Here is a 46,348-nt window from a genome sequence, read left to right as displayed (position 1 = left end):
GATCTTGTTTCGGAAATATACATGAAGGGCAAAGTCGCCACGCCCGAACTGGAAAAAGCCGCGTTTATGCAGGGCTACCAAGTGGCGCTCGTCATCGGCGCGTTGTTTGCCGCGCTGGGGGTGTTCTGCTCTTTGACTAAGGGAAAAAACATTGCGGAAAGTAAAAATATTTGACGGCAAAAATCACAAAACCAATATTTTGGGCGCCCTGCTCCTGGCGCTTTCCCTGCTCGCCCAGTCGCTCCGGCTGGTTTTGCCGCTGCCGCTGTTCGTGTCCATGTTTATTGTCGGCACGCTGCTCAACGCCATATTGCTTATGGCAACGTCCGCCGCCGGCCTTAAACCGGCGCTGATCATCGCGTGGGCAGCCCCGGCTGTCGCCCTGCTGCAAGGGCAGCTGCCCGGCCTCCCTTTCGTCCCGCTTGTCGCGGTCGGCAATACCGCCTACATATTGCTGCTTGACACTTTCAAAAACCGCAATAAATGTTTCGTTCTCGTCGCGGCGTCGTCCGGAAAGACCGCCACCCTTTTTTTCGGCGCCTGGGCGCTTTTGCTGGCGCTGAACTACCCGCCGCTGATAGGCACAAGCTTCAGCTTTGTAATGAGCTGGCCGCAATTTGTTACCGCCTTGGCGGGCGGGCTGCTCGGACAGTTCTTGCTTGCGCGCCTGGGCGGCAAATTATCCGCCGGCCCTTATTGACAGAAAACGGAGCCATGTGGTAAAATACCTTCGTTGTCTATGGTGGCAAAGTTTTTAAAACGCGGTGGCTGTGGTGAAGCGGTCAACACGGCGGATTGTGGATCCGTTACGCGAGGGTTCGAACCCCTCCAGCCACCCCAAACCTTGGGGCGTAGCCAAGCCGGTAAGGCACGGGACTTTGACTCCCGCATGCGTTGGTTCGAGTCCAGCCGCCCCAGCCAAAGTGATCCACTAGCTCAGTTGGCAGAGCACCTGACTTTTAATCAGGGTGTCCCGCGTTCGAGCCGCGGGTGGATCACCATTTTTTCGCGCAAATACGGATGTTTTGCCGCGTTTTGCGGGAGTGGCGGAACGGCAGACGCACCAGACTTAGGATCTGGCGCCGCAAGGCGTGGGGGTTCAAGTCCCTTCTCCCGCACCAAAATAACAATCACATTTTGATGGGGTTAGTAGGACTCGAACCTATGACCTCTTCGATGTCAAAAAGCCGCTCTAATGGCTATAATCAGCCTGTGAAGCGGCTTTTGCTCGTTTTGGGCATGAAAAGCGCTGTACGTATTTATGCGGGTTTTGGCCTCTTTTTTTGCCCCGTAAGGCACAAAATAAGGCACAAAAAATCTTTACTTAACTAAAGTATCAAACACGCTCTGCATTACCGCCGCCGGCCGAGTTTCCACCCGTTCCGTTACGTGAATATAAGTGTCCGCCGTAAAGGATTTTTTTGTGTGGCCGAGTTGGTGAGATGTCGCGGCAAGGTCAATGCCCGAGCGCATTAAATAACTTCCGTGCATGTGGCGCAGAAGGTGCGGGGTTATGCCCGGAAGGGAGTGTTTTTTTACAAAGCGTTTGAGGAAGTTGTTAAACGCGTCCGGCTGGCCGGGTTCGCCGTTCCCCTTGGCGAACAGCCAGCGACCAAAGGAAACCACTTTAATTTGCTGCGGGCGGCTTACGTATTCGTTCAAAAGCCGGGCAAGCACGGGCGGCAGGGATAAAACCCTTTGCCCGGCGGCTGTCTTTGTGTCTTTTATAACATTGCCGAGGCCGTGAACATAGACAACCGCCCGGCTTATCTTTAATGTTTGGGCGGCAAAGTCTATATCCTGCACTTTCAGCCCGAATATTTCTTCGCGGCGTAGCCCGAGCAGGAAAGCCAGCAATACCCAAATTTGGTGTTTGAGCACTGCCTTGCCCATAATGAGCGAAACAAACAGCGATACCCGATCAGGGGAAGGCAGTTCCTTCGGCGCGGTTTTTCTTTTGGGCGGATCAACTTTCGCCAAAGGGTTAAAGGGTATAAAATCCCACTTGGCGGCATAGGTCAAAAGTTCGTTCAAAAGCGCGTAATGCTTGTGTATGGTTGCCGAAGAAAGCGGCTTGCCGTGTGCGCCGATGTCCGGCCGCCGCAGTTGGTCAAGAAGTTCAAGGCAATGAAAAGGCGTAATTTTATGTATTTGCAGATGGCCGAGGGCGGCAAGTATTCTATCCGCCACGAAGTCATTGCAGGCGATTGTTTTATGCGCAAGGGCGGGCATGGCATATTTGTCTTTCCAGTAGGCATAAAACTGTTGCAGCGTCATTTTTGGCGTTGAAGCCGGCAGCGCTTTCCCGGTCATACATTCGGCGACGAAAAGATTATATTCCTTTTTCGCCTGGTTTACGTTGTCCGCCTTTATGGTTTTGGTGAACTTTCTCTGCCTGCCGTTTTCGTAGCCGCCCGGCACGGTCAGCAAATAAGAGTTGTTGCCGCGTTTTTGGATTTTTGCCGGCATTATGGACACCTGCCTGTTTTTATATTGACCGATAAGGGGAAATACGCAGGGCGGGCATTGGCTCTTCGCGGCTATTTTCTTTCGTAAATAGTACCCCTATGCCCAATTTCCAAGACGTAGACCCATAAGCTATTATCGACTATCCTGTATATAATCCTATAGCTACCGACAACACAACGATACCGAACTAAATCCCCCCGCATTGGCTGTGCGTCATATTTTTCGGTATATGGGTTGGCCGCAAGCTCGTCTAATGCCGCCTCTATCTGTTCTCTTACCAGTTTGCGCAATGAGCGCTTTTGCTGATAGGCGGCAGGCGAAAGCTCCACTTTATACATTTTGCAATGACCGCGGTTTCCAGATTATGCCCTTGCCGGCCATAATGTCATTTTCCGCCTCTATGACCCGTTTTTCCTCTTCCGGCGTGAGTACGAGCGAGCCATAATAATAAATCATTTCTTTGACGGGTATTTCTTCCGCCGCCGCCGCGTGTTCTTTCCAGGGCTTTTCTTTGTGCGTCATGGCGGAAAGCTGAAAGGCGGTATATTTCATGTAGTCGCGCGCTATGTCATTTAAAAAATTCAATGTTTCAGGCGAGAAGCTTTCGGCCACCCCGGACAAGCAACCTTCTTTTTCGTCATGCTCGCCGATAAAGGGTATATTCGCGTTGCCAAGCGTCTTGTATTGACAGTAAATTTCCGGGCAAACAGGGCCGAATTTCCAAGCCTCGAACTTAGCGTCAAAAAGCGGCCTGCCAAACATGCCGCAATGCCACGCCTGGGCATAGTACAAGAGTTTTTGCAATTTCATGTGGGTAAGCTGTTCCCCGGCGTCCTGCGCCAAGGCTATAAAAAAATCGCATACATCGCGGACGGTTATTTTTTTCATTGTGCTAACTCCTTTCATCGCCCTTTCTGCCCCGCTTTTTCGGCGGGGCTTTTTGCGCTTCGGTGGTGGGGGGTGCGCTCCGTTCACTTACCTTGCCAGTAATCCCCCTTACAGAACATTTTTATCCAAAACTCGCGCTAAACATAGCAAAACACCACCTTTTGATACCGTCAATGATGGCTACTTCATTGTTTTCCTTAATAATAATGTCATTAACAAAAGAGACAACATTATCTAAAAAATCTTTTTTACTAAAAACGCGAGCAATTAAATCAGCATTAAGCTTTTTGCGTTTAAGGCGGAATTCTTCGCTTGCCCATAAAGATATTTTAGCGCGCCTGTCATCAATGCGCCTGTAATCATCATATTCGCACTCTTCGTCATCTTCGTCAAAATTATCATTTTTACTAATTGTAACTTTAAAACCGGCTTTTGATAAATACGCACAAGCGCGCTGGAAATCGCGTTCGGCCTTTTCCTCCGGCGTGGGTTCTTTATAGCCGATCAGTTCGTCAATGCTGATTTTGAAGTAGTCGGCCAGCTTCATCAGGGCATATATGCCGGGTTCTCTTCCTTTTTCCCAATTTGCATATGTTGTGTAAGGAACGCCGAGCATTTGAGCCAATTCAGTTCGATTTAGACCGCTTTTTTCCCGAAGCCTTTTAAGGTTATCAATAAAAGCCATAGTACACACCCCGTATACTTATAATAAATTAATTATCCGCAAAAGGCAATAAAAATATTCCAAAAGGTATTGACAACTAAAGGAATATAATTTACCATTAAAGGCAAATACTGCTTTAAGTATTTTATTTATCTTAAGCGGTAACAAAAAGGAGTGTGCGCCATGATTATTAGCAGGCAAAAGTTTGAGCTGTTACTTGCGGATAAGGAAACCACCATCAAGGCGATTGCGGAAGCCGCTAAATTAAGCAATCCGACAGTAACAAAGATTCGGAGGGAATTACCCATGCTACCGCGTACGGTGGGCAAGGTGGCGCGAGTTTTTGGCGTCGAAGTGGAATACCTTGTCAAAGCGGACTAATGCCCCTGTAGAGCAAAGCGCGCCATAGGGTCAACGGACAAACGGAAACCCGCCATACGGGGCAACACGCAAAAGCGACGCAAAACAGGCGGCCATTTACGCATGGGAACTTCTTGCCAATACCCTCACTTAAGGTGAAGTCCGGGCGGTTTATTACGAAGTGCCGGAAAGCCTTGTATCGTTCAGGAGCGTTGCAGACACTAAAAGGCCGCTGACAGAAAAACGGTTGCAAGCCTTAAAAATTTTGCAGGATAAAAACAGGGCGAGGGCAGCAAATATTTAAATGCCCACTTTACCCTTTTTCCTTCGGCGTACTTCGCCAGCAGACCAAATCAAAACCGAAACGGGTATAAAGTATCGGGCTGGCAATTTAATTTTCGCAGAAAAGGCGGAAACCCCGGAAAATAATATTTCCCAAAAGAAATTATTTCCCAATGTGGAGCAAAAAACACTCCACCGTGGAATGAAAAACGTTCCACCGAGGAAGCGGAAATAAAAACAGCGGAAGAAAAATAATTGCAAACTGCTCCACGGAAAAAACGCACTTAAAAACGAAAAAGGCTTATGGGTTACAAGCCCATAAACCGGCGAACCTACTCAAAATTGAGCAAGTTAAACGTATTAGGGAAAGGGGGGTTAAAATGCTCGTTACAATCAAAGACCTTGCCGGGATGGAAGGGATTTCCGAAAACGCCTTGCGCGGCTGGATACGCGAACACAAGTTGCCGACGGTTCGCGTCGGGGCGCGGATTATGATACGCATGGGGACGTTCGAGGACTGGCTGAAAGAACATGAACAAGTCATTGAACCGCCGGAAAAATTCAAGCCGCCGGAAAGCAGTTACGAACCCAAAAGCAGAGCCGCGCAAAAGATGAAAAAGATTTACTGACAAGGGCATGACAAGTCAATTATGCCACCAAAAAAGCGTAGAACAAACGCAAAATTCAAACTGAAAGGATTGATTTTTGAATGAGAAAAGAAAGGCAAGCGGGAATTTTCGATTGCGAGGAAGGCGGCAGCCATGAGAGTTGAATTTGGCAAGGAAAACCCGGAAAGTTTGCTGTATGGCGTTGCCATTTGCCTTGACGCGCTGGGCGCAAGCATTGAAAGCCAGAAATCTAACTGCAAAAATTTGCACGAAGCCGCGCAAATGCTTAGCGAAATTACGTATGCCGTAGCGGAACAAATCAAGAAAGAAGGCGACAAAAATGCTAATGCATGAACTGTTTGGGCGGCGCATTGCCGAGATATGCGACGGCGACCGCCCGCACCCGAGCCGCGAAACCAAAACGCTTGAAGAATTGGCGCGCTGGGCGCTGGCCATAGCGGAATGCGAGGCGCTTTTTGAAAATGGCAAATGCCGCCGGGCAGTACCCCAAATGGCGGCATTCGGCGAATGAGACCTTGGCGGGAAACTATTCGCTGATTGCCATTTTACCAGCGCAAGGGCAATTTGTCAAAAGGGGCGGGCAGCTATTTCCCGCCCCGGTTCATGGGACGAACTGAAACGCCGTTAGAAACCCGCAAGAAACCAGCAGGAAACCAGCAGGAAACTTGCAGGAAACCGCGCCAACGATAAGTTTGGGGAAGTGGAGTTGCGGTCATGGGCGACAAATTTACAAGCGACATACTGAAAGACATGAGAATCCCGACGCATGGCATAGCGCTTTATTTCGCCATTTCCGACCATGTAAACGACGAAAAGGACAAGGCTTTCCCATCGATTTCGAGGCTGGCGCTATTAACCAGAATGAGCCGCCCAACAGTTTGCGCAAATTTAGACACATTGGAAAAAACAGGCTGGATAAAGCGCGAACATCGTTTCAACAAAGGCGACCAGATAAGCAACCTTTACCGTTTGCCGTGGCTTTTTTCCAAACGGCCTGAAAACGATTACAAATCAATAAATGATATTCCCGACAGCGTGAAAGGTAGTAAAGGAGCTTTACCACGTAGTCAAGGAGCTTTACTACCCTGGTTAAGGAGCTTAACTGGGGTAGTTAAGGAGCTTAACACAGAACTTACCCAAGTAACTTATCCAGTTAACTTACCCAAAGAACTTATCCAAATAGATAATGCGCGCTCATCATCAACGGCGGCTGCACGAACGAGCGTTAGCGATGTGAGTGCCATTATATATAATGGTTCTTCTGGCGAAGAACGCGCCCTTTTAAAACCCAACGAAAAGATAATTGAGTTCCTTCACTGGTTCAGGGACGATTGCTATTTACAGGCAAAGGGGAAGCGATACCCGGACACGCCCACCGATACCATCAGGCAATGCCACAATGAACTGCTGAGGCTTTGGGGCAACGCTGCCAACGAAGGTGATATCGAGGCTTTAAAGCAAATGGCAGGGCAATACATTAGCGGCGGCCATGATTGCACTTTGCCGGGGTTTTGCGAATGGCTACGGGGCGATAGGCCGGACAAAGGGGTTAATTCAGGCAACCCACCGCCGGATTGACAAGCAAAAGCGCATTGCAAATCCGTTTGAGACTTGTTGCAAAAAAGGGAGTTGAAAAACGATGATTGACGGAATACAAAATTTTATGTTCTGGTACATGAAAGAACTGTACCCAAGCTATTACCCCGGCAAGCGGCATCCGTTCATCAGCCTTGAACAGCGCGTCCGCATACGGGATGAACTTGAAGAATTTGCCAACGAATGGACAATAAACATCGACGATTTGAAGGACATGGCGGCAGATTTCTTTGAAAAAGTCGGCAAATCCGACCACAATATTAACCATTTTGCCACGAGGGGCATTTTACTTTATCGGTACGCGTCGGTGTTCGGCACTTACCCGCAAGTCTGACGCGACCTGAGGCAATGAAGGGGGGAAATGAAACGCATGGCAGAAGGCAAAAACGCATATTGGCTGACCGGCGGAGGGGCTTGCCCTGCTCCGGGGCTGGGCATATCGCGCAGCACTTTAAGCGAGTGGAAAAAACATTGTTCGGACATTTCGGACGCCCTAAAACAGGGCAAGGACGTCGCCGACCGGCAGGTGGAAAACGCGCTTTATCAATAGGCCGCAGGCGGCGACACAGCGGCCATTATATTCTGGCTGAAAAACCGAAAGCCCGACAAATGGCGCGACGAAGTACATCAGGAGCTTACCGGGGAAAACGGCGGGGCGATAAAGGCAGTAGGCCAAGCGGCAATCATCTACTTGCCGAAAAAAGGAAGCTTCGAGTAAAAATTGCGGCGAATACTTTTTAACAATTTTGTGTGAAAGTCCAGGAATACATTGAGCGCTGCGGCAAGGAATCGAACTTACTCAAAATTAAGCAGGTTCAATTTCTTGCCTATGGCGAACCGGGTTGCTTACCCGAAATTATCGGGGAACCTTTAAGCCTTTTCCTGTTGGGGGAACATAGTATAAATTTTCGACTTTGTTGCCAAAAAAACACCACGGAACGACACCCTTTAATTCGCCGCCACACTTCCCACAAGCCAAGCGAAAAAAATAGTTGGCGATAAAATTGCTTGAAAAAATCTTTAATGAAGTATAAAATTAAAAAAGCAAAGCAGCCAGTAATTAAACCTGATAGTGAATATTTTAATTTTGGTAAATAATTATATATTTTGGTAAATAAGAAATAATACGAACTGAAATCACGTTTACTTGACATAATCCATATTATCGGACGTAAATTTTACGCTATTTCAGTATTATTTCCCGAATATTTCCCAAGAAAGAAGGGGTAAAAATGGGCGGCAATTTATCAGAAAAAGAACTTGACGAACTGGCCGGGCTGGAAGAGCGGCCAAAAATCAAACCAACTGGCCGACCAAAGCGCAGGGGCGAAACAAGCAGGTTGGTCATGGACATTGACAAGGACGCGCGGCAAAGCCTGAAAATGATTGCCGGCCTTTTGCGCACTTCCGAAACGGCCGCGCTTGCAAAAGTTATAAACTACTATTGCGCCGCCAATAAAGAACTAATCGACGAATACCGCCGGACAGAAGAACGCTTGAAGGAATTAAAAAAGGCGCTTGGCTGTCAGGGCGACGAAAAATAGGCTAACCGGCGCACTTGAAAGCAAGTACCCTATCGCAAAGAAGCAAGGGCGAAGCAAGGAAGAAGTTAAGAAAAACGCCAAACGCGAGCGAATTTTTTGGCGCAGATTGGGGGAGTACGAGCCATAAGCACCCCCCCACCTGCGATTTTGGCTGGTGCCGGATAATACCGGACGCCCAAGGACTTTACGACGCACGGCCGATTTTTGGCTTTTCCCCCAACGAAAATTTTACATGCCGGATCGGACGGTGTATAATAATAGCAAAAGGGGCGCTACCGATAAGCGGTTGCCCTAAAAAGAAGGAAGAAGTTAAGAAAAAACCGCTTCTTGTTCAGGGAAAGGCGGTTTTTACTTTTTTATTGCTAATACGAATCCCAAGCGGTTTTTAAATTGCCCTGCCGCGCCGCAGCGTTGATTTTGGGAAGGGGAAAGAAAGGGCGCAAGCTCCGGCCAGAAAAACAAAATAAGTCCGCCCCTGGGCGCTCTGGGCGCTAAAAAAGCAGCAGCCATTTCCGGGGGGACGTTTCCAGTTTGCAAAGTAGCGATAATAAAATTATATTACTATCGCTACTTTTAACGTGTATCAGAAACCAATAAATATAAGCGCAAAATGAAACCCTTATTTCGTCGTATAAAATGCCGTCTTTTTCACCCCGTAAGGCACAAAATAAGGCACAAAAACAAAAAATGGGTTTTGGCCAATCGCCAAAACCCGCTTGAATGCTGGTGGGGTTAGTAGGACTCGAACCTATGACCTCTTCGATGTCAACGAAGCGCTCTAACCAACTGAGCTATAACCCCTTTTGTGTTATTATATACTTTGCCGCTGATGTTTGTCAAATGGTGCCCGCATCTGGCGTGCTGGCGCAAATTCCGTTTTTTTGCAAATCGCGGCGCGAAAAAAGTAAAGCCCGAGAATTTTTCGCGCCGACACAAAAACGGGCGCGTCCGATAATTTGTCTTATTGACCAAAGGAGAAACGGCGGATAAAATAAAATAGGGTTTTGTGTTATATTTGCGACGAGGGGAATGAACATGTTGAAAGTTGCGATAGTTATGGGCAGCGACTCTGACTGGCCGGTGCTGGAGGCCGCCGGGGAAACTCTGGCCGCGTTCGGCGTTGAGTTTGAGGCGCAAGTCGCCTCCGCGCACCGCACGCCGGAATTGGTCCGCGATTTCGCCGTGGGCGCGAAGGGGCGGGGCATAGGCGCAATCATCGCGGCGGCGGGCGCGGCGGCGCACTTGCCGGGCGTGGTGGCATCCTATACCAATCTCCCGGTCATTGGCGTGCCGATCAATTCAACGCCGCTCGGCGGCATGGACGCGCTTTTGAGCATAGCGCAGATGCCGGCGGGAATCCCGGTAGCCTGCATGTCGATCAACGGGGCAAAAAACGCGGCGCTGCTGGCGGTGGAGATATTGGCCGTGGGCGGCGGGCCGCTGGCGGAAAAACTGGACGCGTACAGAGAGCGCTTGAAAGAGGAAGCGGCAGGAAAGGCCGACAAACTAAAGGGGCGGCTGCAGGAAAAATAATCTTGCCAAGCGCAAAATCTGTTATAATGTTAATATATAGCTATCCTTTCAAGCCGGTTATTTTTTATGGAAAGAAGGGTGCCCAAAATGTCCGTAATGCTTTATGAAGGCAAGGCCAAAAAGATTTTCGCAACGGAAAAGGCGGACGAGGTGATCATTTACTACAAAGACGACGCGACGGCTTTCAACGGCTTGAAAAAAGGGACGATCGTCAACAAAGGGATAATTAACAATAAATTGACGGAATTTTTTTTCAAACTGCTGGAAAAGTCCGGCATAAAGACTCATTTAATCAAACGCTTGAGCGAGCGCGAGCTTTTGTGCAAAAAAGTAGACATCCTGCCGCTGGAGGTGGTCGTCCGCAATATCGCGGCCGGCAGCCTGTCCAAGCGGTTAGGGCTGCCGGAAGGGGAACGGCTGGCCGAACCGGTCGTGGAGCTTTATTACAAGAACGACAGTTTAGGCGACCCGCTTGTCAACTACTGCCATATAAAGGCGCTTTCCCTGGCGTCGCCGGAACAGGTCGCCGCTTTGGAAAAAGAAGCCCTGGCGGTAAACGGGCTGCTGGAGGGGCACCTTTTGCGCAAAGGCATTAAACTGGTCGATTTCAAGCTGGAATTTGGCCTTTATAACGGCGCCGTACTGCTGGCGGACGAGATAACGCCGGACACTTGCCGCCTGTGGGACGCCGCTACGGACAACAAACTGGACAAAGACCGTTTTCGGCGCGACTTGGGGCAGGTGGAGGACGCTTATCATGAAGTGCTTTACCGGCTGACCGGCGAAAAAGAATAGGCCGCGCGGACATAATGGGGGATTTTGTGGAAGAGCGGGAGTTTTACAGCGACAAGCCCGGGGAAGAATGTGGCATATTCGGCGTTATTTCCGCGAACGAGCCGGTTGCTTATCTTACCTATCTCGGACTTTTTGCGCTTCAGCACAGAGGGCAGGAAAGCGCCGGGATCGCGGTGGGAGACGGACGGGCAATGGACACCAAACGCGGCATGGGCCTCTTGACCGACGTATTCAGGAACGGCCTGCCGGAGCTAAAAGGCGACAAAGCTATCGGGCATGTGCGCTATTCTACGGCCGGCGCCAGCATCCCCGTGAACACGCAGCCGCTGATGGTCAGCTTCTCGGGCGGCAACCTGGCCCTGGCCCACAACGGCAACCTTACCAATGTGAACGCGCTCAAACGCGAATTGGCCGACAAAGGGGCTTTCTTTCATACCAGCATGGACACCGAAGCGCTGGTCGCGGTCATCATCAGCGCGGAAAAACAAGCGATTGGCGAAAAAATTGCCGAAAGCATGAAAAAAGTCGAAGGGGCTTTTAGTTTAGCGCTGCTGACTGACGACAAATTAGTGGCCGTACGCGACAAGTTCGGTTTCCGGCCGCTATGCATAGGCCGCCTCGCCGACGGCTGGGCGGTGGCATCAGAATCCTGCGCCCTTGACGCGGCGGGGGCAAAATTTGTCCGTGACGTCGAACCCGGCGAAGTGGTGGTTTTCACCCGGGGCGGACAGCGGCCGGAGAGTTTTTTTTACGATAAGGGAATAAATAAAGCGGCGCACTGCGTTTTCGAGTATATATACTTCGCCCGGACGGACAGCATTATCGACGGCCGGAGCGTTTATTTATCGCGCATCGCCATGGGGCGTGAGCTGGCGCGGGAAAATCCCGACCTTAAAGAGCGGGTGGACGCGGTATTTTCCGTGCCCGACTCCGGCACGACGGCGGCGATAGGGTTCGGGATGGAATCGGGCGTGCCTTTTCTGGAAGGTCTCAATAAAAACCGTTACGTTGGCCGGACTTTTATACAGCCGACCCAGCAAAAGCGCGACGTGGGAGTAAGGATGAAGCTCAATCCCGTGCGCCCGCTGGTAGAGGGCAAAGCGATCGCCATAGTGGACGATTCCATTGTGCGCGGCACCACCAGCGGCAAGATACTGAAACTGCTGCGCGACGCCGGCGCGCGGGAACTGCACATGCTCATAAGTTCCCCCCCGATCCTCTATCCTTGTTATTACGGCATAGATACGGCGGTGAGAAAGGAACTGATCTCCGCCACGCACACGGGGGAAGAGATCAGGCAATATATAGGCGCCGACTCCCTGCGGTTCGTTTCCCTTGCGGGGCTGCGCCGGGCGTTGGACGCCGGCGCTTCCGGCACCATGTGCTACGCTTGCTTTAACGGCGAGTACCCGCTCTGGCCGCAGGATCAGCCGGGCAGCCGCCAAGCGGCGGAAAGCGGCGAAATGTGCCAATGCCGCGGGGAGGGAAAATGAAAGACGATCAAACGCTTACCTACAGAGCGGCCGGCGTAGACATAGACGCCGGCAACCGCGCGGTTGAACTAATCAGGCATGCGGTAAAGTCCACTTACCGGCCGGAAGTGATCGGCGACATCGGCGGTTTCGGCGGCCTGTTTGCCCTATCTGCCGACAAATACAAAAATCCCGTGCTGGTGTCAAGCACGGACGGGGTAGGCACAAAACTCAAGATAGCTTTCATGCTGGACAAGCACGGGACCATCGGGCAGGACGCCGTCGCCATGTGCGTCAACGACATATTGGCGCAGGGGGCGGAGCCGCTGTTCTTTCTGGATTACTTGGCGACCGGGCGGCTGGTCCCGGAAAAAGTGGCCGAAATCGTAGGCGGGGTAGCGGCGGCCTGCAAAGAATCCGGCTGCGCGCTCATTGGCGGCGAAAGCGCAGAAATGGCGGGTTTTTACCGCGAAGGGGAATACGACATAGCCGGGTTTGCCGTGGGAATAGCCGAAAAAGCATCCCTTATCACCGGACGCGGGATCAAGGCGGGCGACGTCATCATCGGGCTGCCGTCCAGCGGTCTCCATTCCAATGGCTTTTCGCTCGTGCGCAAGATTTGCTTTGAAATAAACAAAATGGATATAAACGCATTTGTCCCCGCTTTCGGCAAGACGCTGGGCGAAGAACTCATCGCGCCGACCCGCCTGTACCCGCCGCTCTGCCTGCCTCTGATCGAAAAGTTCTTGGTAAAAGGCATGGTTCACGTTACCGGCGGCGGCTTCGTGGACAACATACCGAGAATACTGCCCGAAAACTGCGCGGCGGAAATAGACGCGGATTCTTGGGCAGTCCCGCCGGTATTCGCGCAACTTAAAGAATGGGGGAACGTCCCCTGGCCGGAAATGTATCGGACCTTCAACATGGGCATGGGCATGTTGGCCGTAGTTTCCGAGCGCACCGCCAAACCGGCGCTGGAATATCTCGCCGGCCGGGGCGAGAAGGCGAAGCGGATCGGGCGGATTGTGGAGGGCGGCCGCAAAACTATATTGAAAGGCGGCGCCTTCGATGGCTGACCGCAAAATCGGCGTCCTTGCCAGCGGCCGGGGCAGCAACCTGCAGGCGCTCATCGACAACATGCGCGCCGGCGCCCTGCCGGTACAAATCAGCGTCGTCGTCAGCGACAGCAGCGCGGCCTTTGCCCTTGGCCGGGCAAAGGCCGCCGGCATCGCAGCCTGCGCGATCGAGCGCCGGCGCTTTGCGGAAAAGGGCGACTTTGAAAAAGCCCTGAGCGAAAAATTAGAGAAAAGCGGGGCGGAACTGGTAGTAATGGCCGGATTCATGCGCCTTCTGGGTTCATGCTTCATCAATCGCTGGCCGCTTCGGATAATGAACATACACCCATCCCTGCTGCCGAGTTTCCCGGGCCTTAGCGCCCAGGCCCAGGCTATTCGGTACGGCGCGAAAATATCAGGCTGCACCGTGCATTTTGTGGACGAAGGCATGGACACCGGCCCCATCATCATCCAAAAAGCGGTGCCGGTGTTGGAAACCGACACGGAAGAAGACTTGTCGGCGCGCATACTGGAACAAGAACACATAGCTTATACGGAAGCGATCAGGCTGTGGGCGGAAAACCGGCTTGAAGTGTCCGGGCGGCTGGTAAAAATCAAATAACGCGAGGTGCGACATGTCCACAAAAATAAAACGAGCGCTCATCAGCGTATCGGACAAAGAAGGCATTGCCGGTTTCGCCCGTTTTCTCCATGAAATGGGCGTGGAAATAATTTCCACCGGCGGCACGATGAAAGCGCTCAAAGACGCCGGCCTGCCCGTTACTTATGTCGGCGACCTCACAGGGTTCCCCGAAATCATGGACGGGCGGGTAAAAACCCTTAACCCGCTTGTTCACGGCGGCATACTCGCCGTCCGCGACAACCCGCGGCACGCAAAAGAAATGCAGGAGCAGGGCATAAAGCCCATAGACCTTGTCGCGGTCAACCTCTACCCCTTTTGCGCCACGATCGCCAAGCCCGGCGTAACGGACGACATGGCGATAGAAAATATCGACATCGGCGGGCCGGCCATGATCCGCGCCGCCGCCAAAAACCATAAATACGTGGCGGTGGCGGTAAACCCTTCCGCCTACGGCAAAATCATGGACGCGCTGAAACTGAGCGGGGAAATATCCGATTCTTTGCGCCGGGAATTGGCGGAAGAAGCCTTCCGCCATACCAGCGAATACGACGCGGCGGTAGCGGGCTGGCTTTCGCGCCAAATCGCGCCCGAAGCAAAATACCCCCAAGAAGCGGTTATCCACTTGGAAAAAGTGCAGGAATTGCGCTACGGCGAAAACCCGCATCAAACGGCGGCCTTCTACCGAGAAAAAGGCGCGCGGGAGGGCGTCGCCGCCGCCAGGCAGCTTGGCGGCAAAGAACTGTCCTTCAACAACATAATCGACATAGAGGCGGCCTACCGCATAGTGGCGGATTTTGAGCGGCCAGCCGCGGCCATCGTCAAACATACCAATCCCTGCGGCGTCGGGCTGGGCGGCGATCTATGCGCCGCCTACCAAAAGGCGCTGTCTTGCGATCCGGTTTCCGCCTTCGGCGGCATTATCGGCCTTAACCGCATGGCCGACCGGTCTACGGCCGAAGAAATCAGCGGCCTGTTCGCCGAGGCGGTGATCGCGCCCGGCTATGAACCGGACGCCCTGCAGATCCTGAAAGCCAAAAAAAACCTGCGGATCCTGGAACTGCCGCCCCTTGCCCGAAGCGGCAAGCGGGACATGAAGAAGGTATCCGGCGGCATGCTCATGCAAAGCCTTGACGAAGAATTCGCTTTAAAAGAGCGGATGAAAACAGTAACAAAACGGCCGCCGTCCGAAGCGGAATGGGAACAGCTCCTGTTCGCGCTCAAAGTGGCAAAACACGTCAAATCAAACGCCATAGTGCTGGCCAAAGAATTTCGCACGGTGGGAGTGGGCGCCGGACAAATGAACCGCGTCGGCGCGGCGGAAATCGCCGTCAAACAGGCGGGGGGGCTTGCCAAAGGCGCCGTCCTCGCCTCCGATGCTTTTTTCCCTTTTGGCGACACGGTAAAAGTCGCGGCGGCGGCGGGCGTTACGGCCATCATCCAGCCGGGCGGATCCATCCGCGACGAAGAATCCATCGCGGCGGCGGACGGGCACAACATCGCTATGGTATTCAGCGGGCTCAGGCACTTTAAGCATTAAGGGGCTTATATGGACATTTTAGTGTTGGGGAGCGGCGGGCGCGAACACGCGCTCGTCTGGAAATTAGCGCAAAGTCCGTCGGTTGGGCGGCTGTACGCCCTGCCAGGCAACCCTGGCATGGAAAACGTCGCCCGCCTTGTGGACATAGACCTTGCGGACACAGAAAAAATAGCCGATTTTGCCGGACGGATCCATGCCAGCCTTACGGTCGTAGGGCCGGAGGCTCCTTTGGCCGCCGGCATCGGCGACCTTTTTCGAAAAAAGGGGCTTAAAATTTTCGGTCCCTCGCAAAAAGCGGCCGAATTGGAAAGCTCCAAATCTTTCGCCAAAAACCTTATGCAAAAATACGGCATACCCACCGCCGCCTATCGCACATTCGACGATCTTGGCGCGGCCAGGGAATACGTGCGCGGGCAAGGCGCGCCGATCGTCGTCAAGGCGGACGGCCTGGCCGCCGGCAAAGGCGTGGCGGTGGCCATGACGGAAACTGAGGCGCTGGATGCCCTCGGGCGCATCATGGGCGGCGCGGAATTCGGCGCCGCAGGCGCGCGCGTCGTCATCGAAGAATACCTCGAAGGGGAAGAAATATCCATACTGGCCTTTACTGACGGGGAGACGCTCGTGCCCATGCCGCCGGCCCAGGACCACAAGCGGGCGCTGGACGGCGATTTGGGCCCCAATACCGGCGGCATGGGCGCTTACGCGCCGGCGCCGGCCGCAGATGCCGCCGTGCGGCAAGAGGCGCTGGAAAAAGTTCTCAAACCTGTGGCCTTAGCCATGAAAAAAGAAGGACGGCCTTATCAGGGCTGCCTGTACGCCGGCTTGATCATCGCCAGGGACGGACTGAAAGTCATAGAATTTAACGCGCGTTTCGGCGACCCGGAAACCCAGGCGCTGCTGCCGCTTTTAGACGGGGACCTGGCGGAAATACTGCTCTCTTGCGCCGAAGGGCGGCTGCACGAGGCGCGGATGGCCTGGAAAAAAGAAGCGGCCGTGTGCGTGGCGCTGGCCTCGGGCGGCTATCCCGGCCGCTATGCGCAGGGATTTCCCATCAAAGGGCTGGACGCGGCCGGCGCGCTTTCCGGCGTTACGGTCTTTCACGCCGGCACGAAAAAGCGCGGCGGGGAAATAGTTACGGCCGGTGGGCGGGTGCTGGGCGTTGCCGCCGTCGGGGCGGACATAAAAAACGCCCGCGACATGGCCTACCGAGCCGCCGCCTTGATAGATTTTGGCGATATGCGATACCGGCGCGACATCGCCTGCCGGGCGCTTAAGTAACATTTGGATGGGATGTGGGCGAGGCTTTGCTCATTTTTCGCCGCCGGCGGCGATCACCTTGCCGGCAAGCCCGGAAAACGGCATGGATTGCAGCCATATTTTGCCCGGGCCCGTAATGGTTGTAAGAAACAGGCCTTCGCCGCCGAAAAGCATGTTCTTGAAACCTTTTACCATTTGCACGTCAAGATCAACCGTACTCTCGCACAGAGCCAGATGCCCCGGATCCACAATCATCTTTCGGCCGGGTTCAAGCTGGTATTGCGTAACCGACCCGTCTATTTCGACAAAAGCTAAACCCGGGCCGGTAACTTTTTGCATTATGAAACCCTCGCCGCCGAAAAAGCCGATGCCGATCTTTTTCTTTAAATGGGTGGTAAGGGCAACCGACCGCTCCGCGACCAAAAAAGCGTCCTTCTGGCAAATCAGGCTTTCGCCCGCCCCAAGGCTAAGCGCCCTTATTTCGCCGGGAAAACCGGAGGCAAAGGCTATCTCGCCCGCGCTTTGCGCCGTGTAAGTGGTCAAAAACAGGGACTCGCCCGATATCTTCCGGGCAAGCCCGCCCAAAAGGCCGCCTTCCATGTTGGTGGACATTTTAAATGCATCGTCCATCCATGTCATGCCGCCGGCTTGCGTATAAACCGCTTCCCCTTTTTCCAAAGAGCAAAGCACGACCGGCAAATTGCCTCCCGTTATTTGGTATTTCATCCGCAACGTCCCCTTTCGCTTGTGCCGCTGATTGTTTTAATTGTGCTTTATCATGGCTATTTCGTCACAATAAGGGTATTTAGGGCAATATACACATTCTTTCCATACTTTTTGCGGCAGCGAGTCGTTAGGCACTTGCCGGTAACCGCATTTGGCGAAAAACCCGGGCTGATAGGTGAGGGCGAAAAAAGTTTCCGCCCCCAGCAGTCTGCCGCCTGTTTCCAGGCGGCAGACTATTTCGCGTCCGATGTTTTGCTTTTTGCGTTCATTGACGACGGCGAGCGAGCGCACTTCGGCAAGCTTGTCCCAAACCATGTGCAGGGCACCGACGCCTACTACCTTGCCCATGTCCACCGCCACTATATAATCCCTCAGGTTCTCGTAGATGCTGTTGCGCGAACGCGACAGCATAAGACCTGCGGCGGCGTAACCGTTGAGCAGCCCGTGCAGCGCCTCCACGTCGGCAAAGATTGCCCCCCTGTATTGTATCATTGTTTATTCACCAATTATCTGTATTTTGATTGCTTTGGCCGCCTGGTTTTCCCAGGGGCGCTTATATTCCGCCTCAAGATAGGTTTCGCCGGGGGCGGCGACGCCGAAAACCAGCATTTCCCAGCCGCCCGCCCCGATGCGCCGCTCCGCGGCTTTGGGGCTGTTCATGAGATAGGCGGAGTTTATATATTGCAAAACGGGAGAAGGGCTGTCTTTTTTTATCTGCCAGGAATAACCCGACGTGCGGTTTGCCTCTAAAAACAAAACTACCATGTTGCCTACGCCAACGCGCAGCAGCTTGCCGTCCGCGGCGGCCGTAACGCGGTAGCTGTCCAGGTAGTGCCCGGCCCGGCTGATATTGATCCAGCTGAAAAGTTTCTCGTACCCGACCAATTGTTCAAGGCCGCCGGCCGGGCTGACGAAAACCGCGCCGCGCCCCGAAAGGGCAAACGCCGCATCTGGATCGGGACGCCAGCCCAAAGACTCTTCCAGCGCGGCAAAAAACTCTTCCGATGTGTTGAATATTTCGCCGAAAGCGCAATCGGCGCCGGAAGGCAGATGAATGTTCACGCTGCGCGCGGCGGCAAAGACGCCGCCGCTTTCGGCCCTTAGCATTATGCTCAAAAAATCCCGCGTGTTGCAAACGATTTTGTACGAGTATTCCAACTCGGGTTTGCCCTGCACGGCTTTTTGCAGATCCTGCGCCGCTTTGCGCGTGGCCGCGTTGATCTTCTCCTGCAAAAGCAAATCGGAAAAACCGTCGATTTCCGGCAATTCGCCGTAAGCGTTTTCAACTCCGCGGCTGATCACCGTCGCGCCCGGCGCCGCTTCGCAAAGCAACGCCGCCGCAAAGCAAAAAAAGAACAGAAAAAAGCAACAACTTATTCTTGTCCGCAACATAAGCACCCCGTCATCCTTCCTTTTTGGGCGTATGCCGCGGCTTCGCGGCTACGATGCTCAGGCCCTTGCTGATCGCCATAAGTATATCAACGCCAAATTGCGTTTCCATCATATCAATCTTGGCGTAAATTTTTCCCTTTTCGGTAACTATATATCTGGGAGCAAGGCTGTTGAGCGCAATCGCCGCGATATCCAAGCGGCACTGGTCGCATTTGCAAATGTCGTTTCTCGTGGCCAGCACTTCGTTAAGCTTGTTGAACACCAATTTTTCCATATAATTGACAAGTTCTATCATTGTTTGCCCCTCCCCGTTCTTTGGCCGGACCGTCTGCGGCGGCAGCCGCAATTTTTCCCGATCTGCCTGCGCTCATATTTTTTGCGCCAAAGTCTCATACATGATTTCCCGGTGCGGCGTTTCCCCAAGCCACAATTCAAACGACAAGGCGCCCTGCTCGACGAGCATGGCCACCCCGTTCATGCCGCGGCAGCCGCGCAGCCGGGCCTGCCGCAAAAACGCCGTCAGCGGTGGGCTGTAAACTGTGTCGGCGGCAAAAGTGGTCAAAGGCACGTCTGTCCAATAGACCGGCAATGATTTGTCTTTTATCCCGTCCATGCCGACCGGCGTGGTATTGACAAGCAAATCCACGTCCCAGTGCGCGCGCCTGAATTCCGGCGAATCCCAGGAATATCCCCTGACGGCGGCAAATTCTGCAAAATCGGCGGCGAATTTTTCCGCCTTGTCGCCCGATCGTGTCCCAACGGTAATGCCGGCGCATTTGCCGGCGATCAGGGAGTGGGCGATTGCCCGGGCCGCGCCGCCGGCGCCGAAGACAATGGCCTTTTTGCCCAAAGGGTCGAAATGGTGGCGCAAGAGCGCCGCAGCAAACCCGCCGGCATCCGTGTTGTAACCGACAAGCCGCCCCTTTCGGGCGACAATCGTATTGACGGCGCCGATCCGCTGCGCGTCGGGATGTATCTCGTCAAGGTAGCGCATGACTTTTTCTTTGTGCGGGACCGTAACGTTCGCCCCCAGGAAATTGAAAACGCGCAGGCCATCCACCGCTTCGCCCAATCTGTCCGGTTCGACCGATAGCGGAACATAAACACAGTCAAAGCCGGAATCCCTGAGCGCGGCGTTTTGCATGGCGGGCGAAAGGGAGTGCTCCACCGGCCAGCCAATGATTCCGATAAGTTTTGTGGCGCCTGAAATCATAATCAGTAAATATCCCTTCGCGCGTCCTTCAATACGCTCATGGCCGAGCGGGCTTCGGCGACGGCCGCCGCTTCTATGTCCCCATAAATTATAGCCTCTTCTTCCGAGCCTTCGGCGATAATTTCGCCCAGGGGCGAGACTATCGCCGAATGGCCGTAAAAATGATCGTTTTTAAATTTGCCCACGCAGTTCACGGCGCACATATAAAGCTGGTTCTCCACCGCCCGCGCCTGAACCAGGATACGCCAAGCCAAGCCGCGCGCGCGCGGCCACTCCGCCGGCAAAAATACTGCTTCGGCGCCGTTTACGGCCAGGGCGCGAAACAGTTCCGGGAACCGCAAATCGTAGCAAATGGCCAAGCCGCAGTTGACGCCGTTTAAAATCACCTGCGTCTTTTTCCCGCCGGGGCTGAAGTACCTCGCTTCGTTGTACAGGCTGAACATGTGCATTTTGTCATAATCGGCGACAATGTCGCCTTGTTTGTCGAAAACCAGCGTTGTATTGCAAACCCGGCCGTCCGCACGGCGAAACGGCACCGAACCGGCGATTACGGCCAGCCGTCCCTCCCTGGCGATGCCGGCTATTTCCTCAAGCAGGGGACTGCCGGGCCATTCGGCCTCTTTGCGCAAAGCGCCGAGCGAATAGCCGGTCGTCCACACTTCCGGCAAAACAGCCGCGTCGGCCTTGCCGCACGCTTCTTTCAAGAGAGAAAGCGCGCGGCAGACGTTAAGCCGGCGGTTCTTTTCCTCAACTTTCATCTGGATGAGCGCTACCCTCACAAAATCCCTGCCTTTCCCATTGCGCAACGAATACCCGGCTACCTTGCATTTCTATGTTTTATTTAAAAATCCTCTATTTATAACAATTAATTTGCCGCAACAAAAACTATCTGTATGTTTGTCCCTTTGCCCAGGCTGCTTTCCAAACTGACCTTCGCTTTGTGTATGTCGATTATTTCCCTGGCGATCGCCAGCCCCAGACCTGTCCCTCCGGCGGCTTTGGCGTGCGATTTGTCCACTTTGTAAAACCTTTCCCAAATGCGCCCCTGTTCTTTCTCGTCGACGCCTATGCCGTTGTCTTGCACCGCGAGGAGCACCTTGCCCTTGTCCGGGCTTTTGACGGTCAGTTTTATCCAGCCGCCGTTATAGGAATATTTTATAGCGTTATCCAAAAGGATCATGATCAGCTGCACTAGGCGGTTGCCGATGCCCTTTACGTAAAGGTCGCGGTCGGTGTCCACCGTAACGGCGACGCCCTTCTCTTTCGCCTTTACCATGAGTTTTTCCGCACATTCCGCCGCTATGACGTCCAGCGGCACCCGTTCGCCGATTTGTTCCGCGCGCGCCTGTAGGCGGCTGATGTCGAGCAGTTCCCTGATAAGCCCTTCCAGGCGGATGGTTTCGTCGCGGATCAGGCTTTGGTATCTTTTGATTTCATCGGCGTCGGTCGTCGTCCCGTCAAGCATGGCCTCGTTGTAGCCTCGGATGACGGTGATCGGCGTCCGCAGCTCATGCGACACATTGGCCACGAAGTCGCGGCGCAATTGCTCCATGCGCTTGGTTTTGTCGACGAAATTGGCCAAATCGCGCGCGAGCGAATTGAGCGAGCGCCCCAAGTCGGCCACTTCGTCTTTTCCCCGGATCAAAACCTGGCAGTCGTAATCGCCCTGGGCCATGGCGGCCGCGCTTTCCCGCATGGAAATGAGCGGCATGACTATCCGCCGCGACAGGAGCTTGGTCAGGCACCAGCACAGCAGCATGGCGATAAGCCCCACGCCGGCGATATAAAAATAGATGGTTTGCAGAAACTCCTCCGTATTGGCTATTGGCGCGTTGAGCAGCAGCACGCCGGTTACTTTTTTGTCGGCGCCCATGACCGGCAGTCCCACCGCCATGACATTGTCCTCAAAATAAGGGTGAAAAGCGCGGACGGTCTTTATTTCGCCTTTCATCACATCGTCCACTAACTCCTGCATGCGCGGGTTTTTGATGGCATATGCGCGCGGCGCGGGCGCGTTTTTAACGTCGGGGCGGGTTTCCTCCCCGTGCCTGTGCATATTTTCACGTTCGCGGCCGGCTCCGGGCAGAGGCACGGACGATGCCATTATGCGTTTTTCCGTATCCACCAGCCAGATGCGCGCCTGCAAAAAATTATCGACCGAACGCAAATATTCGGTTATCCGGCGCTGGTCGCCGCCGCCCAATTCGCCCACCGCTTTGGCCAAACGCCGCCCGTTGGCAATCAGCTCGCGTTTGCGCGAATCCCAGAAAAAATCATTGATGATATACGAAAGCCCCAGGGAAACGACTATGAGCACCAGCGACGCTATGGCGGTAAAGCTGTACAAAAGGCGCTTTTCGATGGATCGGTTCATTTGTTTGCCTCAAACTTGTAGCCGACGCCCCAAATGGTTTTGATGTCCCAGGGCGAATCTTCCGGGATCGCCAGTTTGTGCCGCAGCCTTTTGATATGGGTGTCCACCGTGCGGGTGTCGCCGTAATAGGTATAGCCCCAAATGCTTTCCAAAAGCTGGTTGCGCGTGAATACCTGCCCGGCGTTGGACGCCAGGTACCACAAAAGTTCCATTTCCTTGGCGGTAAGCGCAACGTTTTGCCCGAAAGACAGCACTTTATATTCCGCCAGATCAATCGTCAGCCGGTCAAAAAGCAATTTTTCGCGCTTTGCGCCGGCGTCCTGCACGGCCCGCCGCAGCACCGCCTTTACCCTGGCCATGACTTCGCGCGGGTTGAATGGTTTTGTGATATAGTCGTCGGCGCCGACATCAAGGCCAAGGATGCGTTCATCGTCCTCGTCGCGGGCGGTAATCATGATTATCGGCACTTTTGATATTTTCCTGACCTGCCGGCAGACTTCTATGCCGTCCAATACCGGCATCATTATGTCGAGCAGCAGCAGCGAAGGCTGCTCGGACTGCACCTTCAGGATCGCCTGCGCCCCGTCCTGCGCCTCGGCGGCCGCATACCCATCCTTTTCAAGGTATATCCGCAGTATCTCCCTTATTTGGGGATCGTCGTCCGCTATTATGACCAATTGCCGTTCCATACGCAATGCCCCCATAAGCGCCGTTTTTTCGCCCGTACCTTTGCGCGGTGGCCGCCCCGCAGGCAAATGCTGCCTTAGAATAAATCTTATCAGCATTTCGCTTATTTTGAAAGGCGTTTCACAAATAATTCACAGCATCGCGCCCGCGCCAAATAGCTTGACGCGCCGCGGCGGCGCTAATATAATGGTTGCTGATGACATGACGCAGGCGCAAGGAGGCCAAGATGCCCGCCGCACAAAAAGAAAAAGGCGCGCCGGAAAACAAAATGGGCACAATGCCCATAAACAAGCTGCTTGTTTCCATGTCCCTGCCGGTAATGGCCTCCATGCTGATACAGGCGCTTTACAATATCGTTGACAGCATATTCGTCGCCCAAATCAGCGAGGCGGCCCTGACCGCCGTTTCCCTGGCCTTCCCCGTGCAGATACTGGTCATTGCCGTAGGCGTCGGCACCAGCGTCGGGATAAATTCCCTCCTTTCCCGCGCCCTCGGCGGGAAAAATTTCCGCGCCGCCAACCAGGCGGCCGCCAACGGCATATTGCTGATCTGGCTGAGCTGTATCCCCTTCGTGCTGCTCGGGCTGTTTTTCGCCGGGCCCTTTTTTCGCTCGCAGACGGCCGACCCGGAAATAATCGGCTACGGTAGCGAATATCTCTTTATCGTTTCCGTTTTTTCCTTTGCCGTTTTCCATCAGATCATCTTTGAAGGGATGCTCAACGCCACCGGCAAGACATTTTATTCCATGCTGTCGCAATCGGCGGGCGCGCTTGCCAACATCATGCTCGACCCGATCATGATTTTCGGCCTTTTCGGGTTTCCCGCCCTGGGCGTGGGCGGGGCGGCCGCCGCCACTATAATCGGGCAGACGGTGGGGGCTGCGCTGGCCATTTATTTCAATTTGCGCAAAAATCGTGAAATAACCCTGCCGTTCAAAAAATTTCGGCCGGACGGCGCGACGCTCAAAGAAATATACGCTGTGGGCGCGCCTTCCATCCTGCTAATTTCCAGCGGCTCGCTCATGACTTACGGGCTGAACCTGATCCTCATCCCGTTTACGTCCACGGCGGCGGCGGTGCTCGGCGTGTGTTTTAGGCTGCAAAGTTTCGTCTTTATGCCGGTATTCGGTTTGACCGGAGCCCTGTCGCCGATCGTCGCCTATAATTTCGGCGCGCGCCGAAAAGGGCGCGTCATCCAGGCCGTCCGCCTCGGCGTTTTGTACGCCAGCGCGATCATGCTGCCGGGCGCCGCCTGTTTTCAGCTTTTCCCCGCCGCCTTGCTCGGGCTGTTTAACGCCGCCGGCGAAATGCTGGCCATCGGCGGCGTCGCGCTGAGAATTATCAGCCTCCACTTTCTGCTCGCCGGTTTCTGCATCGTGTCCATTTCCGTCTTCCAGGCGTTAGGCGATGGCCTGAAAAGCCTCGGCATATCCGTTATAAGGCAATTTTTCGCGCTGCTGCCCGCCGCCTGGCTGCTTTCCCTGACCGGCTCGCTCGAGCTTGTCTGGTGGGCATTCCCCATCGCCGAATGTGTAGCTTTGGCGGTAAGCGCGGTTTTTTTGAATCAGGTTTATGAACGGAAGATCAAAACATTGCCTTGACAGCGGCAAAACCCAAGCAAATTAGGCTCATTCAACGAAAAAGATTGACAAATTATAGACAATATAGTACGGCAATAAAGGAATTATTGATCTTCAGAGGCCAATTATGGCGACCATACAGTTCGGGTTGACGGCAATATCAAAAACGCGGCGGATCTTCTTTTTTCCAGCCTCGGGTTTGACACTTCGACGGCGGTTAGGATGTTCCCGGTAAAAACACTGGAGCATAACGGCATCCCCTTTGCGTCCATCGCGCATCGGCCCGGATTTGAGGGAAGTAGTCAAAGATACGCGCATAGGGCGTTTTTTGCATGGAGTGCCCAATAATGCCGCGCAGGAAGCGGCTGCGGCTAAGGAATAATAACGCTCTATATTGGCAAGCCCCGCGCCTTCAATGGCGCGGGGCTTGCCAATATATTCTCCCGGGCGGCCTTTGTTGGGCAAAAGTTTGGCTTTAACTTTTCGGCCGCTCTTTTTTTACCAGCAGCAAAAGATCCCCTTCCTTTTCGTGTTCGGCGGCCAGAGCGTCCTTTTGGGCGTTTTCTTCCATGAACACCGGCGATATCACGGCTATTTTCAAGCCAGGCACAAGCCTTTGCAATTTGTCGGCCACGCCCAGATGAAGGCGGCCGTGAAACGTCCCCTGTAATTGCAGCACTTTCCGCGTGGGATTAAGCGCCAGGTAGTCCGCTATGCTTTGGGCCATGACATCGTCTTTCAAACATTGGGCCCGGTAAAAGTCCCATATTTTCTCTTTGGGCAGGGACATGGCCCTGGCCTCGCCGCCCGCGCCGTTCATGACGGAGGAGAATTCTTCCCAGTATCTGTCTTTGTCCGCCCAGTGCCGGCGCGGCAGGTATACCCTGTCCTTGGCGTCCACCGCGTCTAAACTTCCCGTCCGCGCGTACTGAGAGGCTATGCGCCTGGGGATGTTCGCGGCGATAACGTCAAGCCCGCGCGCCTTGGCAAATTCCACCAGCGGCGCGTAGGCTTCGCGGTAGTTCTTCCACGGGCGGGAACTTTTGATAAACTCCTCTTCGCTTATCGCGCCGTCAATATATTTCTTTAGCTGCGCCGCTACGTCTTTCTCGATCATTTCCAAAGAAAGCGCGACATTGCCGTCCTGGATCCGGCAATATTCTTTGAGGAAAGCCAGCTGTTCCTGATGCAGCGCGTTCTGGTCGTGATACTCCCCGAACATCACGACGTCATAGCCTTTCAGCCTTTTAACCGCCTCTTTGAGGGCAATCCCGCTTCCCGCCGGCAGATGCCAGGAAACGCCGGCGGCCGCTTCCGCCGCGAGGGGGGGCGCGGCCAGCAGGAAAGCAAGAGTTGCCCAAAGCAGCTTTTTCATGGCCAACACCCTTTCTTGCGGCGCGGCCGGCTTTTGGCCGGCCGCGCCCATTTCGTCTTTTACAAGGTTATGTTTACTCCCAAACGCCAGACCCGGCCCTGATACATCCAGACGTCGAGTATCTTTTTGTCGGCGATGTTGTCCACGGCGAAATAGGCGCTGTATTTGCCGTCCTGCCATTTTTTGTTCACGCTGAAATTAAAAGTGGGATAGCTGTAATTTTTGCCGCCAAACCAGTAATCGTGCAGCCACTCGTTCCAAAAAATAGCGCCCCAGCCGCGCCGCGCATCGTTATAGATTAGCTGCAGCTTGGTGTTGTTGCGCGCTCGGTTGGTCAGCCTTGCGCCGGTAACTTTGTTCAGGGCGTCCAGATAGACGTGTGACGCTTTCAGCGTGAAATGTTCGTTCAGTTTTTTCCCGATCTCCGCTTCGATGCCTTCCATTTGCGCCTTGCTGATGTTTATATAAGTGTAAGGGGGGGCGGCAGTGTACATTGATATAAGGTCGCGCGCATCGGTGCGGAAATAGGTCAGCTTGCCGGAATAGCCTTTTTTCTCGCCTTCTATGCTTATTTCATAGCCGGTCGTTTTTTCCGGTTTCAGGTCGGGATTGCCGATCATGCCGCCAAAGTCCATGTACAGATAACTGATGTCAGGGGCGCGAAAGCCCTTGCCGTAACTGGCCTTTAGACGGTAGTCGTCGCTAAATTTGTAGGTGAGGCCGATCTTTGGGCTGAGGTTGCCGCCGAAACTGCTGTTGTGATCGTAGCGCAGGGAAGGGATTACGAGGAGCTTATCGGATAGCAGCCACTCGTCCTGCAAGTAGACCGACTGATATTTTTCGCTGCGCTCGGAAATGTTTCTGGTTACGCCGTTGATGGTTATTTGGCTCGGTTTGTCGCCGCCGGCGCCCAGCCTGGTGCTGCGGTTGATGAGGGCGCGGTATTCGCCGCCGAAAGTCAGGCGGTGTTTGTCGTCTATCTGAATGGAATCCCGGCCTTCCACTACATAGGCCGTATATTTCATCACATCAAAACTAAAGGCGCTGGTAGATAAGTTTAAGCTCGGAGCCCACCGGTCCATCCGATTGTAATAGGCGCGCAGCTCATAATCGCTCTTTTCGCCTTTGCCCCGGTAAGTAAGGCCAAAGGAATCGCCTTTGCTGTCGTTGATATATTCGGTGGTGTTTTGGAAATAGTTCCATTGCTGATTGCTTTTTTCGTAGAAAATATCGATCTTTTGCTTGTCGTTTATGTTATAAGTCCCTTTTAAATTGTAAAACTTCGTGTCGCCTCCGGGCACCCGTATCGGATAGGTCAGGCCGCCGCCGATAAAAGTGTCCTGTTTGCGTGTGCGGGTGCGCTGAAAATTGGCGTCGAAAGTCCAGGCCCAGCGGCCGGCCGTGCCGGAGTCGACGCGCAGCCCGCCGCCGTACAGTCGGCTGCCGCCGTCAAAATGTATGGATGCCCCCGCTTTTTCCGGCCGCCGGGTGATGATGTTGATGACCCCGCCCATAGCGTCGGAGCCGTAGAGCGAACTGCCCGGGCCGCGCACGATTTCGATGCGCTCCACGTTGTCCAGGTTGATGCGGTCAAACCAATACTGGTTGGCCAGCGACCCGTCCTCGCCCGGCACGCGGCGCCCGTCTACCATAATCAATACGTAGGCGCTCGACAGGCCGCGTATGTACGTATGGTTGCCGGTCGTGCCGCTAGTCGGAAAGTCAACGCCGACCGCGAGCGCCAGCGCGTCCCTGACCGTCTGCGCGCCCATAGTCTCTATTTCTTCCCGGGTAACGACTTCGACGCTGGACGGCGTTTCTTTGATCTCCTGCTCGGTGCGCGAGGCGGTAACGATGACTTCCCGCGTTACGCCCGCGTCTTCCTCTTCCGCCTCCGCCGCCAGGGCGGGCAACAAAAGGAAATTAAACGCGGCCAAGGTGAGCGCGGTTATTTTCCCTGTGCTGAATTGCTTGCTTTTTTTGCGCATTTTCTCTCCTCCTCTATTTTGTTGCCGGTTTTTTCCGCATTTATGAATAACTATACTTAAAGTATAGATTGTTGTTTCAGCCCTGTCCGGCTGCCGGCCGCCCGTTTGGCGCCTTTTCCCCGCCGCGCAGGGCGCCGGCGTATTCCGTGAGCAGCTGCGCGATGTTCTTGACCCAAAATTGCCCGGCGACGCTCAGCCGATAAAGTGCCGGCCCTTTCTCGAATAGGCCGCGCTCCACCCACAAATCAAGCAAAACCTCCAGCCCGTCCAGCGCGCCGCCGTATTTTTCGGTGATTTCCCCGAGGTTGAAATAACCGATTTCCAGTTGCCGGAGTATATCGCCGCTTAGCCCGCCGCCTTCTTCCCGCAAAAAGGAAACCATGATGGGCTTTAGGCCTTTTCCCACCGCCTCGCAGTATTTCTTTAAGTCGCGGCAGAGCATAACGCTCATGCCGCCGATGTTGCCGCCCGCCCCGGAGCCGTAGGGGAATATTTCCACGCCGGATTTGACGAGGAAGTTGTACATGCTGCGCTCGCGGCTGTTTTTGGCCCAATGGCAGCTGCTGAGCCGGAAATAGGCCCGTTCGTCAAGCCATTTGACCGCATCGGCAAACATGCGCGCTTGTTCGGAGGTCTTGGCCGCCGGCGGCAGGCTGCCCGCGCCGATGGCCTTTATCAGCGGCCCGTCTTCAAACACGCTGAGCTGGTAGAGATCCATCCCGTCAATCGGCAGGCGGTCGATGATTTTAAGGTCTTGCCTAAAGGATGCGCCAGTCTGCCCCGGCAGGCCGTAGATGATGTCGATGATTATAGAAGCCTGGTTGCGGGCGGAAATGGCCGTCAGCCTTTCGATGCACTCTTCCTGGGAATCCAGCCGCCCAACGCTTTGCCTTACGGCGGTGTCGAAGGACTGCACGCCGATGGACACGCGGTTCACGCCGTTAGCAAACCAGGCATCCATTTTGTCGCCGGTAAGATCGTTTATCCGCGCCTCCAAGGTGATTTCGCAGTCGTTGGCCAGCGGCAGGCAGTTCCTTACCGTTTGCAGGAGGCGCGTTATGTTGGACGGCGAAAGGGCGCTGGGAGTGCCGCCGCCGAAAAAGACCGTGTTCACGATGCCGGAGGTGAGATAAGGCTTGTCTTTGTCGGCTTCAAGCTCCTTGGCCAGATGGTCAAGATAATGGGTTTCCGCCGCCTCATTGGCATAGTTTTGAAAAAAGCCGCAGTAAAGGCATATATGGCTGCAAAAGGGGATGTGGATGTAAGCCGCGCGCTTGTTCTTTGCGTCAGCTTGTTTGGACATTCTTTCCTGCCAGAGCCCTTGTGCCCGCGCCGGCGGCATGATAGGGGCCTGGCCGCCCATTCCGGGACGGATCGCGCGCCTTTGCGCGAAAGCGTCCAAAGGGTCGGACGCCTTTTGGCCGACGATGGACAGGTATTCCTCTTCGGCAAGGCTGTTTAGTATTTTGCGCATTGCTTCTTTTGACATGCTTTGTACCTCTTCGTTTATTTGGGCGTTGGGCGGCGCGGGCAGGTTCAGCCTTTGGCCGTTATATTTTCTTTTATCCGCGCGAAAGCGGCTCTGGCGCCCGCCAAATCCTGCGCGTCCGGATGGGTGCTGGCTTTTTTGTGCCGCTCGTCCCTTTCCTTGCCGGGCGCGTGCGGATTGCCCGTCTGCCCTGCGAACATTTTATTCATCCTTTCAATCAACTTAGGGTCTATTTTGCCCTGACAGATGAACCTGCCGACTATTTGGTTGCTGGCATCGAGCAGTCCGGCCGCTTTTTCCAAGCATTTGGCGGCGTGCTCGGATTTGGGGTCGGCGCCCAAGGTGGCGAACAAGCCGACTTTCGCGTTTTTTAAAGATTTCAGGTATTCGGACGCCTCGGCGTCGGCGCTGCCTTTGTCTACCCAAAAACCTGCCGCCACCAGATCATAACCGTCTGCGGAAGGATTTTCCGCCACGGATTTTATGTCCGCGCCTAACTCTTGCGCGATCGCTTGCGCGACCATTTTCGTATTGCCCGTAAGGCTTGAGTATACTACCAATGTTTTCATAAACATCCTCCTCGTCATTCGCTGTAATTGTTTACTTTTCTGATGCTTATATAGAATAAAACTGCGGCGGTAACGGACAGGATCAAAAGATAGCAAGCCGCCTCCCACGTCCAGCCGCCCGCGCGCAAAAGCTTGTTGGAAAGGCCGAGCGGCAGCCAGCCGGCAATGCCTTGCAGCCACGGCGGCAGCCTTTCTATGGGAAATAAGGAGCCGCAAAAAAAGGTCATGGGCGTGATAATGAAATTTATGACCACGGACAGGGCGTCCTGGTTGTCCGCCCATAATCCCACGGTAAAGCCGAAAGCGCCGAAACAGGCGGCGGAAATGATTATGCCGGCTATGCCGGGCAGACTGGGCGGCGGCGCCGCGAAAGCCAGGAAGGCGACCAGATAGATAGTGGCGCCGGCCATGACGCCCCGGCTCACGCCCGCCAGCGTTATGCCAAGCGTGATGGCGAAAGGTGTCAGCGGGCTGACCAGCAAGGTCTGAAAGCTGCGGAAATAGAACCGTCCCACGCTGACGGAAATGGCCGTCTGCTGAAAGGAATTGAGCATGACGGCAATGCCGAGCATGCCTTTGCTCAAAAAGGGGACGTAACCGCCGGGAACGCCGGCGGTAGGGCCAAACCCCCAGCTGAAGGCGAAAAGGTAGAGCAGGGGATACAGCAAAGTGGAAAAGACGTAGCCGAGGTTGCCGATTTTTTTCCGCATGAGAAACATTTCGCGGTAATAAACCATGTACCAGCCCATTCAAACGGCCCCCGTCCCGGTCAGATAAATGAACGCGTCTTCCAGCGTCGCGCCGCCGCTTTTTTGTTTCAAACGGCTTGGCGTGTCGAGAAAAAGCAGCTTGCCGGATTTTAAAAGCGCGATCCGGTCGCAGAGAAAATCCGCCTCTTCCATGTAGTGGGTCGTCAGCACAATGGTTTTACCCGCCTCTTTAAGTTCAAGTACCAGCCGCCATATTCCGCGCCTGACGTCAGGGTCAAGCCCCACGCTGGGCTCGTCCAGCAAAAGGAGCGGCGGGTCGGGCAGCAAGGCTCTCGCTATGAGCGTTTTTCGCGCCATGCCGCCCGAAAGGTGCCTTATTAGGACGTCCCGCCATTCGGACATCGCGAACTTCTCCAGCAGTTTGTCCGCCGACTGTTCGGCCTGGCGCACGCCAAACAGTTTCGCGTATAAAAGCAGCGCCTCTCTTACGGTCGCTTCTCTTTCTAGGTTGTTCTCCTGCGGCACTATGCCGGTATTTTTCAGTATCTGCCGCTTGTTTTCCTGGAAATCGAGGCCGAAGGCTTTGATGCTGCCCCGGTCGCATTTCGCAAGGCCAAAGATGGTTTTCAAAAGAGTGGTCTTGCCCGCGCCGTTAGGTCCCAAAAGGCCCAGTATCTCGCCCTGCCGGACGTGGAAGCTGACTTGGCTCAATACCGTTTTCGCGCCATACGCCTTGGATATGTCGGTTAATTCCAGTATGTTCATGTGGCCGTTTCCTCAAATACGTCGTCGGTAATGCAGTAAAGGTGTTCTTCGCCGTTTTGCCTGATTTTTATGATCTGGGTCTTGACGCTATAGAGCGCGCCCAATATTTCTTCGCGAAAAACTTCCCTTACCCCGCCGTCGATCATGACCGCGCCTTCCTTGACGGCTATTATCCGGTTGCTGAAACGGGCCGCGTGGTTAAGGTCGTGCAGCACCATGATGACCGTTATGGCGAGTTTTTTGTGCAGATGGACGATCAGTTTCATGATTTCGAGTTGATGGTGGATGTCGAGAAAGGTGGTCGGTTCGTCCAAAAGCAGTATTTTCGGGTTCTGCGCTATGGCGAGCGACAGCCACGCGCGCTGCCTCTCGCCGCCGGAGAGGGTGCCCATGCGGCGAAATTTCATTTCGGACATGCCGGTGGCGGCGATGGCCGTATCTATCTGCGCCAGGTCTTCTTCGCTTTTGGGCGCGAAAAATTTTTGGTAAGGCATCCGGCCGTAGCAAACAAGGTCATATACGGTCATGTCGTCGGGAACCGTGGCCGTCTGCGGCAGGATCGCCATTTTTTGCGCTACGCGGCCCGTTTTTTCCGCCTGTATGTCTTTCCCGTCCAGAAAAACCGTCCCGCCCGCCGGTTTCAAAAGTCTGCCCAATGCTTTCAAGACAGTGGATTTGCCGGAACCGTTAGGGCCGATAATGGAGACTATGTCCGCTTTCTCCGCCGCCAGGCTCATTTTCTCGACGACTGTCCGCGCCCCGTAGCGCAAGGTAATTGACTCGGCCCTTATGCTTATCATCCGCGCGACATCCCTTTCTTCAAAAGATATAAAAAGAACGGAGCGCCCAGGAGCGCCATGAATATGCCGACGGGGATCTCTATGGGGGCGATGACCGTCCGCGCCACGGTATCGGCCCCGACTACCAGCGCCCCGCCGAAAAGGGCGGAACAGGGGAGCAGGAACTCAAAGTCCGACCCGACGAAAATGCGCATGGTATGCGGCACGATCAGGCCGACAAAGCCGATCATGCCGGCTACGCTTACCGCCGAGGCCGCCAGCAGGGCGGACAGGACGACCAGCAAAAACCGGGTCAGTTCCACGCGCGCGCCGATGCTTCTGGCGACTTCGTCGCCAAGCTGCAAGGCGTTTAAATAGCGGTAGCCGGAAAGGGCGCTGACCGTCCCGAACAGGCAGTAAGGAAGTATCATTTTCACGTGTTCCCAGGAGCGGCCGTGAAAACCGCCGGCCATCCAGTTGACCGTTCCCTGTATCTTGTCGGAGTTGAAAACCATGATGGCGCTCATAATGGCGCCGAAGAAGGCGCTGACCGCCACGCCCGCCAAAATCATGCGCAGGGGCTGTATGCCGTTTTCCCAGGACAGCAAAAAGACTGTGCCGGTGGCCGCCAGCGCCCCCAAAAACGCAATCGGCGGTATGAGCAGGCTATATTCCGGGAAAAGCACCATTACTGCGACGGCGGACATGCCGGCGCCGGCGGAAACGCCGATGATGCCGGGATCGGCCAGCGGGTTGCGCAGCACCCCTTGCATGATGCAGCCGGCGAGCGCCATGTTTGCGCCCACCATGACCGCCGTCAGCACCCGCGGCAGCCTGATGTAATAAATTATCCGGGAGTTTTCCGTGTTGGCGTAATCGAAGATCACCCGCAAAATCTCGGACAGTTTAATATCGATGGAGCCCAGCGCGATGCCTGCTGCGGCGAAAGCGCAGAGCGCCGCCAAGCCGGCGGACAAGGTAATTATTCTTTTGCCGAGCCTGGGATCCTTCGCTCGTTTGTCGGCGGCAATGCTGAAACTCATCGATTTTCACCGTAAAGTTTATCGGCCAGCATGTTAATGGCGTCGCCAATGCGCGAGCCGGGGTTTATCGTAAACAGGCCGTAAGGCAGGACGTACAGGCGGCCGTTTTTTACGGCGCTGAGTTGGTTCCATATCGGATTGCCCGACATTTCCCGGGAAAACTTTTCCTCAAGACCTTCCGGCGAACCGTGCGTTATAAGAAAAATCACTTCCGGATTTTGCTTTGTTACGTATTCCATGCTGAGCGACAGGTAGGCGCTGCTTGTGTCAAAACCAACGGCGTTGTCCATGACATTGCCGCCGCCCAGCCTTTCCAGCAGGTCGCCGGTGAAGCTCTTTTTGGTGGCCATGCTCATGCTTTCCGGCGTGCCGAATAAAATCAGGCTGCGCGGCGGCCTTTTGCCGGCGCTTTTTTGTCTGGCCAGGCTGTATTTGCCCTGTATCTCGGCAATCTTTGTCCGCGCCGTTTCTTCTTGCCCGGCCAATTCCCCATAAAACCGCAAAGCTGCCAGCGCTTGTTCGTAGGTATCGGTACTTTTGGCCAGCATGGGTATGCCGACTTTTTCCAGTATGGGGATGAGCGCCAGATGCGGAGGCATATTCAGACCGATTATCAGGTCGGGGTTCAGGGACAGTATTATTTCGGTGTTGGGCGACATGCTCATGCCGATTTCTTTGGCGTTGGCGGAAGCGGCTTTGGTGTCGTCGGACATGACCTGCGATATGGGTTTGCCGACCAGGATGTCCTTGCCGCCGGCCGCGCAGAACAAGTCAACATGGGTGGCCGATAAAACTACCACGCGTTTGGGGCGTTCCGGTACCCGCACCTCGCGCCCGGCATCGTCTCTGACCATGCTGAAAGCCGCCTGCGCCGCGCCGGAAGAATCGCCGCCCCGCCAAAGGTAAAGGCCGCCTCCTGCTGCCAGGGCAAGAAAAAGTATTGCGAAAAAATGTTTTTTGATGTTCATTGTTCACACCTCACAAAATAAGTATGCTTGGCCGCCGTCAACTCAGCGTCCAGCGCACGGGTACGGTCATGGCCAAGCCGCCGGGCAGCCCGTGCGGGAAAGGGCAGGCTTTTCGCACCGCTTTCAAGGCGCCCTCGTCAAGGCTTTTTTCCCCGGAGGAGGCCGCTACGTATTGTTCCGCCAAAGACCCGTCCGCGTTGAGTTTCACATATATATGGGCAACTCCCGTTTTGTTTTGCTTTAAGGCCATATAAGGATACGCCCCTTTGTTGCGCTCCACCCGCCGCACAAACCTTTCGATTGTTTCCGCCAATTTTGAGCCGCCCGCCGTACCCGCGCCGTCCTTTTTGCCGGTTCCGGCCGCTGTGCCCGCGCCGCCGCCCGCGCCGGACGAGGTTTCGCCGCCCGCGTTTTCATTGCCAACACCGGCGGGCGCCGGCAGATCGCTTTGTTTCGCTGTTTCGGCGACGCCGTTCAGCGGCGGCCGAGCTATAGCGGCCGGAGCCGGCGGCTGGCGGCGCACGGCTTGGGCCGGGGCGGCTTCTGTCCCCGGCGAAGCGGCGGGCGTATATATTTCGGCCGGATAAAGCCTTTCCCCGCGCGGCGCGGGGGATTTGACGCCCGCGAAAATGACGGCGGCGCAGAAGATAAAAAGCAAATGGCAGGCACAGGAGAAGGCCAGCCCCTGTTTGAACGATTCGGCGCTGTTTGTCTTGTCCATCATGAATCGCCCTTTTCTTCTACCGCGATGGCCAGCCTGGTTACGCCGACATTCTTGAGCTGGCCCATTATCTCTACGACGCTGCCGTGTTCGACTTTTTTGTCGGCGCGGATAATAACGTCAGTTTCCGGCTGGCGCGCCAGTATGCCCTTTACCCTGCCCGCCACGTCGCCGGCGGCGACCGTTTCGTCCCCGACGCTTACTTTGCCGTCCCGCTGTATGGTTATCACTAGGCTAACTTTTTTGTCCCGCTGGGCGGCTTCCGATACCGGCAGCTGCACCGGCAGGTTTTTCTGGTAAACCATTTGCATGGTTACGACTATGAAAAACACCAGTATGGAAAAAATTATGTCGATCAAAGGGACAATCATCAATTTTGGCGTACTTACTATCCGTGTTTCGCGCATCCTCATCTTTCTTCGCTCCTTGCCCGCGACAGGACGTGAATGCAGACGTCTTCAATGTCCGTAAGCGCGTAATCCAAAAGATGCGCGAAATAAGTATGGACGCTTAGCGCCAGGACCGCGACGCATAATCCGGCCGCCGTGGAAATAAGGGCTTCGCCGATGCCGTTCGCGATGGCGGCGGAATTGCCCCCGGAAAAATCAATGTTGCTGAAGGCGTGGATAATCCCCAAAACCGTGCCCAAAAGCCCCAGCAGGGGCGCCATGGTAACCACTACGTCAAGATAGTTCAAGTGTTCGCGCAGCCGGGAGGACTCCAGCGACGTTTGTTCCTCGAAAGCTTCGCGCATGTTTTCCGGTTTTTTGTAATATCCCAGCCCGACGCCCAGCACCCGCGCCAGGATGTTTTGCGAATTTTCGCACGCCGCCCGCGCCCCTTCCAAGTTTTTCGCCGCCAGCTCTACCATGAGGGAATTTTTGAATTCGTTTTTTTTGCGCAGTTTGCGCCGGAAAACAAAAAACCGTTCAAAAGCTACCGCCAAGACCAAGACGGAACACAAAAGCAAAGGGTACATGACAAGGCCGCCTTGCCTGAACAATAAAAGCGCATCCATTTTTAAGCTGTAGAAACTCCTTTCGCCGCTTAGTTAGCCAAAACTAACTAAGTCTCGTTTTATTTCCCCGTCCGAAAACGGGGGTTGGTTGCTGCGCGCCGCTTATGCTGCTGCCTGGTTAAAACGCGGACAAGCTGGGCCGGTCGCCGCGCTGCGAGGAAATTATCCCGCAAAGCTTAAGGCGAATTTAAAAACTCGCTTTCGGCATATTCCCAAGATAAAGTTTCGTTATGCAAGAAAGCGCCGTCGACGCAGCCCGGAGGCAGTCTGTTAAGCGACGTTGCCGCAGCGGAGCGGAAAATTAGCCGCAAAGAAGCCGCGATGGATCTATCAAACACGCCCTAACCGGAGAGCAGTATCAAAATGGCCAATCGGTATTGCGCCATCAATAATGGGGCGCCAGTATAGCGTGAGTTTTCGCCAATGTTTCATGTAACATAATATAAAGAATGTTACATGCGGATTTTTATTTTTAGTCAGGCTATAAGGCGCTTTGAGCGTTATGAATTTTTATTTCCTGCGGCAATGCCCCGCCCGCCCCAAACGGCATTGCCTGTCGCCAAGCGGCTTTCCAGCTTGCCGCAATTAACATTCTTTATATAATGTTGCCTGCGGCGTAAAAAATTCGTATTTATATGCAAAAAATACATCTTTGCCCTTAATCATTGTGGGCAAAAGAACGGGGATGGCACAAATTAATTAGCCTCGGCTAACTTAACCCGCCAAAAAAACGGCCGCCGTTACTGGCGGTTGTGCCGCTAACTTGCGCCAACGAAATCCAATGTCACCTTAACCAACGCGGCAAGCCGCAAAAAACCGCAAAACGGCAAAACCGCCGCCTGCTATCCGCGCCCAGCAAATCGCGGCACTTACTCTAATAGCTTATTATCATTGCGCTTCGTTGTCAATACATAAAAACATATTTTTGCGCTTTCCCAAACCAGGGTCAATTGCAATATCAAATGCAACAAATTTCCCATAGGGCTTGGCATGCACCAATCCTTGTATCGCCATGGCCTTAGGCAAGGGGATTATGCCGCGATTGCCTCTTTGATTTTCATAAGCTCTTGCGCGAACGCTTCCGCAGGCGTCATGCAGCCTAAACCATTCAATTGAAAAACGCGCTTTCAGTGTTCTCGGCATAACAGAACGGAGGCGACAAAATATACGCGGCATGATTTTGAAGGCTTCTTTAAGTTCCCTGAAAGTATGTCCCGCCCGTTCTTTGTAGTCAATCGCCGCCTGCCGATAATCTTTACTATGACATATTTTTCACAGCAAATATTTTAGAAAAACATATTTGCCACATTAGGCAGGCATTTTCTAACGCGGATACTTCACCTGAAAAAGAGAGCTGTCGCAAAACCAACTATATTTGGTAGACAACAGCTCTCTTTTTATCGTTATCTGACACTAAATGAAGCGGCATTGTCGCCGGATGTAAATGTCATTTTCTTGATATTGAGGGTATCCTTTAACAAGGAATAGAAAACCTCAATCAAATTCTCGACGGTTGCGACCTTCTTAACAACTACAAGGCGACATTCGGGATAGGCTTTTGCAAGCTCGGTGTCAAAGGCTATGCCAACGCTGGCATTCCATGTTGAGCCACCCTTGATTCCTTGAGCCTCATATACCTTTAAAAGCTCGGGAAGAATCGGGTCTTCTTTTTGCAAAATAATCGCGTGGTCAAAGTTTACCAAATATTCCCACGCATGATTTTTGATGCTGTTGCAAGCTACAACAAAACCATTTGAACTGTTTACCTCGCCTTCTACTTCAAGCGTTAATGTTCCGGTATGTCCGTGAAGATACTGCGCTTCGCCAATATATCCCAAAAATCGATGCGCATATTGGATGTTGATTTTAGTAATTGACGTCAACACTCTTTTTTCCTCGCCCACCGGTTTTTCCTTGAATGCCGAAGCAGGGACATGGCAGACCGGACATTTGGCCAGTATACTTTCTCCTGCATGAACATACCCGCATTTTGAGCAAACCCATTGTTTCATTCTCATAATCTCCCTTGCGCTTAAAGTCCGCCGACCTTATATTATGTTATTTTATGCCTTCTGCGATTATTTTGTCAATATATTTTAATTTTCCCAAAAAATTCGGCCCACATTTCACACAACTCGCAACATATTGAGAAACCTTTTTCGTTCATGCCAAAATGTTGCCAATTCGTTGCCACGCCATTGTTGCAAGTGTTTTTCTACATAAATAAAATGCGAACCTATAGCCTGCCAAGCGGACCGGCAACTTTCCTCAAGCCTTTCCGGGAGACTTTCGCATATACGCGCATCGTCCCGGTGTCGTTATGCCCGGGCAATTGCTGAATGTAACCGATGCCCGTTGGATTTCTTTTCGCAAACACGCGGCAAAAGGCGCGGCCAGCGGAACGCCGCCCGGCAATGCCCAAAATGCCCGGCCAGCGCCTCTCCCTACGATGCTCCATGCCCGTGACATCGCCGCCGCACGCGATGGCGCAAAATGCGTTCCTGGCATATCCGCTAACTTTGATGCCGGTTGTCTCCCGGCTGCCGCCTCGAACCGCTTGCGATTTGCAACTTTTCTGTCAGCTTTTTTATATCCATGCCCACATGTTTGGGATTCAGCGCAAAAAACAAAAGTTGCCGCCATACTGTTCCCCGGCTAAAATCATGGCATCCGTGCGGCTTTTGCCACGCTGCCTTGCGCAAAATTCTTGCCGCGCCTTTGGTTCGCCTGTGTTTTTCGCCGCGCGGGGCGGCAAATTAGCTCGCAAATGTTATCCTGGTTTTAATCGAAAAACGGCAGGAATTAATTCGGCGGCTTGGCCGGCCTTTAAATTTTTAATTTTGAAACGCTTTTTGTAAGTTTTCCAGCGCCTGTTTGACAATTGCCCGGGGACAGGCGAAATTCAACCGGACAAAGCCGGCGCCCCCTTCGCCGAACCACCGCCCCAGATCGCCCAGCACTTTGGCTTTTTCGACGATGGTTTTGTCTATTTCGTCGGGGGAAAGGCCAAAACCGTTAAAGTCCAGCCATGCCAGATAAGTGCCTTCCGTGTTTACAAAGCGTGCGCGCGGGATGTTTTTTTTCGTAAACTCTCGGGCGAAAGCGATGTTGCCTTCTATATACGCAAGCATTTTTGCAAGATACGGCTCGCCGTATTGGCAAGCGAAGATGAAGGCCTGCACGCCAAAACTGCATCCGCTTTCCATGCTCGCCCTTTGCAGCCAGCCCCTGAATTTTTGGCGCAAAGAAGCGTCGGGCACGACGACCGCCGATGCGTGCAGGCCGGCCAGATTGAAAGTTTTGCTCATGGAAAAGGCTGTTGCGATTTTTCCCGTTCCCAAGGATAGTGCCGGAAGATGGGTATGGCCTGTAAAAACAATGTCCGAATGTATTTCGTCGGCAAACAGCAAAACGCCGCTTTGGTCGCAAATGGCCCTTAAACACCGCAGTTCGCTTTCTTCCCAGACCCGTCCCACCGGGTTGTGCGGCGAGCAGAGTATCAGCATTTTGTTGTTTTTGTCCGCCGCTTTAGCCGCCAAATCGGCAAAATCCATGTAGTAGCGGCCGCCCCTATAAACAAGCGGGTTGCTTATTGGCTTGCGCCGGTTGGCTTCTATCGATCTTTTAAAAGGGTAATAAACCGGCGGCTGGATGATTATGCCGTCGTTTTCGTCCGTAAAGGTTTGTATGGCGATGTTGATCGACGGTACCACCCCGGGCGAGAAAATCACCCAATCCTTTTCGATTTCAAGCGCGTGCCGCCTTTGCAGCCAACTTTTAAGCGCGCCGGCAAATTCCTCGCGCAGCGGCGCGGGGTAGCCGTAAATGCCAAAGCCGGCCATTTGCGTCAGACGTTCGACGACTTCCTGCGGCGCACGAAAATCCGCGTCCGCCACCCACATGGGCAAAGCGCCCGATGTGTCAAGCCCCGGAAAACGCGCGGCGCAGCCGTCCCATTTCAGGCAGCCGGTGCCTTTGCGGTTGAGCAATTCGTCAAAATCATTGTACATTGCGTATCCTCTTTCCCGGAGAAATTACCGCCGCGCAGGGGCAAAAGGAATCCCGTTCAGCCGGCGGAAACCGAACAATCTGCTACGCTGCCGGCAAGCGACAGTTCCTGGCGCAAAGCGTCCAGATCGGCCGCTACGGATTCCCCTAAGGTTATCCCGTGCGCCGATTGTCCGGCGCAGGTTATATGCTCCAATTCGCCCGGCAGATATATTGCATCCTGCGGGTTTGCTTTTTGCGAATTTTTTAAGCGCCGCGCCAGCAAATCGACCGACTTTTTAAACAGTTCCGGCGGCTGGAAGGCGGCAATGTCAACGGCCATAAAACAAAACCCTATTTTGTCCGGGTCATCCTGCAACCCGCGCGTTTTTTCGTCCAATTGGCAGGCCGCGCCCGTCAGCAAGGAACACAATATTTGCACCACGACCGCCAGACCCGAGCCTTTATAGCCGCCGAAAGGGAAGAAGGCGCCCTGCAGCGCGGCGGCGGGGTCGTCCGTGTCGTTGCCGTGCGCGTCAAGAGCCAGTCCTTTTTCAATGCCGCGCCCTTCCCGCAAAGCGTAAAGTATCTTGTTATAGGCAGTTTTGCTGGTAGCGGCATCGAACACTACCGGGGGTTCCTGCTCGGCCGGTATCGCGGCACAGATGGGGTTTGTGCCGAGGGCGCGGCTGATGCCGCCGTGTACGGCGGTTCTCGGCCGCGCGTTGCAAAAGGCGAACCCTATCATGTCATGCTCAAGGGCCCGCATGGCGTAATAGGCGGCCATGCCGAAATGGGTTCCGTTTACGACGGCGGCGCCCGCCATGCCGGTTGTTTTCGCTTTTTTTATGCACTTGTCCATGGCGTAAACGCCGGAAACGGCGCCGGGCGCGGCATCGCCGTCGATCAATACGGCGGCCGGCGCTTCTTTAAGGGTTTTAATCTGGGGATTTTTGTTGATCGCGCCGCTTTTTATTCCACCGACATAGTTTTTGACCTGGATGAGGCCGTGGCTGCGTACCCCGCGCAGTTCCGCCGCGACAAGGTTCCCGGCCACGCGGGCGGCGTGTTCCGGCGCAAGCCCGGCCGCCTGAAGTATCTCCTGGCAAAAAACAGCCAATTTTTCCTTGTCAAATTTTGTTTCCACGGAAAACTCCTTTCCCCAGGCGCCCTATGGCGGGGACAATGTTCGCGCCGCTTGACTCTTTCAACCGCTTTCTTTTATTTCGCCGCTAAGGTAGGGGTTGAGCGCGTTGGTACATACTTCGTCGATTTTTACCGTTTGGGGTTTGACGAAGCCGTTGTCTTCCATCATTTTTATCCAGAAGTTGACCTTGACCGGGTCAATGGCGTTATCGTCCGGGAACCTGGTTCCGCCGGCTTTGTCTTTGTCAATCTTTAAATAATCGGCGGCTATTTGTATCGCCTCGTCGTAATTTTTGTTTATCCAATGCTGCGTTTTTACCGTCGCGGCGATATATGCCTTTACAATGTCCGGATTTTCCTTGATGAAGTCCTCGCTGAAGGCGCGGGTGGAATAGGAACTGGCCGGCCCGTTGCCCGCGGCGGTGCCGATTGCCCAGGTGTTGACCAGCGGGCGCACGCCGCCGCGCTTCATGGCGGAAAGGGTAAACACGTTGTGTATGCCGGCCACGTCAATATTGCCTTGGCGCAAGGCATTTTCCGCTTGGTTGTCCGCCATCACCACCCATTCCACTTGGTCGCGTTTGATGCCGTTCTGCCGCAAATATTCGGAAAACAAAAGTTCCGCGCAACTACCCACGTAACCGATGGAAACTTTTTTGCCGATAAGATCCTTGGCTTCCTTTATCGGGCTGTCCTCTTTGACAAGATAAGTCATGTGGGTCTTGCGCGGATCGGGGTCGTCGAAAGAGCCTTGCAGCACCATTTTTAGCTTTGCCCCGCCCTCGCGCGCCTTGGCGATGGTCAGCACATGCCCTGTGCCAAAAAGATGGTTGTCTCCTTTTATTACTGACTGCGCCAGCATACTGCCGGTCATGGAACCGGTATAATCGATATTCAGGCCGACCTCTTTATAAAAGCCCAATTTTTCGCCGATATAAATTTCGTTGAATCCGGACATGGTCGGAACTTTGAGGTTGAACGGCTTGTCGAGTTTGCCGTTGACGAATTTCGGCTTGCCGCCCTTTGTGGCGCTTGAGCCGCCGCAGCCCGCCGTTAGGGCGGCCAAGGCCACCGCTCCCGCTAAAAGCAGCGTCAGTATAATTTTCCCTTGTTTTCTCAACATTGACAATCACCTTTCCTTTAATAAATTTTTATGCTGTCCGCCGGGCAAGACACGCATAAGGCTTGCGAGACTATTTGCCGCCCTGCAAGGCGCAAAACGCGGACGGGAACATTTTGCGCAAAGCGGCAGGTCAAATCAGCCGCAAATATGACACGGCTTTAACCGAGGAACAGCGTTAGCTGCGTGGCATAAGTTCCTGTTTCCAAGATGTGTATCTTCTTTCCAGATATAACAGCAAATAGTTGGCGGTGAACCCCAGGACGGACATCAAAAGTATGCCGGCGTACATCCTGGGTATTTCAAATTTCTGCTGCGCGTCAAACACCAAAAAGCCGATCCCCGCTTTTGCCCCGACCATTTCGGCGGCGATGAGTATCAGTATGGAGGTCGTGGCGCTAAGGCGCGCGCCGGTAAATATATAAGGGAGGGACGCCGGGATCACCACCCGGAAAAATATTGTAAAATTGGACGCTCCCATGGAGCGGGCGGACTTTATCAGGAGCGGGTCGACGTTTTTAACGCCGGAAATGGTGTTCAAAAGGATTGGCCACTGCACGCCCCAATAGATTATCGCGACCTTTGACACCTCGCCTATGCCGAAGAAAAGTATGAACACAGGAAAAAGCGCCAAGGCGGATGTTTGTCGGAACGCTTGCAATAACGGGTCGGCGAATTTTTCCACCGTCCTGAACCAACCGATCAAAAGCCCCGCCGAAACGGAAGCGCTGACACCGAGCGTAAAGCCGGCCAGCGTGCGCCGCAGGCTGGCGGCAAGGTGTACAAACAACTCGCCGTCGAGCAGCATGCCGTAAATGGTCTCGACAACTATGGAAAAAGGCGGCAGGAAAAAGTAATCTATCGCCCCCGAGCGCGGCAAAAGTTCCCAGGCCGCCAAGAAAATAAGCACGGCGGCGATCCGCTTGCAAAAAGATGCCGCAAATCCGGCCGCGACCAGTATTTTGCGTAGGATCCCCCGCGCCTGCCGCCATTTTACCGAAAAAGCGCTCACAGCAAAACCTCCTGTCCCTGCGGTTGGTATTTTGAAGCGGGAACTGCTTTCTGGATATTTGTCGTCGAAGAACCGAACGCCGTCCTTATAAGCGGTGCAGCGGGCAGTTCTTTGCCAGGCGGCTTATTTTATGAGCAGCCGGTCGGATTTTTCATAGACCTTCGCCGTTATTTCCTGTCCCAGGCCGGGCAGTTCCGGCGCGGTATAGCGCCCCTTTGCCGGCTGGTAATTGTATTCGCACAATTCGGCGTATTCCGGCAGCAATGTTTTCTGATGGTGCTCGTGTATGCAAAAATTCGGTATGGCGGTTTCGGCGTGTATGGCCGCCGCTTCGGCGACGCCCGTGCCGGCGACGTGCGCCTGTACGGTGATTTCAAAAGTATGCGCCAACTCCGCGATCTTCTTAAATTCCGACAGGCCGCCGCAGGAACCGATGTCCGGTTGGGCCACGTCAATGGAGCGATCGACAAAATAGGGCAGGTAGCCCCAGCGCGTATAGATCCGTTCGCCGGAAGCGATGGGTATGTTTATTTTTTCTTTGGCTTTTTTTAGGAGCGGAGGGTTCAGCGGTGTGTTGATTTCCTCGTAAAAGAATATATTGTATTCTTCCACCGCCCGCGCGAACTGGACGGCGCTGACCAAGTCGGTATTGGCGTGGTTTTCTACGATGATGTCCACGTCTTCCCCCACCGCTTCCCTGATCGCTTTTACCCTTTCCACGCCCAGTTTTATCACAGAATTGGGCAAAGGGCCTTCCAAATGCACATTTTCCGTGCTCCCGGCTCGGTTCAGCGCCAAGACGTCCACCTTGACCGCGTCATACCCATCGGCCAGAGCTTTGCGCGCTTCCTCCGCGTACTGCTCCTTTTCCCCTTTCGGCGCCCTTTTCGGCCCCCAGCCAAATTGCAGCTGCGAAGCGTAGACGCGCAGATCCTTTCTGCACTTGCCGCCCAAAAGTTTATACAAAGGCAAAGACAGCGCTTTTCCCTTTATGTCCCACAAAGCCGTGTCAATAGCGCTGACGCCGGAAAAAACCACTGTGCCGCCGCCTTGCCCCCAGAAGGTTTTTTTGAATAGCTTCTCCCAGACTTTTTCCGTATCGAAAGGGTCAAGGCCGATGACAAGCGGCGCCAGATCCTTGATCATGGCGGCGGCGGCGCTGCCGCCCGCGCCGTAGGCCATGCCCGCCTCGCCGATGCCGTATATCCCTTCGTCGGTGTCTATGCGTGTCAAAACAGGTCTTTGCCCCGAATTGGGCAGCTTGTGCACATGGAAAATTTCCACCTGAGTTATTTTCATCAAAATACAGCTCCTTTACGGTTGAATGATATCTGCCGGAGCAGACGCACAGTAAAGACATATTATTTATATATGTTTAATAATAATATATTCATTTTTCTCCCATTTGTCAATTAAAAATAATCCTGCCCGCGCTTAACACTACTTTTATACTGCTGTCTTTAATATTTTCTCCGACGGCGGAGTTTTAAAGTTATGATTATGTTATAATAAACAAAAGAAGCTTTTTGCCTGTTTTCACGGCGTCCGCACGGGAATCCAGCAAGCGGCGGCGCCAGAGCCGGCCGACGGTGGGCGGCAAAATTTAAAGGGGGAATGAAGATGCCGTTAGTAACGACAACCGAAATGTTTAAAAAAGCCTATGCGGGACAGTACGCCGTAGGCGCTTTCAACGTCAACAATATGGAAATCATCCAAGGCATAGTCGACGCGGCCAAGCAAGAATGTTCGCCGCTCATCCTGCAAGTTTCCGCCGGCGCGCGCAAATACGCCAAGCATGTTTACCTGGTCAAATTGGTCGAAGCGGCCCTTGAGGATTCCGGCCTGCCGATCTGCCTGCACCTTGACCACGGCGACAGTTTTGACATTTGCAAATCCTGCGTGGACGGCGGGTTTACTTCCGTCATGATCGACGGCTCGAAATACCCTTACGAAGAAAATATCGCTTTGACGAAAAAAGTGGTGGAATACGCCCACGCCCACGGCGTGGTGGTCGAAGCCGAACTGGGCAAACTGGCCGGCGTGGAGGATGCCGTGAAGGTCAGCGCCAAGGATGCTACTTACACCGATCCCGACCAAGCCGTCGAGTTTGTCGGCCGGACCGGCGTCGATTCTTTGGCGATCGCCATTGGCACCAGTCACGGAGCGTACAAATTCAAAGGCGACCCTTCCCTTGATTTTGAACGGCTGGAAAAAATATCCAAGCTGCTGCCCGGCTATCCTTTGGTGCTGCACGGGGCGTCGACGGTGCTGCCGGAATTTGTCAAAGAATGTAACGAATACGGCGGTAAATTGCTGGACGCCAAAGGCGTGCCGGAGGACATGCTCCTGCGCGCGGGCAAGCTGGGCGTATGCAAGATAAATATCGACACGGATTTGCGGCTGGCCATGACCGCCTCCATCAGGAAGTATTTTCACACCAGCCCGGCGGATTTCGATCCCCGGCAGTATCTCGGCCCGGCGCGCGAGGCGATCAAAAACATGGTCGTCCATAAGATCAAAAACGTGCTCAATGCCAGCGGACGGCTATAAAAACTTTGCGCGCCGCTTTGCGTAAAATATCAAGGGCTTTTCAATCGAACGCCAAAAATCCCGCAGAAACTTGCTTTTTCAAGTTTCTGCGGGATTTCAGTTATTTCGTTTTAATGGGAATGAGTACATTTCGAGCCTGGCGTTTCGGCTTATGCGCAGCAATGGGCGGCCTCTGCGCAGTCCCGTACCCACTCCGTACCCACTTATTTTTCTGATACTGTTCTCAGATTAAAATCATGCTGTATTTGCGACCCATTTACCGCCCTTTCGCGGGACAAGGAAAAATGCCGGGCGCCGTTTGGCAGCCAGCGCGTAGCGTCTTTCTCGACCGGCGCAAAGCCCATCTTTAAGAACAACGAAAGAGACGGACGGTTGTCTTTGGCGATATCAGCGTACAAAGCGGCAAACCCGCA

At 54.0% G+C, this 46,348-nt stretch carries 51 protein-coding genes and 5 tRNA genes; 23 read left to right on the top strand and 33 right to left on the bottom strand.

The genetic code is table 11. The features are described from left to right. Nucleotides 1–151: 151 nt before the first annotated feature. The 5 genes from LBO03_02940 to LBO03_02920 all read left to right on the top strand — a co-directional run bounded on the left by LBO03_02940 (nucleotide 152) and on the right by LBO03_02920 (nucleotide 1,121). The gene (locus LBO03_02940) at nucleotides 152–700 is read left to right on the top strand and encodes a hypothetical protein (protein ID MDR3348554.1); all 549 of its coding nucleotides are present in this window, start codon (nucleotides 152–154) and stop codon (nucleotides 698–700) included. 64 nt (nucleotides 701–764) lie between these two features. After that, a tRNA-His gene (locus LBO03_02935) sits at nucleotides 765–840 on the top strand. Nucleotides 841–845: 5 nt separating this feature from the next. After that, nucleotides 846–921, top strand: a tRNA-Gln gene (locus tag LBO03_02930). 4 nt (nucleotides 922–925) lie between these two features. After that, nucleotides 926–1,001: transfer RNA gene (locus tag LBO03_02925), tRNA-Lys, on the top strand. Nucleotides 1,002–1,037: 36 nt separating this feature from the next. Beyond that, a tRNA-Leu gene (locus LBO03_02920) sits at nucleotides 1,038–1,121 on the top strand. A 199-nt stretch (nucleotides 1,122–1,320) separates the two neighbouring features. Here LBO03_02920 and LBO03_02915 read toward each other — a convergent pair. From LBO03_02915 to LBO03_02900, 4 genes are all read right to left on the bottom strand, one after another. Continuing rightward, nucleotides 1,321–2,469 (bottom strand): site-specific integrase, encoded by a 1,149-nt coding sequence (locus LBO03_02915; protein ID MDR3348553.1) that lies wholly within the window; start codon nucleotides 2,467–2,469, stop codon nucleotides 1,321–1,323. Nucleotides 2,470–2,540: 71 nt separating this feature from the next. Then, the gene (locus LBO03_02910) at nucleotides 2,541–2,807 is read right to left on the bottom strand and encodes a type II toxin-antitoxin system RelE/ParE family toxin (protein MDR3348552.1); all 267 of its coding nucleotides are present in this window, start codon (nucleotides 2,805–2,807) and stop codon (nucleotides 2,541–2,543) included. Continuing rightward, entirely contained in the window at nucleotides 2,800–3,357 is a 558-nt protein-coding gene (locus tag LBO03_02905) for a DUF4065 domain-containing protein (GenBank protein MDR3348551.1), read from the bottom strand. The genes LBO03_02910 and LBO03_02905 overlap by 8 nt, the downstream gene beginning before the upstream one ends. A gap of 121 nt (nucleotides 3,358–3,478) precedes the next feature. Continuing rightward, a complete protein-coding gene (locus LBO03_02900; protein ID MDR3348550.1) occupies nucleotides 3,479–4,042 on the bottom strand; it encodes a helix-turn-helix domain-containing protein in 564 nt (187 codons plus the stop codon). A gap of 162 nt (nucleotides 4,043–4,204) precedes the next feature. Here LBO03_02900 and LBO03_02895 point away from each other — a divergent pair, with 162 nt between their 5' ends. The 8 genes from LBO03_02895 (at nucleotide 4,205) to LBO03_02860 (ending at nucleotide 8,432) form a co-directional block, all read left to right on the top strand. Continuing rightward, nucleotides 4,205–4,402, top strand: a complete 198-nt coding sequence (locus LBO03_02895) for a hypothetical protein (GenBank protein ID MDR3348549.1) — start codon at nucleotides 4,205–4,207, stop codon at nucleotides 4,400–4,402. Nucleotides 4,403–5,043: 641 nt separating this feature from the next. Continuing rightward, nucleotides 5,044–5,292: a helix-turn-helix domain-containing protein gene (locus LBO03_02890; protein MDR3348548.1), complete on the top strand. Its 249-nt coding sequence runs from the start codon at nucleotides 5,044–5,046 to the stop codon at nucleotides 5,290–5,292. A gap of 132 nt (nucleotides 5,293–5,424) precedes the next feature. After that, on the top strand, nucleotides 5,425–5,625 hold the full coding sequence (locus tag LBO03_02885; protein ID MDR3348547.1) for a hypothetical protein: 201 nt from the start codon (nucleotides 5,425–5,427) through the stop codon (nucleotides 5,623–5,625). Continuing rightward, complete coding sequence (locus LBO03_02880) at nucleotides 5,612–5,803, top strand: hypothetical protein (protein MDR3348546.1); 192 nt, start codon at nucleotides 5,612–5,614, stop codon at nucleotides 5,801–5,803. The genes LBO03_02885 and LBO03_02880 overlap by 14 nt, the downstream gene beginning before the upstream one ends. A 203-nt stretch (nucleotides 5,804–6,006) precedes the next feature. Further along, nucleotides 6,007–6,870, top strand: coding sequence for a helix-turn-helix domain-containing protein (locus LBO03_02875; protein MDR3348545.1), 864 nt, complete (start codon nucleotides 6,007–6,009; stop codon nucleotides 6,868–6,870). A gap of 61 nt (nucleotides 6,871–6,931) precedes the next feature. Next, nucleotides 6,932–7,222, top strand: a complete 291-nt coding sequence (locus tag LBO03_02870; protein ID MDR3348544.1) for a hypothetical protein — start codon at nucleotides 6,932–6,934, stop codon at nucleotides 7,220–7,222. A gap of 36 nt (nucleotides 7,223–7,258) precedes the next feature. Then, nucleotides 7,259–7,438, top strand: coding sequence for a DNA-packaging protein (locus tag LBO03_02865; GenBank protein ID MDR3348543.1), 180 nt, complete (start codon nucleotides 7,259–7,261; stop codon nucleotides 7,436–7,438). A gap of 682 nt (nucleotides 7,439–8,120) precedes the next feature. Next, nucleotides 8,121–8,432 (top strand): hypothetical protein, encoded by a 312-nt coding sequence (locus LBO03_02860; protein ID MDR3348542.1) that lies wholly within the window; start codon nucleotides 8,121–8,123, stop codon nucleotides 8,430–8,432. 724 nt (nucleotides 8,433–9,156) lie between these two features. Here LBO03_02860 and LBO03_02855 read toward each other — a convergent pair. Beyond that, nucleotides 9,157–9,233: transfer RNA gene (locus tag LBO03_02855), tRNA-Val, on the bottom strand. A 228-nt stretch (nucleotides 9,234–9,461) separates the two neighbouring features. On the opposite strand from LBO03_02855, the gene purE reads away from it, so the two are divergent. The 7 genes from purE (at nucleotide 9,462) to purD (ending at nucleotide 16,745) form a co-directional block, all read left to right on the top strand. After that, entirely contained in the window at nucleotides 9,462–9,965 is a 504-nt protein-coding gene (gene purE, locus LBO03_02850; protein MDR3348541.1) for a 5-(carboxyamino)imidazole ribonucleotide mutase, read from the top strand. Nucleotides 9,966–10,043: 78 nt separating this feature from the next. Next, nucleotides 10,044–10,760 (top strand): phosphoribosylaminoimidazolesuccinocarboxamide synthase, encoded by a 717-nt coding sequence (locus LBO03_02845; GenBank protein ID MDR3348540.1) that lies wholly within the window; start codon nucleotides 10,044–10,046, stop codon nucleotides 10,758–10,760. Nucleotides 10,761–10,774: 14 nt separating this feature from the next. Then, nucleotides 10,775–12,253 carry an amidophosphoribosyltransferase gene (purF, locus tag LBO03_02840; GenBank protein MDR3348539.1) on the top strand — a complete coding sequence of 493 codons (1,479 nt, stop codon included), beginning with the start codon at nucleotides 10,775–10,777 and terminating at the stop codon, nucleotides 12,251–12,253. Further along, nucleotides 12,250–13,308 carry a phosphoribosylformylglycinamidine cyclo-ligase gene (gene purM / locus LBO03_02835; GenBank protein MDR3348538.1) on the top strand — a complete coding sequence of 353 codons (1,059 nt, stop codon included), beginning with the start codon at nucleotides 12,250–12,252 and terminating at the stop codon, nucleotides 13,306–13,308. The genes purF and purM overlap by 4 nt, the downstream gene beginning before the upstream one ends. Next, a complete protein-coding gene (purN, locus tag LBO03_02830) occupies nucleotides 13,301–13,909 on the top strand; it encodes a phosphoribosylglycinamide formyltransferase (GenBank protein MDR3348537.1) in 609 nt (202 codons plus the stop codon). The genes purM and purN overlap by 8 nt, the downstream gene beginning before the upstream one ends. Nucleotides 13,910–13,922: 13 nt before the next feature. After that, nucleotides 13,923–15,467, top strand: a complete 1,545-nt coding sequence (gene purH / locus LBO03_02825; GenBank protein ID MDR3348536.1) for a bifunctional phosphoribosylaminoimidazolecarboxamide formyltransferase/IMP cyclohydrolase — start codon at nucleotides 13,923–13,925, stop codon at nucleotides 15,465–15,467. Between the two features lie 9 nt (nucleotides 15,468–15,476). After that, nucleotides 15,477–16,745, top strand: a complete 1,269-nt coding sequence (gene purD, locus LBO03_02820) for a phosphoribosylamine--glycine ligase (protein ID MDR3348535.1) — start codon at nucleotides 15,477–15,479, stop codon at nucleotides 16,743–16,745. A gap of 30 nt (nucleotides 16,746–16,775) precedes the next feature. Here the strand turns inward: purD and LBO03_02815 are convergent, their stop codons facing one another. From LBO03_02815 to LBO03_02780, 8 genes are all read right to left on the bottom strand, one after another. Further along, entirely contained in the window at nucleotides 16,776–17,450 is a 675-nt protein-coding gene (locus LBO03_02815; GenBank protein MDR3348534.1) for a TIGR00266 family protein, read from the bottom strand. Nucleotides 17,451–17,486: 36 nt separating this feature from the next. Then, nucleotides 17,487–17,942: an N-acetyltransferase gene (locus tag LBO03_02810; protein MDR3348533.1), complete on the bottom strand. Its 456-nt coding sequence runs from the start codon at nucleotides 17,940–17,942 to the stop codon at nucleotides 17,487–17,489. Nucleotides 17,943–17,945: 3 nt separating this feature from the next. Further along, entirely contained in the window at nucleotides 17,946–18,842 is an 897-nt protein-coding gene (locus tag LBO03_02805; GenBank protein MDR3348532.1) for a protease inhibitor I42 family protein, read from the bottom strand. A 10-nt stretch (nucleotides 18,843–18,852) separates the two neighbouring features. Beyond that, entirely contained in the window at nucleotides 18,853–19,137 is a 285-nt protein-coding gene (locus tag LBO03_02800) for a late competence development ComFB family protein (protein ID MDR3348531.1), read from the bottom strand. Between the two features lie 72 nt (nucleotides 19,138–19,209). Beyond that, the gene (locus LBO03_02795; protein MDR3348530.1) at nucleotides 19,210–20,055 is read right to left on the bottom strand and encodes a shikimate dehydrogenase; all 846 of its coding nucleotides are present in this window, start codon (nucleotides 20,053–20,055) and stop codon (nucleotides 19,210–19,212) included. Nucleotides 20,056–20,057: 2 nt separating this feature from the next. Further along, entirely contained in the window at nucleotides 20,058–20,861 is an 804-nt protein-coding gene (locus tag LBO03_02790) for a carbon-nitrogen family hydrolase (GenBank protein MDR3348529.1), read from the bottom strand. A 59-nt stretch (nucleotides 20,862–20,920) separates the two neighbouring features. Next, complete coding sequence (locus LBO03_02785) at nucleotides 20,921–22,429, bottom strand: HAMP domain-containing histidine kinase (GenBank protein ID MDR3348528.1); 1,509 nt, start codon at nucleotides 22,427–22,429, stop codon at nucleotides 20,921–20,923. Continuing rightward, a complete protein-coding gene (locus LBO03_02780) occupies nucleotides 22,426–23,118 on the bottom strand; it encodes a response regulator transcription factor (GenBank protein ID MDR3348527.1) in 693 nt (230 codons plus the stop codon). The genes LBO03_02785 and LBO03_02780 overlap by 4 nt, the downstream gene beginning before the upstream one ends. A gap of 224 nt (nucleotides 23,119–23,342) precedes the next feature. On the opposite strand from LBO03_02780, the gene LBO03_02775 reads away from it, so the two are divergent. Both LBO03_02775 and LBO03_02770 read left to right on the top strand, forming a co-directional pair. After that, nucleotides 23,343–24,716 carry an MATE family efflux transporter gene (locus tag LBO03_02775; GenBank protein MDR3348526.1) on the top strand — a complete coding sequence of 458 codons (1,374 nt, stop codon included), beginning with the start codon at nucleotides 23,343–23,345 and terminating at the stop codon, nucleotides 24,714–24,716. A gap of 138 nt (nucleotides 24,717–24,854) precedes the next feature. Continuing rightward, nucleotides 24,855–25,043, top strand: coding sequence for a hypothetical protein (locus LBO03_02770; GenBank protein MDR3348525.1), 189 nt, complete (start codon nucleotides 24,855–24,857; stop codon nucleotides 25,041–25,043). A 127-nt stretch (nucleotides 25,044–25,170) separates the two neighbouring features. Here LBO03_02770 and LBO03_02765 read toward each other — a convergent pair whose 3' ends face one another. The 19 genes from LBO03_02765 to LBO03_02675 all read right to left on the bottom strand — a co-directional run bounded on the left by LBO03_02765 (nucleotide 25,171) and on the right by LBO03_02675 (nucleotide 44,684). Next, a complete protein-coding gene (locus LBO03_02765; GenBank protein MDR3348524.1) occupies nucleotides 25,171–26,070 on the bottom strand; it encodes a ChaN family lipoprotein in 900 nt (299 codons plus the stop codon). 59 nt (nucleotides 26,071–26,129) lie between these two features. Further along, a complete protein-coding gene (locus tag LBO03_02760) occupies nucleotides 26,130–28,058 on the bottom strand; it encodes a TonB-dependent receptor (protein MDR3348523.1) in 1,929 nt (642 codons plus the stop codon). A 76-nt stretch (nucleotides 28,059–28,134) separates the two neighbouring features. Next, nucleotides 28,135–29,547 carry a heme anaerobic degradation radical SAM methyltransferase ChuW/HutW gene (gene hutW / locus LBO03_02755; protein ID MDR3348522.1) on the bottom strand — a complete coding sequence of 471 codons (1,413 nt, stop codon included), beginning with the start codon at nucleotides 29,545–29,547 and terminating at the stop codon, nucleotides 28,135–28,137. A 47-nt stretch (nucleotides 29,548–29,594) separates the two neighbouring features. Continuing rightward, nucleotides 29,595–30,116, bottom strand: coding sequence for a flavodoxin family protein (locus LBO03_02750; GenBank protein ID MDR3348521.1), 522 nt, complete (start codon nucleotides 30,114–30,116; stop codon nucleotides 29,595–29,597). Between the two features lie 14 nt (nucleotides 30,117–30,130). Next, nucleotides 30,131–30,865, bottom strand: a complete 735-nt coding sequence (locus LBO03_02745) for an ABC transporter permease (protein ID MDR3348520.1) — start codon at nucleotides 30,863–30,865, stop codon at nucleotides 30,131–30,133. Beyond that, nucleotides 30,866–31,591 carry an ABC transporter ATP-binding protein gene (locus LBO03_02740; protein MDR3348519.1) on the bottom strand — a complete coding sequence of 242 codons (726 nt, stop codon included), beginning with the start codon at nucleotides 31,589–31,591 and terminating at the stop codon, nucleotides 30,866–30,868. Further along, nucleotides 31,588–32,391: an ABC transporter ATP-binding protein gene (locus LBO03_02735; protein ID MDR3348518.1), complete on the bottom strand. Its 804-nt coding sequence runs from the start codon at nucleotides 32,389–32,391 to the stop codon at nucleotides 31,588–31,590. Before LBO03_02735 ends, LBO03_02740 begins: the two co-directional genes overlap by 4 nt. Further along, the gene (locus LBO03_02730) at nucleotides 32,388–33,413 is read right to left on the bottom strand and encodes an iron ABC transporter permease (protein ID MDR3348517.1); all 1,026 of its coding nucleotides are present in this window, start codon (nucleotides 33,411–33,413) and stop codon (nucleotides 32,388–32,390) included. Before LBO03_02730 ends, LBO03_02735 begins: the two co-directional genes overlap by 4 nt. After that, nucleotides 33,410–34,381 carry an ABC transporter substrate-binding protein gene (locus tag LBO03_02725; GenBank protein ID MDR3348516.1) on the bottom strand — a complete coding sequence of 324 codons (972 nt, stop codon included), beginning with the start codon at nucleotides 34,379–34,381 and terminating at the stop codon, nucleotides 33,410–33,412. Before LBO03_02725 ends, LBO03_02730 begins: the two co-directional genes overlap by 4 nt. A gap of 37 nt (nucleotides 34,382–34,418) precedes the next feature. Next, on the bottom strand, nucleotides 34,419–35,105 hold the full coding sequence (locus LBO03_02720; protein ID MDR3348515.1) for an energy transducer TonB: 687 nt from the start codon (nucleotides 35,103–35,105) through the stop codon (nucleotides 34,419–34,421). Then, the gene (locus LBO03_02715) at nucleotides 35,102–35,515 is read right to left on the bottom strand and encodes a biopolymer transporter ExbD (protein ID MDR3348514.1); all 414 of its coding nucleotides are present in this window, start codon (nucleotides 35,513–35,515) and stop codon (nucleotides 35,102–35,104) included. The genes LBO03_02720 and LBO03_02715 overlap by 4 nt, the downstream gene beginning before the upstream one ends. Next, nucleotides 35,512–35,973 carry a MotA/TolQ/ExbB proton channel family protein gene (locus LBO03_02710; GenBank protein MDR3348513.1) on the bottom strand — a complete coding sequence of 154 codons (462 nt, stop codon included), beginning with the start codon at nucleotides 35,971–35,973 and terminating at the stop codon, nucleotides 35,512–35,514. The genes LBO03_02715 and LBO03_02710 overlap by 4 nt, the downstream gene beginning before the upstream one ends. Before the next feature lie 1,035 nt (nucleotides 35,974–37,008). Further along, nucleotides 37,009–37,296 carry a hypothetical protein gene (locus LBO03_02705; protein ID MDR3348512.1) on the bottom strand — a complete coding sequence of 96 codons (288 nt, stop codon included), beginning with the start codon at nucleotides 37,294–37,296 and terminating at the stop codon, nucleotides 37,009–37,011. Nucleotides 37,297–37,523: 227 nt separating this feature from the next. Continuing rightward, nucleotides 37,524–38,132: a 6-carboxytetrahydropterin synthase gene (locus tag LBO03_02700; GenBank protein MDR3348511.1), complete on the bottom strand. Its 609-nt coding sequence runs from the start codon at nucleotides 38,130–38,132 to the stop codon at nucleotides 37,524–37,526. A gap of 822 nt (nucleotides 38,133–38,954) precedes the next feature. Beyond that, nucleotides 38,955–40,130 (bottom strand): pyridoxal phosphate-dependent aminotransferase, encoded by a 1,176-nt coding sequence (locus LBO03_02695; GenBank protein MDR3348510.1) that lies wholly within the window; start codon nucleotides 40,128–40,130, stop codon nucleotides 38,955–38,957. A gap of 56 nt (nucleotides 40,131–40,186) precedes the next feature. After that, nucleotides 40,187–41,254, bottom strand: coding sequence for an Ldh family oxidoreductase (locus LBO03_02690; protein MDR3348509.1), 1,068 nt, complete (start codon nucleotides 41,252–41,254; stop codon nucleotides 40,187–40,189). A 60-nt stretch (nucleotides 41,255–41,314) separates the two neighbouring features. After that, nucleotides 41,315–42,376 (bottom strand): ABC transporter substrate-binding protein, encoded by a 1,062-nt coding sequence (locus tag LBO03_02685; GenBank protein ID MDR3348508.1) that lies wholly within the window; start codon nucleotides 42,374–42,376, stop codon nucleotides 41,315–41,317. Nucleotides 42,377–42,551: 175 nt separating this feature from the next. Next, nucleotides 42,552–43,385, bottom strand: a complete 834-nt coding sequence (locus LBO03_02680) for an ABC transporter permease (GenBank protein ID MDR3348507.1) — start codon at nucleotides 43,383–43,385, stop codon at nucleotides 42,552–42,554. A 123-nt stretch (nucleotides 43,386–43,508) separates the two neighbouring features. Further along, nucleotides 43,509–44,684 (bottom strand): mandelate racemase/muconate lactonizing enzyme family protein, encoded by a 1,176-nt coding sequence (locus LBO03_02675; GenBank protein ID MDR3348506.1) that lies wholly within the window; start codon nucleotides 44,682–44,684, stop codon nucleotides 43,509–43,511. Nucleotides 44,685–45,005: 321 nt separating this feature from the next. On the opposite strand from LBO03_02675, the gene fba reads away from it, so the two are divergent. Further along, nucleotides 45,006–45,935, top strand: a complete 930-nt coding sequence (gene fba, locus LBO03_02670; GenBank protein MDR3348505.1) for a class II fructose-1,6-bisphosphate aldolase — start codon at nucleotides 45,006–45,008, stop codon at nucleotides 45,933–45,935. A 203-nt stretch (nucleotides 45,936–46,138) separates the two neighbouring features. Here the strand turns inward: fba and LBO03_02665 are convergent. Further along, nucleotides 46,139–46,348 (bottom strand): hypothetical protein (locus LBO03_02665; GenBank protein MDR3348504.1); only part of this gene is annotated, 210 nt, incomplete at its 5' end.

The organism is Acidaminococcales bacterium (assembly GCA_031290885.1).
Classification (GTDB): Bacteria; Bacillota; Negativicutes; order Acidaminococcales; family JAISLQ01; genus JAISLQ01.
The sequence above is the reverse complement of the archived record's forward strand: the minus strand, read 5'-3'. Positions and strand labels throughout refer to the sequence as shown.

Excerpts from the sequence above, each read along its gene's own strand:
- LBO03_02915 (MDR3348553.1), bottom strand. The coding sequence starts at position 2,469 with ATGCCGGCAAAAATCCAAAAACGCGGCAACAACTCTTATTTGCTGACC.
- LBO03_02910 (MDR3348552.1), bottom strand. The coding sequence starts at position 2,807 with ATGTATAAAGTGGAGCTTTCGCCTGCCGCCTATCAGCAAAAGCGCTCA.
- LBO03_02905 (MDR3348551.1), bottom strand. The coding sequence starts at position 3,357 with ATGAAAAAAATAACCGTCCGCGATGTATGCGATTTTTTTATAGCCTTG.
- LBO03_02900 (MDR3348550.1), bottom strand. The coding sequence starts at position 4,042 with ATGGCTTTTATTGATAACCTTAAAAGGCTTCGGGAAAAAAGCGGTCTA.
- LBO03_02895 (MDR3348549.1), top strand. The coding sequence starts at position 4,205 with ATGATTATTAGCAGGCAAAAGTTTGAGCTGTTACTTGCGGATAAGGAA.
- LBO03_02890 (MDR3348548.1), top strand. The coding sequence starts at position 5,044 with ATGCTCGTTACAATCAAAGACCTTGCCGGGATGGAAGGGATTTCCGAA.
- LBO03_02885 (MDR3348547.1), top strand. The coding sequence starts at position 5,425 with ATGAGAGTTGAATTTGGCAAGGAAAACCCGGAAAGTTTGCTGTATGGC.
- LBO03_02880 (MDR3348546.1), top strand. The coding sequence starts at position 5,612 with ATGCTAATGCATGAACTGTTTGGGCGGCGCATTGCCGAGATATGCGAC.
- LBO03_02875 (MDR3348545.1), top strand. The coding sequence starts at position 6,007 with ATGGGCGACAAATTTACAAGCGACATACTGAAAGACATGAGAATCCCG.
- LBO03_02870 (MDR3348544.1), top strand. The coding sequence starts at position 6,932 with ATGATTGACGGAATACAAAATTTTATGTTCTGGTACATGAAAGAACTG.
- LBO03_02865 (MDR3348543.1), top strand. The coding sequence starts at position 7,259 with ATGGCAGAAGGCAAAAACGCATATTGGCTGACCGGCGGAGGGGCTTGC.
- LBO03_02860 (MDR3348542.1), top strand. The coding sequence starts at position 8,121 with ATGGGCGGCAATTTATCAGAAAAAGAACTTGACGAACTGGCCGGGCTG.
- purE (MDR3348541.1), top strand. The coding sequence starts at position 9,462 with ATGAACATGTTGAAAGTTGCGATAGTTATGGGCAGCGACTCTGACTGG.
- purF (MDR3348539.1), top strand. The coding sequence starts at position 10,775 with ATGGGGGATTTTGTGGAAGAGCGGGAGTTTTACAGCGACAAGCCCGGG.
- purM (MDR3348538.1), top strand. The coding sequence starts at position 12,250 with ATGAAAGACGATCAAACGCTTACCTACAGAGCGGCCGGCGTAGACATA.
- purN (MDR3348537.1), top strand. The coding sequence starts at position 13,301 with ATGGCTGACCGCAAAATCGGCGTCCTTGCCAGCGGCCGGGGCAGCAAC.
- purH (MDR3348536.1), top strand. The coding sequence starts at position 13,923 with ATGTCCACAAAAATAAAACGAGCGCTCATCAGCGTATCGGACAAAGAA.
- purD (MDR3348535.1), top strand. The coding sequence starts at position 15,477 with ATGGACATTTTAGTGTTGGGGAGCGGCGGGCGCGAACACGCGCTCGTC.
- LBO03_02815 (MDR3348534.1), bottom strand. The coding sequence starts at position 17,450 with ATGAAATACCAAATAACGGGAGGCAATTTGCCGGTCGTGCTTTGCTCT.
- LBO03_02810 (MDR3348533.1), bottom strand. The coding sequence starts at position 17,942 with ATGATACAATACAGGGGGGCAATCTTTGCCGACGTGGAGGCGCTGCAC.
- LBO03_02805 (MDR3348532.1), bottom strand. The coding sequence starts at position 18,842 with ATGTTGCGGACAAGAATAAGTTGTTGCTTTTTTCTGTTCTTTTTTTGC.
- LBO03_02800 (MDR3348531.1), bottom strand. The coding sequence starts at position 19,137 with ATGATAGAACTTGTCAATTATATGGAAAAATTGGTGTTCAACAAGCTT.
- LBO03_02795 (MDR3348530.1), bottom strand. The coding sequence starts at position 20,055 with ATGATTTCAGGCGCCACAAAACTTATCGGAATCATTGGCTGGCCGGTG.
- LBO03_02785 (MDR3348528.1), bottom strand. The coding sequence starts at position 22,429 with ATGAACCGATCCATCGAAAAGCGCCTTTTGTACAGCTTTACCGCCATA.
- LBO03_02780 (MDR3348527.1), bottom strand. The coding sequence starts at position 23,118 with ATGGAACGGCAATTGGTCATAATAGCGGACGACGATCCCCAAATAAGG.
- LBO03_02775 (MDR3348526.1), top strand. The coding sequence starts at position 23,343 with ATGCCCGCCGCACAAAAAGAAAAAGGCGCGCCGGAAAACAAAATGGGC.
- LBO03_02765 (MDR3348524.1), bottom strand. The coding sequence starts at position 26,070 with ATGAAAAAGCTGCTTTGGGCAACTCTTGCTTTCCTGCTGGCCGCGCCC.
- LBO03_02760 (MDR3348523.1), bottom strand. The coding sequence starts at position 28,058 with ATGCGCAAAAAAAGCAAGCAATTCAGCACAGGGAAAATAACCGCGCTC.
- hutW (MDR3348522.1), bottom strand. The coding sequence starts at position 29,547 with ATGTCAAAAGAAGCAATGCGCAAAATACTAAACAGCCTTGCCGAAGAG.
- LBO03_02750 (MDR3348521.1), bottom strand. The coding sequence starts at position 30,116 with ATGAAAACATTGGTAGTATACTCAAGCCTTACGGGCAATACGAAAATG.
- LBO03_02745 (MDR3348520.1), bottom strand. The coding sequence starts at position 30,865 with ATGGGCTGGTACATGGTTTATTACCGCGAAATGTTTCTCATGCGGAAA.
- LBO03_02740 (MDR3348519.1), bottom strand. The coding sequence starts at position 31,591 with ATGAACATACTGGAATTAACCGACATATCCAAGGCGTATGGCGCGAAA.
- LBO03_02735 (MDR3348518.1), bottom strand. The coding sequence starts at position 32,391 with ATGATAAGCATAAGGGCCGAGTCAATTACCTTGCGCTACGGGGCGCGG.
- LBO03_02730 (MDR3348517.1), bottom strand. The coding sequence starts at position 33,413 with ATGAGTTTCAGCATTGCCGCCGACAAACGAGCGAAGGATCCCAGGCTC.
- LBO03_02725 (MDR3348516.1), bottom strand. The coding sequence starts at position 34,381 with ATGAACATCAAAAAACATTTTTTCGCAATACTTTTTCTTGCCCTGGCA.
- LBO03_02720 (MDR3348515.1), bottom strand. The coding sequence starts at position 35,105 with ATGATGGACAAGACAAACAGCGCCGAATCGTTCAAACAGGGGCTGGCC.
- LBO03_02715 (MDR3348514.1), bottom strand. The coding sequence starts at position 35,515 with ATGAGGATGCGCGAAACACGGATAGTAAGTACGCCAAAATTGATGATT.
- LBO03_02710 (MDR3348513.1), bottom strand. The coding sequence starts at position 35,973 with ATGGTAGAGCTGGCGGCGAAAAACTTGGAAGGGGCGCGGGCGGCGTGC.
- LBO03_02705 (MDR3348512.1), bottom strand. The coding sequence starts at position 37,296 with ATGCCGCGTATATTTTGTCGCCTCCGTTCTGTTATGCCGAGAACACTG.
- LBO03_02700 (MDR3348511.1), bottom strand. The coding sequence starts at position 38,132 with ATGAAACAATGGGTTTGCTCAAAATGCGGGTATGTTCATGCAGGAGAA.
- LBO03_02695 (MDR3348510.1), bottom strand. The coding sequence starts at position 40,130 with ATGTACAATGATTTTGACGAATTGCTCAACCGCAAAGGCACCGGCTGC.
- LBO03_02685 (MDR3348508.1), bottom strand. The coding sequence starts at position 42,376 with ATGTTGAGAAAACAAGGGAAAATTATACTGACGCTGCTTTTAGCGGGA.
- LBO03_02675 (MDR3348506.1), bottom strand. The coding sequence starts at position 44,684 with ATGAAAATAACTCAGGTGGAAATTTTCCATGTGCACAAGCTGCCCAAT.
- fba (MDR3348505.1), top strand. The coding sequence starts at position 45,006 with ATGCCGTTAGTAACGACAACCGAAATGTTTAAAAAAGCCTATGCGGGA.